Genomic DNA, 54,870 nt, shown 5'->3' with positions numbered 1-54,870 from the left:
GGTGCAACGGCGCGGGGCGCTAGCCCAGACCTACCGTCAGCAACTCGGCGGCCTCCCCAACCTGAGGTTGCCCGAGGCCGGACCCGCTGGCCACAGCTGGAACCAATTCGTGGTGCGCGTGCCCAACTGTCCCGTCAGCCAAACCAGCTGCGCGGATCAATGCAGCCCCGCCGCCAACAGCGCCGACTTCGGCTTGCCCGAAAGCTGCTGCCGCGACTGGCTCAAGCAGGAGCTCCAGGCCTCCGGCGTCAGCACGATCATCTATTACCCGATTCCGATCCACCGCCAACCAGCCTACGCCGAACTCGGTTACGGCCCCGGAAGCCTGCCCATCACCGAGCGGCTCACCGCTGAGGTGCTCAGCCTGCCGATCTTCCCGGAATTACGCCCCGCCCAGCAGCAACGGGTGGTCGAAGTCGTCCAGGCCCTTGTCAAGCAACCCCTGGCCGCCTGAGCCCTGAACCGCTTCAGCGCAGGGAGGCATAGAGAGCCTTGAAGTGCGCCTGCTGCCGCTTGTGCTCCACGATCGACTCAGGGTAGCCGCGGCGCTCCAGGGGAGAGATCGAACCGCTGACCAGATCGGCGGCGGCCACGTGGGCCAGCTCTGGCAGCCAGGTGCGGATGTAGGACGCCTCGGGGTCGTAGCGACCCGCCTGGGTGGAGGGATTGAAGATGCGGAGGGGCCTCGGATCCATGCCGCTGCTGGCGCTCCACTGCCAACCGCCGTTGTTGGCGGCCAGATCGCCATCCACCAATTTGCCCATGAAGTCGCGCTCACCAAGGCGCCAATCGCAGATCAGATCCTTGACCAGGAAAGAGGCCACGATCATGCGGCAGCGGTTGTGCATCCAGCCCGATTCGTTGAGCTGGCGCATCGCCGCATCCACGATCGGCACACCCGTGAGCCCGTCGCTCCAGGCCTGAACGCGCACCGGGTCGTTCTCCCACGGGAATTGCTTCCAAAGGGGCCGGTAGGGACCATCGGCCAGCTCGGGGCTGTGGAACAGGGCCTGCTGGTAGAACTCGCGCCAGGCCAGCTCCTGCTCCCAGACGGTGATCGCCTGGCGCTGCTCATCGCTGCCGGCGGCGGGCAGCATTCCCTGGGCCGCGGCCCAGGCCTGGCGGGGGCTGAGCGTGCCGAAGCGCAGGGCGGCACTGAGCGCGGATGTGCCGGCGAGGGCGGGCAGGTTGCGGCCGTTGTCATAGTCGAGCAGAGGGCCCTGGGCGAAGCGGGCCAGCTGCTCGGCGGCGGCCGCCTCCCCCGGGCGACAGGGACAGAGGGCGGCCCCCGCAAACGGAAACCCCAGCGCCTCAGCCGTGGGCAGCTCCCCCAGCAGCGGCAAGCTCCGCCAGAGAGCGGTGGCGGGCTCCGGCAGGGCCGCCGGATCGAAACCCAGCAGATCCGTCGGTGCCGGCATGGGCACCAGCTCCTGGCCCAGACCCTCCACGTGACGACGCCAGCGGCGCCAGTAGGGCCCATAGACCCGGTAGGGGCCGCCGCTGCCGGTCTGGAGCTGCTCCGGCGGCACCAGCAGCTGGTCCCAGAGGGCGAGCACCTTGGTGCCCTGGGCCTGGAGCGCGGCCGCCACCCGCCGGTCCCGCTCCCGGGCGGCGGGCTCCACATCCCGGTTCCAGGCCACCACCTCGGCGCCGATGGCCTGCGCGAGCCTTGGCAGCTCGATCAGCGGATCACCGCGCAGCAGCAGCAGCTCGCTGCCCGCTTCCCGCCAGCGCCGCCCCAGCTCCCGCAGGCTCTCGAGCAGGAACCACACCCGCGCAGGGGCCTGATCAGCGGCCTGCAGCTCCGCTGGATCGAGCACGAACACCCCCGTAACCGCCGGGGTGGCGGCGACCGCCGCCGCCAGGGCCCGGTGGTCGGCCAGGCGCAGATCGCGCCGCTGCCACACCAGCCAGCGCTGTGGTGCCATCAGAGGCCCAGCCGCTGTTTGGCGCGGAACCAGGCGGTCACGCTCTTGCCATCGAGGGCCTCATCGCCGCTGGCAAGGGCCGCATCCAGCTCGGACGGCTCCAGCAGCAGCACCTCCAGGTCCTCGTCGTCGTCGCCGGCGGGTGCCTCGGAGAGCTCCGAGAGCTCCCGGGCCAGGAACAGGTGGATCACCTCATCGGAGTAACCGGGGCAGGGCAGCATCACCCCGAGCTCCTCCCAGCGCTCGGCGCTGTAGCCCGCCTCCTCCTGGAGCTCCCGCCGCATCGTGCCGAGCGGTGTCTCGCCCGGATCGAGGGTGCCGGCGGGGAACTCCAGCAACCGGGTGGCGACGGCAAAGCGGTACTGGCGCAGGATCACCACCCGCCCGTCATCGAGCACCGGCACCGCCAGAGACGCCCCCGGATGTCGAATGACGCCGAAACGTCCCTCGATCCCCATGGGCAGCTTCACCCGGTTGAGCTCGAAGCGCAGCTTGCGGGCCTCCAGCACCGCCTCGGTGGCCAGCAGCTGCGAGGGCTCAGGAGAAGGGAGGGGCGCCATGGCCGCGGCCGGAGGGGCCCCCAGTGTGGCCGCCTGCGGCCCTGGGTCGTGATCCGTACTGGTCAGAGGCCTTCTCCTTCTGGCCAGTCCTCTCGGCCTGGCAGTGGCTCGGGTGGGGGCTGAACCGCCTCAGGAGGCAAGGCCGCCAGCCGATCGGCCACTGGGCCGGCGGCCCCAGGCACCTGAAGCTGGGGATCGATGGCCACCAGAGGCGCCAGCACAAAGGCCCGCTCCAGCAGACGCGGATGGGGCAGCTCCAGCTCCCGGAGGCTCAGGCGCTGCGGGCCGCACCAGAGCAGATCGAGGTCCAGGTGGCGCGGACCCCAGCGCTCCCGTCGCAACCGCCCGAAGCGGCGCTCAAGGGCGAGGAGCTCCTTCAGCAGCGCCAGCGGGTCGGGGCACCCATGGGCGCCCTCGGGCAGATCGGCCACCAGGGCGGCATTGAGATAAACAGGTTGGCCAGGGGGACCGCCCACGGGCGCCGTGCGAAACAAAGGGGACCAGCGGCAGCATCCGGCCCCCAGGAGCGCCTCAAGCCGCTGCTCCAACAGGGGCCGCAGCCCCACCAGCGTGGCCAGCGGATCGCCCAGATTGGCCCCCAGGCCGATGGCCAGGGTCTGATCAGCGAGACTGGCGCGCACGTCCACGGGCCGGTCCCCCATGCTCGCAAGCGGCTTCCCCCTGGCAGCCATCACCGGCCACGGCACCTTGAAACTCGCCCTGCTGCTGGCGGCGGTGGATCCTGCTCTGGGTGGAGTGGTGATCGCAGGCGGCCGTGGCACGGGCAAATCGGTGCTCGCCCGCGGTCTCCATGCCCTGCTCCCGCCGATCGACGTGGTGGAGGGCAGTCTCAATGGCGATCCCCGGCGCCCCGACGAATGGGACGCGGCCACGCGCCAGCGCATCACCGAGCTGGGGGGCGATGCCAGCGGCGCCGACCGCAGCGCCCTGCTGGCCACCCGGGTGATCCCGGCTCCCTTCATCCAGGTGCCCCTGGGGGCGAGCGAAGACCGGCTGGTGGGTTCGGTGGATGTGACCGCTTCGTTGGCCAGCGGCAGCGCCGTGTTCCAGCCGGGGCTCCTGGCGGAGGCCCACCGCGGTGTGCTCTACGTCGATGAGCTCAACCTGCTCGATGACAGCCTCATCAACCTGCTGCTGGCGGCGGTGGGTTCGGGCGAGAACCGGATCGAGCGCGAGGGGCTCAGCCTCAGCCACCCCTGCCGCACCCTGCTGATCGCCACCTACAACCCCGAGGAGGGGGCGGTGCGCGACCACGTGCTCGACCGCTTCGCCATCGCCCTCTCAGCCAACCAGGTGGTGAGCACCGCCCAGCGGGTGGAGATCACCGAGGCGGTGCTGGCCCACGGCGAGGCCAGCGGTCCGTTCCGCGCCCAATGGCAGGAGGAAACCGACGCCCTGGCCACCCAGCTGCTGCTGGCCCGCCAGTGGCTGCTGGATGTGACCATCGCCCGGGAGCAGATCGCCTATCTGGTGAACGAAGCGATCCGCGGTGGCGTCGAGGGTCACCGGGCGGAGCTCTACGCGGTGCGTGTGGCCAAAGCCCATGCGGCCCTCTCCGGCCGCGACCGGGTGGAGGCCGACGACCTGCAGGTGGCCGTGCGGTTGGTGATTGCCCCCCGCGCTCGGCAGCTGCCGCCGCAGGATCCCGAGCAGCCCCTGGAGCCACCACCCCCGCCGCCGTCCCAGGGGGAACAACCGCCCGAGCAACCCGAGCCCCCCGAGGGCCAACAAAAGGACAACGACGGGCCGGAGGAGCCCGAAGACGAACCCGAAGACGACAGCCCCGAGGACCAGGCGCCCCCCTCGATTCCCGAGGAGTTCCTGCTCGATCCCGAGGCCATCGCCATCGACCCCGACCTACTGGTGTTCAACGCCGGCAGGACCAGAAGCGGCAGCAGCGGCAAACGCTCGGTGGTGCTCAGCGACTCCCGCGGCCGCTACGTCAAGCCGATGCTGCCCCGGGGGCCCGTGCGCCGCATCGCCGTGGACGCCACCCTGCGGGCGGCGGCCCCGCACCAGAAGCAACGCCGGCTGCGCGAACCCCAGCGCACGGTGATCGTCGAAGACGGCGACCTGCGCGCCAAGCTGCTGCAACGCAAGGCGGGCGCCCTGGTGATCTTCCTGGTGGATGCCAGCGGCTCGATGGCCCTCAACCGCATGCAGAGCGCCAAGGGGGCCGTGATCCGGCTGCTCACCGAAGCCTACGAGAACCGCGACGAAGTCGCCCTGATCCCCTTCCGGGGCGAGCAGGCGGAGGTGCTGCTGCCCCCCACACGCTCGATCACAGCCGCGAAGCGGCGGCTCGAATCCATGCCCTGCGGCGGCGGTTCCCCCCTGGCCCACGGCCTCAGCCAGGCGGCGCGGGTGGGGGCCAATGCCCTGGCCACGGGCGACCTCAGCCAGGTGGTGGTGGTGGCGATCACCGATGGCCGTGGCAATGTGCCCCTGGGCCGCTCCCTGGGCCAACCCCAGCTGGAGGGGGAGGAGCCCGTGGACCTCAGGGAGGAGGTCAAGCAGGTGGCAAGTCGCTATCGATCCCTGGGCCTGAAGCTGCTGGTGATCGACACCGAGCGCAAGTTCATCGGCAGCGGCATGGGCAAGGAGCTGGCCGAAGCCGCCGGCGGACGCTACGTGCAACTACCCAAGGCCAGCGACCAGGCGATCGCCGCCATCGCCATGGAGGCCGTCGCCAACCTCTGAGGGGGGTTGGTACTGTGCGACTGTGGTGACCTCAGCGCATCGGCACGGCCGGCCGACCAATCGGCGCCCCGGCCGGCGTTTTGGACCCTGACTTCGCTCCGGTCTTGGCGTCACCGGCCTGCGCCGGGTAGAGCTCATCGAAGAACTTGCCCAGGCCCAGGGTCACGCTCCGCACCCCATCCATGAACTGGGGATCGGCGGTGAGCTTGTTGACGTCCCCGCCGACGGCCTCCCAGCGGGCGGTGAGCTTCTCGGCGTTGGCGGCGGTGGTTTTCAGTTGGGCAACGGTGCGCGGGTTGTCGAAGGCGGCAGCGACGTTACGGATGTGGCGCGTGGCCTGGGCCGCCTCGGCGGTGGCCGTCTTGAGATTGGCCAGGATCGGATCGGCCTGGCGCACCGCAGCGTTGAGATCCCTCACGAGCACACGTGAGTCACCCAGAAAGCGGTTGGCCTGCTTGGACGTGCCATCAATGCTGGTGGTGAGATCGGCGATGCGGGGCACGATCCGCTGCTCATTGGCCTGATTGAGAAGGTTCTGCATCAAACTGGTGACACTGCTGAGACTGGCTGCCACAGTCCCGGGCACCTCGCCACCGGAGCAAACCATCACCTTGGGATCGCAATCGCGGGAACCCGGGCGGGCGGTTGGTTCGCCACTCGGTGGGGCCGTGGAAATCAGGGCCACCTCAGCGTCGCCGCCCAGCAGCGAGCCCGTGGTGACCTCGGCCATGACCGGGCGCCGCAGGCGCAAATTGGGGTCGCTGATCTCCAGCAGCGCCTCCACTGCGCCGGAGCTCACCTGGATCTTGCGCACACTGCCCCCCAACACGCCGCGGTAAGTAACCGAGGAACGATCCGCGAGACCGGCGGCATCGGCAAAGCGCACCTTGATCGTCCAGATGTTCTGATTCAGGGAAATACCCTTGAGCCAGGCCCAAAGGCCCACCCCGCCGGCGATCGCCGCCAGCAACGAGAACCCCACAATCGCCTCGCGCAGACTGCGGCGCATGGGTTCAGAGCTCCGCCGGTTGCATCGGGCCGTTCAGGCTACCGCTCCTGAACTGCTCAACAAAGGGATTGTCGCTGCGGCGGAACTCCTCGACACGGCCCATCCAGCGAAAACGACCGTCGTAGAGCAACGCCACCCGATCAGCGGCACGGTCGATCGTGCTGCGCACATGGCTGACCACCACCGCCGATCCCTTGGCCACCTCGGTGGTCTTGACGATCAGATCCTCAATGCGCGTGCAGGCCACCGGATCCAGTCCGGCCGTGGGCTCATCGAACAGCAGCAACGGGGCTCGGCCCGGCGGCTTGGTGGGGTCATCGATCAGGGCCCGCGCGAAGCTCACGCGCTTCTGCATGCCACCGCTGAGTTCGCCGGGAAGCATGTCCTCGATGCCGTAGAGCCCCACCGCCTCCAGGCACTGCCGGACCCGTTCACGGATCTCCGCCGGCCGCAGCCGGCCATGGCGGTAGAGCAGGAAGCCCACGTTTTCCTGCACGGTGAGCGAGCCCAGCAAAGCGGGGTTCTGGAACACCAGGCGCACGTCCGGGGGGTGGCGTTGGTCGAGGCGCAGGTAGCGCTGCTCCGATCCGTGGAGGCGCAGGGTGCCGCTGCTGGGCAACTGCAAGCCGGCCATGATCCGAAGAATCGTGGACTTGCCTGCCCCAGACGGCCCCACCACCACCAGGCGCTCATCGGGGGAGAGCACCAGATCCACCTCCTCAAGTACGAAGCGCTCGCCCCAGCGCATGGTCAGACGCTCCATCTCCGCCACGGGCTCAGTGCTCGGAACCGGATCGATCACAGCGGAGGGCGGCAGGGCTGGGGCCATCCTCGCTTTGGTTCGTACAGTTCTGGCATTCCCCATCGGCGTTACGCGCCAGTGGCTTGAGCCCCAAGACCCCCAGCCCGCGCCTCCGCGCCATCCGCCGGCGCTCCCAACGCCCCAGTTGGGTGGGCCGCGGCCATCTGCGCCAGCAAGACCTGATGAGCCGCTCACGGCGGGCGGTCCGCTGGCTTCAGCCGGGACTGGTGGTGAAGCGTTGGATGCTCACCTCAGGCATCGGTTTACTGGTTCTGCTGCTGGGGGCGGCGGTCTGGGCGGATCTCAAGCCGATCTACTGGTTCCTCGAGTCACTCAACTGGCTGCTCAAGAACATCACCACCGTGATGCCGCGAGCGATCACCGGTCCACTGGTGCTGGTCATCGGAGGTGCCTTGATCTGGCTGGGTCAGAGCCGCAGCTTCGGCTCGATCCAACAGGCCCTGGCACCGGAGAAAGGCACGGAACTCGTGGATGCGCTCCTCGCCCAGCGGCGCCTGAACCGCGGGCCGGCGATCGTGGCGATCGGCGGCGGAACGGGCCTGTCCACGCTGCTCAGCGGCCTCAAGCGCTACAGCAGCAATCTCACGGCGATCGTCACGGTGGCCGACGACGGTGGCAGCAGTGGTGTGCTGCGGCGGGAGCTGGGGGTGCAACCCCCTGGCGACATCCGCAACTGCCTGGCGGCGCTCTCCACCGAAGAGCCGCTGCTCACGCGTCTGTTTCAGTACCGCTTCAAGGCCGGCAGCGGGCTGGAGGGCCACAGCTTCGGCAACCTTTTTCTCTCTGCCCTCACAGCGATCACCGGCAGCCTGGAATCGGCGATCACCGCCAGCAGCCGGGTGCTGGCGGTGCAGGGTCAGGTGGTGCCCGCCACCAACGCGGACGTGCGCCTCTGGGCCGAGCTGGAGAACGGCGAACGTATCGAGGGGGAATCGCGCATCGGCCAGGCTTCGAGTCCGATCGTGCGCCTGGGCTGCACCCCTGATCGCCCCCCCGCCCTGCCCAGGGCCCTGGAGGCGATTGCCCACGCCGACTTGATCGTGCTGGGTCCTGGCAGCCTTTACACCTCGCTCCTCCCCAACCTGCTCGTACCGGAGCTGGTGGAGGCGATTTCCCGCAGCAAAGCCCCACGCCTCTACATCTGCAACCTGATGACCCAGCCCGGCGAAACCGATGGACTGGACGTGGGGGGGCATCTGCGGGCCATCGAGGCCCAGCTGGCCAGCCTGGGGGTGGAGCAACGGCTGTTCAGCGCTGTTCTGGCCCAGGAATCCCTGGAGGATCCAGCGCTCGTGGCGCATTACCGCAACCGCGGCGCCGAACCCGTCATCTGTGACCTGGGCCAGCTGCGCAACCGGGGCTACGAGGTGACCCTGGCGCCCCTCCAGGGGGGCCGTCCGAGTGCCACCTTGCGCCACGACCCCCGCAGCCTCGCCCTGGCGGTGATGCGCTTTTTCCGCCGCAGCAAGGGTCAGTAGGCGTCCTGGAGCTCGTAAAAATCAGGCTGAACGTAGTCCTTGCGCAGGGGGTAGCCCTTCCAGTCTTCGGGCATCAACAAACGCTTGGGATGGGGATGCCCCTCGAAGCGGATGCCGTACATGTCGAAAGTCTCCCGCTCCTGCCAATCAGCGCCACGAAAGAGGGCGTAGAGGCTGGGGATCGTGAGATCACCGTCACGCTCCAGGAACACCTTCAGGCGCACTTCCTCGGGGTGGCTGCCGGCGGCAGGGTTGGGATCTGCAGCGGCGGCGAGGCGCACCAGGTGGTAGAAGCTCACCAAGCGTCCACCCGGGCCTTCGTCGTAGCCACCCTGGACCTGGAGGTAATCGAAGCCACGGGACTTCAGGGCCGCCGCCACGATCGGCAGCACCAACGGCTCCACGCCGATGAGCTCCACCCCAAGATGATCAGGTTCTAGAGCCTGATGCTCGAAACCTTCAGAGTTCAGCCACTGGCTCCATGGGCCGCTCGGGGGCGCGGCCAGGGCCGAAGCCGTTTCGGGAGTGGAGCTGAGATCGGTGGGATCAGGCATCGCCCTGGGCTTGGAGAGAGGGGACGGTTTCAGTCAGGGCCACGGGCAGGGCGGCCGAGGCGGCCAGGGCCGCCCGCTGGGTTTCAGCGCGCAAGTAAGTGCCATCGACGATCGGCAGGACCGCCACCATTTGGTGCTCGATGGTGAGGTAGCGGTGGGTGGGCACCAGTTGACCCCGCTCAGCAATCGATTCGTTTGCCACCTTTTTGCGCAGCTTGATCACCGCATCGAAGATGGCCTCAGGGCGCGGGGGGCAACCGGGCAAATAGAGATCAACGGGAATCAGCTTGTCGACCCCTCGCACCGCGGTGGTGGAGTCGGCGCTGAACATGCCGCCGGTGATCGTGCAAGCCCCCATGGCGATCACATACTTGGGCTCGGGCATCTGTTCATAGAGGCGCACCAAGGCCGGAGCCATCTTCATCGTGACCGTACCGGCAACAATGAGAAGGTCGGCCTGGCGCGGGCTGGAGCGGGGCACCAGGCCAAAGCGGTCAAAGTCGAAGCGGGAACCGATCAGGGCCGCGAATTCGATGAAACAGCAGGCGGTGCCGTAGAGAAGCGGCCAGAGGCTGCTCAGCCGCGCCCAGTTATGGAGATCATCCAGGCTAGTGAGGATGATGTTTTCCGAGAGGGCGTTGGTGACACCAGGGGCGCCCACAGGGTTGCAGCTGGCGGCCCGCAGGTCCCGCAGCGCATCAATCCCCTGGTTGGACGGGGAGGTGGGTGAAGAAGTGGTGAGGGTCATGGTTCAGCTCCATTCCAGGGCGCCTTTGCGCCAGGCATAGGCGAGCGCCACCACGAGGATGGCGATGAAAATCAGGGCCTCAATGAAGGCCAGCAGCCCCAGGGTGTGAAAGGCCACCGCCCAGGGATAGAGAAAGACTGTCTCCACATCGAAGATGACGAAGACAAGAGCGAACATGTAGTAGCGGATGTTGAACTGAATCCAGGCCCCGCCGATGGGCTCCATGCCCGACTCATAGGTGAGCTGCCGCTCCCCCGCCTGGGAGCGGGGGGAGAGCACCTTGTTGCTGACCAGGGCCAACACCGGAACCGCAGCCGAAATCAGCAGAAAGCCCAGAAAGGCGTCGTATCCGGAGAGAACGAACATGGGAGGGACTGACCTGGGGCGCAGTCTGGCACCTGTGGGCCAGAGCTGAAGCCTGCGGCCACTGGATCCGAAGCCCCTCGATAGATTGACCCCAGCGCAGTGGGCGACAACACCGATGGCTTCCCCCCAGGACCAGGCTCTGGACGCCCCCGAACCGCCCCCACAGCCAGCAGCCACAACGGCGCTTGTCGCCGGGGGGCTCAGCGAGGCGTCCCGCCCCGAAGACGGACCGGATCCAGCGACTCAGCCCTTTGCTGAAGGAGCTGCCGGTGCTGAAGCAGGCGAAGGTGCTGCCGCGGTCGATGACGGCCGCGACCACCGGTTCGAATGCCTCAGCTGCGGCTTCGTCTTCGACCCCGCCGAGGGCATCCGCAAGCTCGGGATCGAACCCGGCGTCGCCTTCGAAGACCTCGATCCCCTGAGCTTCCGCTGCCCGGTCTGCCGCAGCAAGATCGGTGCCTTCAAGGACATCGGTCCGCGCAACAAGCCCAGTGGCTTCGAGGAAAACCTGGGCTTCGGCCTGGGGGTCAACCAGCTGACCCCCGGCCAGAAGAACGTGCTGATCTTCAGCGCCTTTGCCTTGGCCATTGCCTTCTTCCTGTCTCTCTATTCCCTTCGCTGAGTCCCGTGAAACGGCCGCTGCTCTCCACCCTGCTCAGCCTCGTCCTCGCCCTGGGCCTGGCCCTTGGGGCAGGCGGCTGCTCCCGCTCCTTTCTGCCTGTCGCCGAGGCCAGCCCCTGGGAGGCGGTGGAGCTGCCCAGCCGCTCCAACCCCCTGGATCTGGCCTTCACCGATGACCGCCATGGCCTGCTGGTGGGGAGCAACCGGCTGATCCTCGAAACCGGGGACGGCGGCGCCAGCTGGCAGGAACGCGCCCTGGAGCTGCCCGCTGAGGAAAACTTCCGGCTGCTCAGCATCGATTTCCGCGGCCAGGAGGGCTGGATCGCCGGCCAGCCTGGCCTGCTGCTGCACAGCGACGACGGCGGACAGAGCTGGACCCGGCTGCTGCTGGACACCAAGCTCCCCGGAGAGCCGTACCTGATCACCGCCCTCGGACCGAACCAGGCTGAACTGGCCACCAATGTGGGCGCCATCTACGCCAGCACCGATGGCGGCAGCACCTGGCAAGCCAAGGTTGGAGATGCCGCCGGCGCCCTGCGCGACCTTCGTCGCGGCAGGGATGGGTCTTATGTGGGTGTTTCGAGCCTGGGAAATTACTTCGCCACCTGGGAGCCCGGCCAGGGGGCCTGGCAACCGCACCAACGCATCAGCAGCCAGCGGCTGCAGAGCATGGGTCAGCAGCCCGACGGCCAGCTCTGGATGCTCTCCCGCGGGGCCCAGATGCGCTTCGACGGCACGGCGGACGACCCGGAGAGCTGGGCCAAACCAGTGGTTCCCATCGTCAACGGCTACGGCTACCTCGACATGGCCTGGGACCCCACTGGCGCGATCTGGGCCGGTGGCGGCAGTGGCACCCTGCTGATGAGCCGGGATGGCGGCCACAACTGGAGCACCGACCCAGTGGGTCTGCGCCAGGGAACGAACTTCAGCCGCATCGTCTTCACTGCTGACGACAAGGGTTTCGTGCTTGGAGAGCGCGGTCACCTGCTGCGCTGGGTGGGCTGAAGGATCGGTGCCCCGGCGTTGGACCAAGCCAAACACGGGAACTGCGTCCCTCTGTAACCAACCAACGCCCGCGGCCTCGATCGCCTGTGCCGCACCCTTAGGATCGCTGGGCTGAATTGCCCGCTGCTATGGCTGCCGGCTCCACCGGAGAACGCCCGTTCTTCGAGATCATCACAAGCATCCGCTACTGGGTCATCCACGCCGTCACATTGCCGGCGATTTTCCTGGCCGGATTCTTTTTCGTCTCCACAGGTCTGGCCTACGACGCCTTTGGAACTCCTCGTCCGGATGCTTATTTCCAATCCCAGGAAAGCAAGGCTCCGGTCGTGAGCCAGCGCTACGAGGCCAAGAGCCAACTCGATCTGCGCTTGAAATAGGCCATGAGTCAATCCCCCATCGCCACCACACCGCGCAACTATCCGATCTTCACGGTGCGTTGGCTCTCGGTGCATGCCCTCGGTATTCCGACGGTGTTCTTTCTGGGTGCGTTGGCGGCCATGCAGTTCGTCCGTCGCTGAACCCCTCTGGCCATGCAACGCAACACCAACCCCAACAACCTGCCGGTTGAACTGAACCGCACCAGCCTCTATTTGGGGCTGCTGCTGGTTTTCGTCACCGGTGTGCTTTTCACCAGTTATTTCTTCAACTGATCCGGAGCCTCAGCCATGAGCGGCAAGAAATCCACACTGCCCGACGGCCGTCTGCCTGACCGCCTGCCCGATGGCCGTCCTGCTGTCGCCTGGCGCAGCCGTTGGACCGAAGGCGTATTGCCCCTGTGGCTGGTGGCCACCGCCGGAGGCATTGCCGTGATCTTCGTGGTCGGTCTGTTCTTCTATGGCTCCTACGTGGGTGTGGGTTCGGCCTGATCCCAGGTCCTTCGCCCCAACACGAATCAAGCGGGTCCTGGGGCCCGTTTTTTTTGGCCCTTCCCACGTCGCAGACCTTCCGACCCGATCTGAGGGCTTGGACTATCCGGCCATCCGACTCAATCTGAGCCCAGCGACTATTCGCTTGTTTCGCCTTCCTAAACCGATCCCAGGCCCCAACGCCGCCCGCGGCGGCCCGCCCCCGGGAGTTGTTCTGCCCTTCCCACCCCGAGCAACGGGTGGGGGGCAACGGCAAGAAGCACATCCTTCACCTGCCCACCCCCGATCAACTGAAGGCCCGGGGCATGGCCAACAGGCGGGCGCGGCTGGTGATCAACGACTACCCGGGTGCTGGTGTTGAGCAACGAGTGGCTTGAGCAGCTCTTCTGTCCCCAGTGAGGTATGGCCCATTGGTGCCATGCGGTGCGCCAGGGTCGGGTGAGTCACAGCGTGAGCAGGGCCAAACGGGACTTCTGGCAGCAGGTGGCCCATGTCGATGCGATCGGCGGCAACTCCACCGTGAGCCAGTCCACCCCCCGGGAAGCCCGGCGCCTGCGCAACCTCCGAGTGGATGGCAAGGCCTACGTCGACCAACGTTGAAGGCCCCGGCTACCCAAGGGCCAGGGGCCCGGTGTTCAGGGGGCCTCAGACCCGGCCGTAGGTGTGGTACCAACGGGCGAACCGGCCGATTCCCTGCTCCAGGGGGGTGTGGGGAGCAAATCCCACCCAAGCCTCCAGCGCTGAGGTGTCGGCGGCGGTGGCGGCAACATCGCCCGGTTGCATGGGCTCGAACTGAGGAATGGCCTTCACTCCCAAGGCGTCTTCGAGGACCTCGATAAAGCGGAGCAGCGCTGTGGGTTGGCTGTTGCCGATGTTGAAGAGCCGGTGGGGAGCCGCCGCCGTGGCCGGGTTGGGCTCGAGTGGGTCAAAGGATGGATCCGGGGTGGCAGGCTTGTCGAGGCAGCGGATCACGCCTTCGACGATGTCGTCGATGTAGGTGAAATCGCGTTGCATGCGACCCTGGTTGAACACCCGGATCGGCGCCCCCGCCAGGATCGCCTGGGCAAACAGCATCGGTGCCATATCCGGACGCCCCCAGGGTCCGTACACCGTGAAGAAGCGCAGGCCCGTCGCGGGCAGACCGTAGAGGTGGCTGTAGGTGTGGGCCATCAGTTCGTTGGCCTTCTTGGTGGCCGCATAGAGGCTCACCGGATGATTCACCGGCTGCTGCTCGCAAAAGGGCATCCGGCGGTTGCCGCCATAAACCGAGCTACTGCTCGCGTAGACCAGATGCTGGACCCCCCGGTGGCGGCAGCACTCGAGCATGTGCCCGAAGCCCACCAGGTTGCTCTGGATGTAAAGCGCAGGGTTCTCGATCGAATGGCGCACCCCCGCCTGCGCCGCCAGGTGCACCACCCGATCCGGGCGCTCGGCATCGAACAGGTCCCCCAGCGCCGCACCGTCCTCCAGATTCAGCCGGTGAAATCGGAAAGCGCCGCCGGCGGCCTGCGGCAAGGCCTGCAACTTCTCCAGCCGAGCCATTTTGAGGGCTGGGTCGTAGTAGGCGTTGAGGTTGTCGAGGCCTACGACCGTTTCGCCACGCTGCAACAACCGCTCGGCCACGGCCGCACCGATGAAGCCTGCAACACCGGTGACCAGCACAGAAGAAGCCCCCACGTCAGCACCATTCATCTCAACCCAGGCCCACCTGCCAGACCTTGAGACCAGCGGCGCGGGCGGCACCGGCGTCGGCGATGCGGCGGGCATCGAAAACCCAGGCGGGCTGACGCATCACGGCCGAGAGAGCGGACCAGTCGAGGGAGCTGAACGTCTTCCATTCGGTGAGGATCACGATGGCATCAGCGCCGCTGGCGGCCGTGAGTGGATCGGCGGCGAGCTGCCACAGGCCATCGTCACTGGGCGCTGGGGCCCCTGCGCTGGGTGGTACCCCCAGGGCCTGACGGATCTGCTCGCCGTCCACCTTGGGGTCGTAGATCGCCAGTTGGGCGCCCTCCTCGAGCAGATCGCGGCAGATGGTGATGGCTGGGGCCTCGCGCGTGTCGTTGGTGTCGGCCTTGAAGGCGAAGCCGAGAATGGCGAGGCGCTTGCCGGTGACGGTGCCGAACAGACTCGCCACTACCTTGCTGGCGATGCGGTGCTTCTGCCAGGCATTGAGCTCCACCACCTGCTGCCAGTAACGCGCCACCTCGTGGAGGCCGTAGTGGCCGCAGAGGTAGACGAGGTTGAGGATGTCCTTCTGGAAGCAGCTGCCGCCAAACCCCGGCCCCGCCTTGAGGAACTTGGAGCCGAGGCGCGAGTCGGTACCGATGGCACGGCCCACCTCAATCACATCGGCGCCGGTGGCCTCGCAGAGGGCGGCGATCGAATTGATCGAGGAGATGCGCTGGGCGAGGAAGGCGTTGGCGGTGAGCTTGGAGAGCTCGCTGCTCCAGATGTTGGTCCGCAAGATGCGCTCGGCGGGTACCCAGTGGCCATAGATCGAGGCGAGGGCCTCAATGGCCGAGGCGTCCTCGCCGCCGATCAGCACCCGGTCGGGGTTTTCCAGATCGGTGATCGCCGTGCCCTCGGCGAGGAACTCGGGGTTGGAGAGCACCGCGAAGCTCTTGCCGGCCGGACCCGCCGCCAGAATGGTCTTGACGGTTTCGGCGGTGCGCACCGGCAGGGTGCTCTTTTCGACCACGATCGTGTGGCCGCTGGCGTTCGCAGCCACCTGCCGAGCCGAGGTCTCGATCCAGCGCAGGTCGGAGGCTTGCCCGGCCCCAGCCCCTTTGGTTTTGGTAGGGGTGTTGACCGAGAGGAACACCAGGTCGGCGCTGGCGATGGCGCCCTCCACTTCGGTGCTGAAGTGCAGGTTGCGGCCCCGGCAGCGACCCACCACCTCCGCCAGGCCAGGCTCGTAGATGGGAAGCCTGGAAAGGTCGTCGTCGTTCCAGGCAGAGATGCGACGGGCGTTGAGATCGACGACGGTGACCTGGATCTGTGGGCAGCGATCGGCGATCACGGCCATGGTGGGGCCGCCGACGTAGCCGGCACCGATGCAGCAGATGGAGTGGATCAAGGGGCCACCTCCAGGCGGGCGCGGAAGTCAGCGATGGTGCTCTCAAGACCCTGCTGCAGGGGAATGGTGGGTTCCCAGCCGAGCTCTGTGCGGGCCAGGTCGATCACGGGCTGGCGCTGGAGCGGGTCGTCCTGGGGCAAGGGCTGGGTGGTGAACGGCAGGGAGGGGTTGATGGCGGCGCGCACCAGCTCCGCCAGTTGGCGGATGGTGAACTCCCCAGGGTTGCCGATGTTGATCGGCCCGGGATGGGCGCCGTTCATCAGCCGGACCAGACCCTCCACCAGATCGTCGACGTAGCAGAACGAACGGGTCTGGGCTCCCTCGCCGTAGAGCGTGAGCGGTTCACCCCGCAGGGCCTGGACGATGAAATTGCTTACCACGCGGCCGTCGTCGGGGAGCATGCGCGGCCCATAGGTGTTGAAGATGCGGGCGACGCGGATCTCCACTCCATGGACCCGCTGATAGTCGAAGCAGAGGGTTTCGGCGACGCGCTTGCCTTCGTCGTAGCAAGCGCGAATGCCGTGGGTGTTGACGCTGCCGCGATAGCTCTCGGGCTGGGGGTGCACCTCAGGGTCGCCGTAGACCTCACTGGTGGAGGCGAGCAGCAGGCGGGCACCGACGCGGCGGGCCAGGCCGAGCATGTTCGCGGTTCCCAGAAAGCTGGTCTTGGCGGTCTTGATCGGGTTGTGCTGGTAATGGATGGGAGAGGCGGGGCAAGCCAGATGCCAGATGTGATCGACCTCAAGCCGGATCGGTTCGGTGACGTCGTGGCGAATCAGTTCGAAGCGGGGATGGCCGATCCAGCGGGCGATGTTCTCCTTGCGCCCTGTGAAGTAGTTGTCGAGGCAAAGCACCTCCTCGCCGGCCTCCATCAGCCGGTCCACCAGGTGGGACCCCACGAAACCGGCGCCGCCGGTGACAAGGTTGCGGGTGGGCGAAGCGGGCATCAAGCAGGAGGGACGGGGAACAGAAACGATCAGAGCCGCACCAGCTGCTGCTGAAGCTGGTCGCGGAACAGGGTCACCGTGCTGGCCAGGCCCTCGGCCAAGGGGATTCTGGCCCGCCAGCCCAGGGCCGCCAGGCGACTCACATCGAGTTGCTTTTTGGGGGTGCCATCGGGCTTGCTGGCATCCCAGAGAATCTCACCGGTGAAGCCCGTGGCCACCGCGACGGCCTCGGCAAGCTCCTTGATGGTGAGGTCCACACCTGTGCCCACATTGAGGTGGGTGAGCGGCTGAGCCTGATCATCCCGTGGGGCGCCAGGAGCGGCAGGATCCCAATGCTCGAGGGCGAACACACAGGCCGCGCCCAGATCATCCACGTGCAGGAACTCCCTCAGCGGTGCACCGGTTCCCCAGCAGCTGACCGCTGGGGCCTTGGCCTCGGCAGCCTCGTGGAAGCGGCGGATCAGGGCCGGCAACACGTGGGAGTTGAGCGGGTGGTAGTTGTCTCCCGGCCCGTAGAGATTCGTGGGCATCAGGCTGATCGCATCGAAGCCGTGCTGCTTGCGCAGGGCCGCGCATAGCTTGATGCCGGCGATCTTGGCGATCGCGTACCACTCGTTGGTGGGCTCAAGGGTGCCGGTGAGCAGAGCCGTCTCTGGGATCGGCTGCTCAGCGAACTTGGGATAGATGCAACTGCTGCCCAGAAAAAGCAGGCGCCGGGTGCCCGTGCGCCAGGCACTCTCGATCACATGGGTCTGGATCTTGAGGTTGTCGAGCAGAAAATCGGCGGGGTAGGTGTCGTTGGAGTGGATGCCACCCACCCTGGCGGCCGCCAGCACCACCACATCGGGGCGCCGGGCCTCGAACCAGGCGCGCACGGCCGGTCCATCCTCCAGATCCAGTTCGCTGCGGGACGCCGTGAGCAGCTGGCCGTAGCCGGCCGCGCCCAGGGCGCGCACGATCGCACCGCCGGCCATGCCCCGGTGACCGGCCACAAAGATCCCGTCAGCAGGGCTGATCAGCGGTGAGTGGGGAGCAGCGGTCGTACTCATGGATCGCCTGTGCCGGTAGAAACGATCACCGAAGCACTGCTGGGGGGATTCTCCATCGACCCCACCACGTTGAAACCCTTGAGGCGCAGGTAAGCCTCCTTTTTGGCCTCCTCGACGTCATGGCGCACCATTTCCACCACCAGCTCCTCGAGCGTGGTGGTGGGAGTCCAGCCCAATTTCTCGTGGGCTTTGCCAGGGTCTCCCAGCAGCGTTTCCACCTCCGCCGGGCGGAAGTAGCGCGGATCGATGCGCACCACCACTTCGCCGGTGCCCGCGCGCGTGCCGATCTCCTCGATGCCCTCCCCGCTCCAGACGATGCCACCCCAGCCCAGCTGATCGGCGCTCAGCTCAATGAAGCGCCGCACGGTTTCCTGGCGGCCGGTGGCGATCACGAAGTCTTCCGGTGGGCCCTGCTGCTGCAGCATCCGCCACTGCATCTCGACGTAATCGCGGGCGTGGCCCCAGTCCCGCAGGGAATCGAGATTGCCCATGAACAGACATTCGTCGAGGCCCGCATCGATCCGCGCCAGACCGCGCGTGATCTTGCGGGTCACGAAGGTCTCACCGCGCCGGGGGCTCTCATGGTTGAACAAAATCCCGTTGCAGGCATACATCCCGTAGGCCTCGCGGTAATTGACCGTGATCCAGTAGGCGTAGAGCTTGGCAACGCCGTAGGGGCTACGCGGATAAAACGGCGTGCTCTCCCTCTGGGGGATCTCCTGCACCAGCCCGTACAACTCGCTGGTGGAGGCCTGGTAGATGCGGGTTTGGGCGGTGAGATCGAGGATCCGCACCGCCTCAAGGATGCGCAAGGTGCCGAGGGCATCGGAATTGGCGGTGTATTCGGGGCTCTCGAAGCTCACCGCCACATGGCTCTGGGCGCCGAGGTTGTAGATCTCATCGGGCTGCACCTGCTGGATGATCCGGATCAGGTTGGTGGAATCGGTGAGATCGCCGTAGTGGAGCGTGAGCCGGGGGGAGGTGCCGCTGCTGTCGAGCTCGTGGGGATCTTGGTAGAGGTGATCGATGCGATCGGTGTTGAAGCTGCTGGCGCGGCGCTTGATGCCATGCACCTGGTAGCCCTTCTCCAGCAGCAACTCAGCCAAATAGGAGCCGTCTTGACCCGTGATGCCCGTGATCAGGGCGGTCTTCGAACGGTTCGTACTCTGCATGAAATCGCCAGGACTGCGGATGCCGGTCTCCAAGGCGCCCAGTATCCCAGCCACGCAGGCCGACCCATAGAGTCGCTCTCCTAGACAGGGCGACCGGCATGTGGTGGAGGACCCCCTGGCTGAGGCAGCGCTGGCTGCTGCTGGGGCTCACCCTTCTCGATGCCGCTCTGCTGCTGGGGTTCTACAACCTGCTCTTCTGGCACCGTTTTGGCCGCTGGGCAGGGTTCACTCCCTCGGTATGGGCGCTCGTGATGCTTTGGGTAGGGGCCTCCTACCTTCTGGGGCGCTACTCCAAACCGGAGCAAGGTCAACGGGATTCCCAGCGTTGGCGTCTGATGGCCACCGTTCTGGTGGCGCTGCTGGTGCTGGCCAGCGTGGTGGTGATCTTGAGCTGGGGCCTGAAGATCGACGATCCGCGCACCTTCCGCAGCTTCATCTTGCCGTTGCTGGCGGCCACCACAGGTGTGTCAGCGCTCGCCCAGCTGTGGGCGAGCCGCAGGCAACGGCGCAGGCACCAATGGCTGCTGGTGGGAGACGGCGATGAAATCAGGATCCTGCAGCAGGAACTGCTCCATGACCTGGAGGCCCAGGGGCTGGAACTTTTTTATTGCGACGGAGCATCGCTTCACCTGCAGCACCAACGGATCGAGGCCGGGCTCGATGGCATCGCCGTGAGTGAGGCGGCTCCGCTCGACGACGGCCTGCTCCAGGAGCTGCTGGCCATCCGGGGCAAGGGAACCACGGTGTGCAGCCTGGTGGTCTGGGCAGAGCAGCACCTCCAGCGCGTACCCCCTGAGTTGTTCTCCAGCCGCTGGCTCGTGCAGGCGGAAGGGTTCGAACTGCAACCGGGCCGCTGGGGCTGGCGCCTGAAGCGGCTCGGGGATCTGGCGGTTGCCTCGTTGCTGCTGGTGCTCAGCGCACCGCTGCTGACCCTGGCGGCCGTGGCCATCAAGATCAGCGACGGCGGCAGGGTGCTCTACAGCCAACGGCGCACAGGGATGTACGGGGAGCCCCTTGAGATCTGGAAACTGCGCAGCATGGAGGTGCGGGCGGAAACCCAGGGGGCCCAATGGGCCCAGCGGAATGACCCCCGGATCACCCGGATCGGCGCCTGGCTGCGCAAGCTCCGCCTCGATGAACTGCCCCAGTTGGTGAGTGTGCTTAAGGGCGACATGAGCCTGATCGGCCCTCGCCCGGAGCGCCCGGAGCTGGAAGGGGAACTGGAAGAGGCGATTCCCCATTACCGGGTGCGCCACTGGGTCCGGCCTGGATTAAGCGGCTGGGCGCAGGTCTGCTACCCCTACGGCGCCAGCATCGAAGACAGCCGCATGAAGCTCAGCTACGACCTCTACTACCTGCGCAACGCCAACCTGATGCTGGACGTGCTGATCCTGATCAAGACCCTGCGGCTGGTGGCCCTGGGACAGGGGGCTGTGCCCCGTGACCTGCCGCAGAGGAACTGAGCACCAAGACAACAGACCAGCAACGTCTCAGCCCAACCGCAACCGCAGGCCATCCAGGTCTTTCACGGCTAGACGCAGCTCCCGGGCCGGATCACCCGTGCCCTCCCGCAGCGGTCTGAGCAACACCACGCCCGATTCCGCCTCCCCCTCGCCGATCACTGCCACCCAGCGGGCGCCGCTGCGGTCGGCGCGCTTGAACTGCTTGGTGAAGGCGGAGGCGCTCAGATCCAGCTCCACCGACAGGCCCCGCTGGCGCAACCCGCGTGCCAGCACCAGGGCCAAGGGTTCGGCCCGCTCCCCCCGACTGACCACATAGAGATCGGGGGCCGGGGCCGTCGGCAAGGCCGCTGGATCCCCCTGGGCAAGCAGCACCAGCAACCGCTCCATCCCCAACGCCCAGCCGATCGCCGCCGTGGGTGCTCCGCCCAGCTGCTCGACCAGGCTGTCGTAGCGGCCGCCACCGCAGACCGTGGCCTGGGCGCCGAGCTGATCACTGGTGATTTCAAAAGCGGTGTGGCTGTAGTAATCGAGGCCGCGCACGAGGCGGGGATTGAGCTGGAAAGGAAGCCCCAGGGCCGTCAACGACTCCTGCACCAGCTGGAAGCGCTCGCGGCTCTCTGCGCCCAACGCAGCGGCGAGGGTGGGGGCCCCCGCCAGCAGCGCCTGGGTGCCGGCGTCCTTGGAATCGAGGATGCGCAGGGGATTGGTGGCCAGGCGGGCCTGGGAGTCAGGGTCGAGCTGATCGCGGCGGGCCTCAAGGAAGGTCACCAGCTCCTGGCGGTAGCGCGCGCGATCCTCAGCGCTGCCCAGCGAGTTGAGTTCCAGCGCCAGGCCCCGCACGCCCAGGTCCGCCAGCAGATCCCAGGCCAGGGCGATCACCTCGGCGTCGCTGCGGGGGTCTGCGAAGCCCAGAAATTCCACGCCGATCTGGTGGAACTGACGCTGGCGCCCCGCCTGGGGCCGCTCGTAGCGGAACATCGGCCCGCCGTACCAGAGCCGCTGGGGGCCCTGGCTCAGCAGACCGTGCTGGAGGGCGGCGCGCACCACCGAAGCGGTGCCCTCCGGCCGCAGGGTGCAGCGGCGCTCGCCCCGGTCCAGGAAGGTATACATCTCCTTGCCAACCACATCGGTGGCCTCGCCGATGCCGCGGGCGAACAGCTCGGTGACCTCCATCACGGGCGTGCGGATCTCGGCGAGGCCGGCGCGGCGGAAGTGCTCCCGGGCGCTGGCCTCCACTCCCTGCCACAGGGGCGTGGAAGCGGGCAGCAGGTCCACCATGCCCCGCAGGCTCTGCAGTTTCTCCACACCCGGGGCCTGAACTGGGGCCATCTTGGGCGATGGCCCCAGTTCTAACCTCAGACGATGACCCAGCTACTGATCACCGGCGGCGCCGGTTTCATCGGCAGCCACACGGCCGTGGTGCTGCTGGAGGCCGGCCACAACCTGGTGGTGCTCGACAACTTCGACAACAGCTCGCCGGAGGCGCTGCGGCGGGTGATGGAGCTGGTGGGATCAGAGGCGGCGGGCCGGCTGCGCTGGATCGAGGGCGACATCCGCTCCAGAGCCGATCTCCAGCGGGCCTTTGCGGCCGCCCCCGCCCCGATCGAGGCGGTGGTGCATTTCGCGGGCCTCAAGGCGGTGGGGGAATCGGTGGCCGAGCCCCTGCGCTACTGGGACGTGAACCTCAGCGGCAGCCGCTGCCTGGTGGCGGTAATGGCCGAGCACGGCTGCCACACGCTCGTGTTCAGCAGCAGTTGCACGATCTACGGCTTCCCGGAACAGATCCCGATCAACGAGATGGCCCCCGTGGCGCCGATTAACCCCTACGGCCATACGAAAGCCGCCGTAGAGCAGCTGCTGGCGGACGTGGTGGCCAGCGAAGCACCGGAGCTGGCCCGCTGGCGCATCGCCCGCCTGCGCTACTTCAACCCTGTGGGGGCCCACCCCAGCGGCCGGATCGGCGAAGACCCCCTGGGAACGCCCAATAACCTGTTCCCCTTCGTCAGCCAGGTGGCGGTGGGCCGGCACGAACGCCTCACCGTTTATGGCCGCGACTGGCCCACGGTCGATGGCACCGGCGTCCGCGACTACATCCACGTGATGGACCTGGCCGAGGGCCACAAAGCGGCCCTGGACGTGCTGCTGGCGGAAGGGCCCCAGCTGCTCTCCCTCAACCTGGGCAGCGGCCAGGGCCATTCGGTGCTCGAAGTGGTGCGGGCGTTCGAGGCCGCCAGCGGCCGATCGGTGCCCTACGAGCAGCTGGATCGGCGTCCCGGTGATGCGGCGATCACCGTCGCCGACCCCTCCCTGGCGGCAGAACGCCTGGGCTGGCGCACCCGCCGCGGCCTCGAGGAGATCTGTCGCGACGGCTGGGCCTGGCAGAGCGCCAACCCTGACGGTTACGACAGTCCCGGCTCTCAAAGCTCCGGGTGAAGCCCGCCCCCGAAGCCCTGCATCAGCTGTTGCTGGCGGGCGGCGGCCACAGCCATGCCCTGGTGCTGAAGCGCTGGGTGATGCACCCCCAGCGCCGGCCAAAGCGTTGCCTCATCACCCTGGTGAGCCGCGCCAGCACGGCGCTCTATTCGGGGATGGTGCCGGGCCTGGTGGCGGGGCTCTACCCCCGCGACGCCTGCGCCATCGACCTGCGCCGGCTCTGCCGGCTGGCGGGGGTGAGCTTCGTGAGGGCGGAGATCGTGGCTCTGGATCGGGAGCGGCGGGAGCTGCGGCTGGCCGGTCGGGCGCCCCTGCGCTGGGATCTGCTCAGCCTCGATGTGGGCGCCGAAACGGCAGCCGTGGCCGACGGTGCGGTGGCGGTGAAGCCCCTGGAACCTTTTCTGGACTGGTGCGCGGGGTTGGACGCCGGAGCTTTTGGGCAGGCGGCGGAGCGGCGAATCCTCGGGGGCGGCGCCGCGGCGGTGGAACTGGCCCTGGCCCTGCGGCGCTCGGTTCGGCCGCGGCTGGTGCTGCGGGGTGAACGATTGCACCTGGGTTCGAAGGCCGCCAACGCCTGCGGAGAGCGGTTGCTGGCTCGCGCCGGCATCGCCATCGAGCGGAACGCTGGGGACACGGGCACGGGAAACCTCGCCTGCACCGGCAGCCGCGCCCCCGCCTGGCTGGCCGCCTCAGGGCTGGCCACCGATCCGGCCTCCGGCCGGCTCCGCACCGAGGCCACCCTGCAGGTGGCTGGGGAGGCCGATGTCTTCGCCAGCGGCGACTGCGCTCTGATGGATGCAGCCCCCCGGCCCCCCTCAGGGGTATGGGCGGTGCGGGCCGCCCCTGTGCTGGCCGCCAATCTGGAGCGCCGCCTGGCGCTTCAAGCCAACCGGGCGGCGCAGGGGACGGGGCGACCCCTGCGCCGCTGGCACCCCCAGCCCTGGGCCCTGCAGCTGCTCGGCGATGGCGGGGCGCTCCATGCTGCCGAAGCTGGCCAGCCCCAGGCCGTGGCCTTCTGGGGCCCCTTCGCCCTGGGGCCCTCGCCCTTGCTCTGGCGCTGGAAGAACCGCATCGACCGGCGATTCATGGCGGGCTTCGCGGACCTGGGGGCGATGACAGGCAGCCCTGACGAGAGCGCGGCAGCCATGGCCTGCCGGGGTTGCGCCGCCAAGCTGGCCGCCGCCCCCCTGCGCAACGCCCTGGCCCGCCTCGATCCGGGAGCCACCTCGGATCCGAACGATGCCCCCGTGGTGGGCGCCACAGCTGAGGGCGGGTGGCTGCTGCAGAGCGTCGATGGCTTTCCGGCCCTGGTGGACGACCCCTGGCTCAGTGCCCGGCTCACCACCCTCCACGCCTGCTCGGATCTGTGGGCCTGCGGCGCCCAGCTGCAATCGGTGCAGGCGCTGGTGACCCTGCCGCGCCTGGGGGAGTCCCTGCAGGAGGAGCTGCTGGTGCAGACGCTGGCGGGGGTGCGTGCAGTGCTGGACCCCCTGGGGGCCAGGCTCCTCGGCGGCCACAGCCTGCAGCGACTGGAGGCGGGCGAGGAGCTGAGCCTGGCGCTGACCGTGAACGGGAAGACACCGCCGGGCCGCCTCTGGGCCAAGGGGGGCCTGCGGCCGGGGGATGCGCTGCTGCTGAGCCGGGCGATCGGCAGCGGTGTGCTCTTCGCCGCCGCCCAGGCCGGGGCGGCCAGGCCGGAATGGATCGATGGGGCGCTGGCCCTGATGGGCCAGAGCCAGGCGGAACTTGTGGAACTGCTGGCGGGCTTCGAGGTGCATGCCTGCACCGACATCACCGGCTTCGGCTTGCTGGGGCACCTGGGGGAGATGGTGGAGGCCAGCCACCGGACGCAGCCAGGGCTGACCGTGGCGCTGGAGGCCGCCGCCATCCCCAGCCTGGAGGGGGCCCTCCCGCTGCTGGAGCGCGGTTTCGCCAGCAGCCTCGCCCCCGCCAACGCCCGTGCCCTGGTGCTTCTGGAGGGGCCCATCCAGGTCACGGGTCTCAGCCCTGGGGTCAGCCGAAGGGCCCTGGAAGGCCTGCTGGTCGATCCCCAGACCTGCGGCCCGCTACTGGTGGCCCTGCCCAGTGCCCAGGCCCCCGAAGCGCTGCAAGCCCTGCGCGGGATTGGTTTCCCCCAGGCGACCGTGATCGGACGGGTCAGCCCTGGCTGAAAGCAGCAGACCCCGCCGCCGAGTCCCTCAGGCCCCTGGGGCGGAAAGGCCGGCCGCGGCCGCCAGCCGTTCGCGAAACTCCCCCTTCGGCAGGCCTCCCTTGACTTTACCGTGGACTTCGAAGCTGCCCTCCGGATCGCTCACCACCAGGTAGGTGGGCCAGCCCATCCCGTCCTTGCTGGGGTACTGGCTGAGCAGAACCGGACGGTATTTGCGGTAGGTGTTGGTGTCCTGGAGCATCACGCTCACGAATTCAAGCCCCAGCTCTGCGGCCACCTTGGCGTCGTAGTGGGCCATGCGATGGCAGGTGCCGCAGTCCTCGGAGCTGAACTTGATCACGGTGGCCATGGCCGTCTCGGGCGGGAGCCGGGAAGGTAGCGAACTCAGCGGCGTTCCTGATCGAGGCGCTGGGCCCGCCGTGCCCGCAGCGCCTGCCCGAGGGCCGGGCCCGGCGCCAGCCCCCCGGCGATCAGCTCCGTGGCGGTGACCGGAGGCGGCAGATGGCGCCAGCGCAGCCACCAACGCAGCAGCGGCCGCCGGGGGCCGAGGCCCACCGCCAGGGCCAGGGCCACCGCCTCCGCCGACCCACCTCGCTCCTCCAGCGCTTCACTCCAGCGAGAAGGGGGCCAGCCGGGGGTGCTGCCCGGCTCTTCCGCCAGCCAGTGGCGCAGCTGAACGAACTGCTGCAGCAGCCTCTGGCCGTGGTGGGGCAGCTGCAGCCGGGCGGCCACCGCCAGCGGATCGGCCGCCGCCGCCAGCCAGGCCGGCAGCAGGGGCAGCCCGAAGCGCTGGGCCCAATGCAACCGGCGCCGCCAGTGGCGGTCGCTCTGCAGGGCCTCTTCCACCAACGGCAGGGCCCCCCAGTCCTGAAGCCGCGCCATGGCCGCGCGCCAGTCCTCCCGCTCCAGCAGCAGCTCGAGCTCCATGCGTAGACGGGTGCCCAGGGCCGGCGGGGCCAGTTCCGGCCGATCTCCCGGCCGCCAGGCCCAGGGCCAGGCGGCCAGGGTTCGCCGCAGCTGCTCCAGGCTGCCTGGCGCCAGCTCGAACCCAAGCCGGGCGGCGTAGCGGGCCGCCCGCAGCACCCGGGTGGGGTCATCGCTGAGGCTGCCGCCGTGGAGCAGGCGCAGGCGACGGGCCGCCAGATCCGCCTGGCCGCCATGGGGATCCAGCAGGGCCAGGGCCACCACCCCACCGGCGGCGGGGGCCAACTCCAGGGCGATGGCGTTGATCGTGAAGTCGCGGCGGGCCAGGTCATCGGCCAAGGCCGCCAAGCGCACCACGGGGTTCTCGCCAGGGGCGGGGTAGCTCTCCCGGCGGGCGCTGGCCAGATCCAGCAGCACCCCATCGAGCTCCAGTTCCGCCGTGCCATAGGCCCCGTGAATGTGGCAGAACCCCAGCCGCTCCGAACCGGCCCAGAGCCGCAGCCGCTCCGCCAGTTCCGGGGCCGAGCCCTCCAGCACCAGATCCAGATCCACCAGACCGCGCCAGGGGTCGTTGTGGACCTGATGCAGCAACAGATCGCGCACGGCGCCCCCCACCAGGGCCAGCCGCCGGCCGGCCGCACTGGCCACCAGGGCCTCCAACAGCCCCGGCGGCAGCCCGGGGAGCTCCATCAGGCCGGGTCGCCATCGAGGGTTTCGATCGGCGCCAGACGCGGGTCGAGGATCTTCGGTCCCATGCCCTCGAACTTCACCGCGATCGAGACCTTCTCGCCACTGCCGAACAGGTGGGTCACCTGCCCCTCGCCGAAGTTGGCGTGGCGGACCCGGTCGCCCACGCTCCAGCTGCGGGAAATCCCCTTGCGGCGCACGGCGTTGGCCGGGGCCCCCGCCGCTCCGCCGGCCTGCACCCGCTGGCTGTCGCTGCGGTCCACCCGAGTGAGCCGCTCCAAGCGCTGCTCCCGGCGCAGAGTGGCACCGCCGCTGTGGGGGATGTCACCCTGAATCAACTCGGCCGGCAGTTCCGAGAGGAACACCGAGGGCACCGCAGGCTCTCGCATGCCGCCCCAGAGCCGCCGTTCGCTGGCATGGGAGAGGAACAGGCGCTCCTTGGCCCGGGTGAGGCCTACGTAGCAGAGGCGCCGCTCCTCCTCGAGGGCGGCGGGGTCCTCCAGGGAGCGGTAGCTGGGGAACAGCCCCTGCTCCAGCCCCACCAGGAACACCACCGGAAACTCCAGACCCTTGCTGGCGTGCAGGGTCATCAGGGTGACCCGGTCGGCGGCGGTGTCCTTGCTGTCGGCGTCGCTGGCCAGGGCGGCGCTGGCCAGGAAGCCCTCCAAGGAGCCCTCCTCGTTTTCCTCCTGGTACTGCAGGGCGGCATTCACCAGCTCCTGCAGGTTGCGGCGGCGCTCTTCCGCCTCATCGGTGCCCTCGCTGATCAGCTCGGCCACGTAGCCGCTCTGCTCCATCACCCGCTGCACCAGCTCGGCGGGGGCCGCGTCCTGGAGGCGGCCGCTCAGATCGCCGATCAACTCGCCGAACTGCAGCAGCCCCCGGGCGGAGCGCCCCCCCAGGGACCGCACCGCCTCCGCATCACTGATCACATCCCAGAGCGGAATCCCCAGTTGGTTGGACGCATCGGTGAGCCGCTGCACCGTGGTCTTGCCGATGCCGCGTCTGGGCACGTTCAACACCCTCAGCAAGCTGACGGTGTCGGCCGGGTTGACCAGCAGCTTCATATAGGCGAGCAGATCCTTGATCTCGCGCCGGTCGTAGAAGCGCAGGCCTCCCACCACGATGTAAGGGATGCCCCAGCGCACCAGCGATTCCTCCATCGCCCGGCTCTGGGCGTTGGTGCGATACAGCACGGCCATGTCGCCCCAGCGCAGCTCGGGATGGGCCGCCTCCAGCATCCGCATCCGGTGCACCACGGCCTCGGCCTCGGCGATCTCGTCGTCGCAGCGCGTGAGGGTGATCGGCTCGCCGTCGCCACGGGTGGGGCGGAGCACCTTGTCGATGCGCTCGGTGTTGTGGGCGATCAGGGCGTTGGCGGCCGCCAGAATCGTGGCTGTGGAGCGGTAGTTCTCCTCCAGCTTCACCATCGTGCGGGTGGTGTCATCGGCGACCCGATCGCCGAAATCGTCCTGGAAGCCCATCAGGATCGTGAAATCAGCCGCCCGGAAGCTGTAGATGCTCTGGTCGGCATCCCCCACCACGAACACCGAGCGGTCGCCCCAGTCGCTGAAGCGCTCGGGCTCCTCGCCGTTGGTCACGATCAGCTTGATCAGGTCGTACTGGGTGCGGTTGGTGTCCTGGTATTCATCGACGAGCACATGGCGGAAGCGCCGGTGCCAGTAGTGGCGGATCTGCTCGTTGGCCGTGAGCAGCTGCACCGGCAGCAGCAGCAGGTCGTCGAAGTCGAGAGCATTGTTGGCGGCCAGGGCGCGGCGATAACGGCGGTAGGCGTCCGCCATCAGCTTGCCCCGCTGGCCCTGCTGGTCGGCCTCGAGCTGCTCGGGCAGCCAGCCCTGGTTCTTGGCGTTGCTGATCGCCCAGCGCACCTTCTTGGGCTCGAAGCGCTTGGGATCCAGGCCAAGTTCCTGGGTGACGATCTCCTTGACCAGGGTCTGGGCGTCGGCCTCGTCGTAGATCGAGAACTGGCGCGTCCAGCTCAGCCCCTCGGGATCGGTGTACTTGTCGATGTCGAAGCGCAGCAGCCGCGCGAACAGGGCGTGGAAGGTGCCGATCCAGAGGTCTTTGATCACCTCGCGGTAGATGCGGCTGCGCAACTGGCGCTGCTCCACCGCACCCAGGGTGCTGAAGGGCTGGTCGAACTGGCTCTGGGCGAGTTTCTGGGCCAGCAGCAGCTCCAGCCGCTCCTTCATCTCCCGGGCCGCCTTGTTCGTGAACGTCACCGCCAGCAGCTGGGCCGGATCGACACCGTGGTGACCGATCAGGTGGGCGATCCGGTGGGTGAGGGCCCTGGTCTTGCCGCTGCCCGCCCCGGCGACCACCAGCAACGGACCGTTGTGGTGATCCACCGCCCGGCGCTGGGCGTCGTTGAGACCGGCCAGAAAGGAGGTCGAGCGGGCGGCCTGGCCTTGACCTGGCTCTGAAGAGGGGGAAGGGGAGGGGGCAGCCATGCCGGGGAGCCTAGGAAGAAGGACCTGGAAACCCCATCGGCGAAACCGGGTAAGTTCCTCAGGACACTCCCGAACCGATGGGCAGGGGAAGAACTGGCCTCCTGCCTCCAGTCGCTGCCAAAAGCCAACGTGGAGATCTGAACCGATGGGGATGACCTGGGCAGAACGGCTTGAAGAGGCTGACGTTCATCGCCATCCCTTCCCTCATCTGGTCATCGATGATTTTCTGCCCGACGATCTTCTGGCAGCAGCCATCCGTGGCTTTCCAAATCGTGGCTTGATCAGCGATCTGGCCTCCAGATCCGAGGATCTCCAGGCCAATTCAAGGGCCAGCCTGGATCTGGCCACAGTTCAGGCCTGTGACGACCCCAGACTTGACGATCTCAAGGGCTTCTACCAAGCCCTGGGGCTTGAGACGCTCGTGCGTTCGGTGTTCACCAAGCTGCGCCCCTTCCTGGAGGATCAGCTTGAGCCCGGGGCTGACCAGCACCCTTTCCTGCCTCGGATGTCTCCGGACGACCGGCAGAACTGGCTTGAGGGGATTCCATCATTCTCCTACGACATCCAGCCGGGGATCAACCCACCACAATTCGCCGGACTGGAACCCCACCTCGATGACAAATATGAGATTTTCGCTGGCTTGCTATATCTCCATCCTGCAGACATGCCTCCCGTAGGTGGCGACCTCATCCTCTACGAATGCGGCCCTGGCCATGTCTTCGATGGCACCCGCTTAAAGGGAAATGCCTATGTCGTGAAACCGGTGAAGCGTATTGCCTACCGCCACAATCGCTTCGTTGCTCTTCTAAACGGCCAATCGTCATTGCACGGGGTAACTCCCTACCTGGAGAGCGACAATCAACTACCAAGAAGACTCTACAACATCATCACGGAGGCTTATAATATACCCTACAAGAGCTATCGCTACTGGGATTTGGCGAGGGGCAAGAAAACCACCACCATCAAACATGCCGTCAAGGGCGCAGCCATGCTGTTGCGCCATCGCTTGGCGCGGGCCTTGTTCCCGTCTCGGGTGGCGGCTCAGCTGCGGAAGTACACGCCCGGTGAGGTGATGGATCGCTGGGAATTCTGGGCCTGAGTGTCGGGCCGAAACCCACTGCCTTGAGACCGACGGCTAAATTGGCCCGCTTGCTTCACTTCGCTGCAGCGCTTCCCCTCAGCCTGCGGTGGTCGCCGCCCCAGACACCCCCATGGCAGCCGCGCTCGGAACGATCCCCATTTTCATCGGCTACGACCCTCGCGAGCGGGCCGCCACCAACGTGCTGATCGACAGCCTCTATCAGCACGCCTCGCTGCCTCTGGCGATCACACCGATCGTCGCCGAGCAGTTAGCGGGTGTCTACACCAGGAGCCGTGATCCACGCCAGAGCACGGCCTTTTCCTTCACCCGATTCCTCGTGCCCTGGCTGAGCAACTACAGCGGCTGGGCCATCTTCATGGACTGTGACATCCTCTGCCGCTCCGACATCGCCGATCTCTGGGCCCTTCGCGATGAGCGCCATGCACTGATGGTTGTGCAGCACGATCACAGACCCACCGAATCCACCAAGTTCCTCGGCGAAACCCAGAGCGCCTACCCCAAGAAGAACTGGAGTTCCGTGATGCTGTTCAACTGCTCCCGCTGCACCGCCCTGACACCGGAGTACGTGAGCACGGCCACCGGCCTGGATCTGCACCGCTTCCATTGGCTGCACGGCGACCACGAGATCGGCGCCTTACCGGAGCGCTGGAACCACTTGGTGGATGTGCAGGTGCCGCCTGGCGCTGCGGTCGATGCGGGTGGCCCGGCTCTGCTGCACTGGACCCTGGGTGGACCGTGGTTCCGGGACATGCGCACGATGGGCGGCCCCTTGGCGGCGGAATGGTTCTCCGCCCGGGATGACGCCCTCAAGCTGTGGGATTGACCGCGCCCGGCCTCAGCGTCGTCACGGTCTGCATGAACCGACGCGACCACCTGCTGCACTCCTCCGCCCAACTGGCCCTCTGGAGCCACCATCAGGAGCACCTGATTGTCGACTGGAGCAGCAACGAACCCCTGCGGCGGGAGGACCTCCCTGCCGATCCGCGGTTGCGCCTGGTGCGCGTGGAGGGCGAATCGATCTGGAACCTCTGCCGCGCCTACAACTTCGCGATCTCCCTGGCGCGGGGTCCCTGGATTCTCAAGTTGGATGCCGACTGCTGGCCCACCGCCGCGTTCGAACCGACGCTCGTGCTTCCTGACGGATCCGGAAGCTCAGGCCCAGGGGAGGGTGCCTACGCCCTGGGCAGCGGTCCTGATGGGCGCAAGGGCCAGTTCCTGATCGCACTGACGCTGTTCACCGCCGTAGGCGGCTTCAACGAATACCTGGTGGGTTACGGCTTCGATGACAAGGATCTGAAGATCCGGCTTGGGGTGTTCAGCCGACGGGAGCCCCTGGCGATCCCCCCCCCCTGGTTGGAGGTGATCGCCCATACGGACGCGGAACGGGCGGAGCTGTGGAGCGGCGAACAACGAAGCCTGATCGGCCAGTCGCTCGGTACTGCCCGGATGCGCGCGTCCCGCCTGTCCAACCGCCTGCTGGTGGCCTACCACCCCTGGAGCAGCCACTCCATCGCCAGCCAGTACAACCAACAGCCCGATGGCAGCTGGCGGGTCAAGCCCGACTCGATCCCATCACCCTCCCCGGAGGTCGCCGAGGAGATCGGCCATGTGCGGCGGATGATGTTCTGGGGTTGCTTCCTTGCCATCCCCGAGACATTTCTGGCCGTGATGCCGTTCAAATTGTTTCCACCGGCCCGCCAGGGCCGCTGGCAGGTGCGCTGGTGGCACCGGCTCTACTGGTACACCGGCCGGCAGCTGTTGGCCATTCCGGTCTGCCTGCTGGCCTCGACCCGTGGGCTGCTGATGGAACTGAAGCAGTTGTTCAGGAGGGCCTGACCGCGCTCACCTCTGCCCCTGCGCTGGCCCCGCTGGGTGGGTCGGTGCACCGGCGTGGCCAGGGACAAACCTCGGTGGCCACGCTGGAAAGGCCCAGAGCGTTCGCTGACAACCCATCAGGCCCAGAGAAGCAGCAGCAAGAGCACAACCGACGTGCCGAGGTCAGCCGGAGAGCAGCGGCTCCCTGGTCTCCTGCGTCGCGATCGAGATCGACCATTGACGATCCATCCGCCCGGGCGGATTCAAACGTTGGCCGATCAGGCCACAGCTCGGCGCTCTCCCGCCTTCTGCGGCCGTAGGCCTCAGGCGGACGCCCTTCGGTGCCGCCCGAGCAGAGCCCGCTGATTGGCTGCAGCAGAAGTTCTTCGGCCGCCCCAGGGAGGGGCTGCTGGAGCGGGGTCCTGAAACCCGCGGCTCCGCTGGCGCGGCTTCGCCGGACCTCTGGCTCCGTCGGCCCAGGCCCTGATGATCCGATCGGCACCAACCCACGTCACCCCAATCGAGGCCGAGCGTGCCGGGAGCTCCTCAATGGGGATGTCATGGGCAAGGTCCCCGAGCCGTTGATCGGAGCGCCCGAGGTGAAACCGCTGCTCAGCGACAGGCATGTCTCAGTGGACGGAACCCTGCCGCAGGCCCGGGCGCCAGACGCCTCCCCAGGTCGGATCCATGGCCAGGACAATCCGCCGCCATCCGCAGCTCCTGTCGGGGGATTCGGTGCATCCATGGAGAACAGAAACGGGCCATAGGCGACATCCGCTGCATCCAACTCACCAACGGGGCCCACGTCTCCAGCACGGATCCGGAGGCTCTTCTGGCCAGGACCTCCCAGACCCATCCAGCTCTGCTGAGCTACCGCGGTCATGGGCCCATGGAGAGCCGGCACAACCTGGCGGCTCACATCCCTTCAAGCAACTTCTGCGGAGCGGTGGGCTTCGCCCAACGGGGGGGGGGGGGGGCGGCCCGGGTCATGGCTGCCGATGGTCCTGGTGACCACCGAACAGGGAACGCCGCCGACAGGAACGACGACACCAAGGGTTCGTGGCCGGGATGCGGCGGCTGGGCCGACCCTCACCGCAGGCACCACCCGGCCTGGGGGCTACGGGCGGCCTGTGATCGCCGACAAGCTGATGCGCCTGAGCAACATCCACAAGCCCACCATGGTGCTGACCTCATCCGTCCGTTGCCCAGATGTTTGTCCAGTGGGACCACCAAACAGAGCCTCGAGACAGGGATAACGTGCCGAAATCCAACCAGCCGAAGGTAGAGAGGCTCGTCAGCCGAATTCAGCAGGACGTCAATTGAGAGCGGGAAAAAACACCTACCGCGAGATGATTTTTCTGCACATCCCTCAAGGAGGCCCCCTTCTGCTGGCGCTTCCTGGCTTGCCATCCCCAACGCCTGGGGTCCGCCCACCTGGCGGTCGTAGAGAGAAACCCGATCGAGCCGAGGCGTAACCTGTGCTGAAGAATACCGAAAGGGGTCCGGCCGCATGGCGCCCAGAGCATTGATCAACAAGATCAATAATGTGACGATCTTCACCTCTCCCAAGTGTTCTTGCAGGAGCGTCAGTGACTTTGCCTGGGAAGTCGCAAAGCAGACCGAAACACGCAACAAGGAAAAAATCAACATCATTGTCTTTCGGAATCCCTACAACCGCCTCATCAGTGGATACCTGAACAAGTATGTCGAGCACACAAAGTATGTCGAAGCAGCCAGGCGGAAGAACCCCCGGATCGAGCTCCATACCTTTGAGAACTTTTTGCACGAGCTCAGCGCAAACGGCCTCAGACTGATCGACAAACTTCACTTTACCCCCCAGATCTCAGCCTATAAGCGGAGGACTTTTGATCTCATCTTCAACTCGGAAAACCTTTTACCTCTAGAGAGATACATTAATTCCATGTTTCTGACCAGCGTAGAGATGCCCTTTCGAGTCAACAAATTCGGAGCCAAGAACATGGACTGTCCGCAGTCAATCGAAACAGAAGCCTCCTACGCCAGTGAAATCTGGAAACTCAACTCAGCCCAACTACTCGAACTCATTAAAAGCAAAACGATTCCCGGCTACAAATTTTTTTACAATTCATCCCTCAAGTCCATCGCAGAACAGTTCTATCGCGATGACTTCAACTTCCTGCACGAGTGCCTGAAACAAGGCCTGATGGATACAAGCTTTCACAAGCTCATGACCTGCATCTAACGCCGCACGATCTTGGGCCATCCATCAAGAGTGGTTGTTCTCCATGTCCGGCCACGGATGGGTAGCGGGTCTCTTCATCGCCGACTCCGTTCGCAGGAATGCAGACCACGCTCCCCAGGCTCAACCGTGCCGAGCCCGGCTCGTCCTCGGTCTGGTTCTCGTCCTGCACGGGACGATTGTCAGCCCCCTCCCTGTCCATGCCTGTCGATGTCCTGGATCTGTTCCATCTCAGCTCGCCCTCGGGCTCAACCAGCTGCCAACCTGAACCTCAGCTTCCTGAATCAGGCCTGATGCTTGTTCCATCCGTGCAGAAGCCAGCGATGCGGGCGTGAGCGGAATCAGCCTCTACCTCTGCTTCAACCAGGTGAACTACTTGGCCGCCTGGCGCCAGCGTTTGCTGGAACGCCCCTGTGATCTGAGCCTGCTGCTGGTGGAACCCAGCCGTTTTCGGCTCGATGCCAGCAAGCCCTGGCCCAGAGGGATCGGCCACCTGCGCGGCCCGAGCAGCCCCTGGACGATGGCTGTGCTGGTGCTGCTGGCGCTGCTGGGGCTGATCGAACGCATCTACATCCCCCACCGGCGCGGGGCGGGGCGCGCCCTGGGCTTCGTGCTGTCGCGCTGCCGCCACATCCATCTGCTGGATGACGGCCTCGACCAATACCGCGCCCGGCCCCGCGCCCTCACCCCCGACCAGTTCCCTGCCGCAACCCCCTTGTACCTCTTTTCCGATGCCGTGCCGTTCCGGGCCCCCTGGTGCGCCCATTACGCCTGCCGGGAGCTAGGGGCCTTTCCGCTTCCCGAGCAGGATCCTGGTGGTGGAGCCCTGCTGGCCTCTGGCCAGCAGCCGGCCAGCCTGGTGGTGGATGCCCCCGGCCTCGATCGGCTGCCGCCGGTGGAGATCGACCTACCACTGCCGCGGTTTGTGCTGGCCCACCCAGCTGCCGGCAAACGCAGCTGGCCTGGGGCCCAGTCGCCGCCCGCACCACCTAAGACCTCTTCTTCCGCACTGCCACGGCCCAACCCAGACTGGCTGGTGCTTCACTTCGCCGGTCCGCTGTTAGTCGGCGAGAGCTTCCTGCTCGTGATGGCCCTGGTGCACCGCCCCGTCGACTGGCCCCTGCTGGTGGCCCTGCCGCCGGCAGTGGACCCCCATCTCCAAGCCATGGTGGAGTGCCTCTGCGCCCAGCGGCCCGCCAGCCGCCTGCTCAGCCCGGTCCCCTCCTGACCGCGCCCTGATGGAACCCTCTCCCGTTCCCATCTCGGTGGTGATCAACACCCTCAATGAGGAGGCCAATCTCCCCTACGCCCTGCGCTCGGTGCAGGGCTGGGCGGCGGAGGTGGTGGTCTGCGACATGCACAGCGACGACGCCACCGTGGCGATCGCCCACTCCTTCGGTGCCCGGGTGTGCCTGCACGAGCGGCTCGGCTTCGCCGATCCGGCCCGGGCCTATGCCATCGCCCAGGCCCGCCATGACTGGGTGCTCGTGCTGGATGCCGACGAACTGATCCCGCCGCCCCTGGCACGGCGGTTGCTGGCTGTGGTGGCCGAGGACAGCTGCGACATCTGCTGGATTCCGCGGCTCAATTACCTGCTGGGGGCGGCGCTGCCGGGCATGGGCTGGGGGCCGGACGAAGACGCCCAGATGCGGCTGTTCCGGCGGCCAGCGGTTGGTGTGACCGGCGAGATCCACCGTTTCTTCCATGCCCGTCCAGATGCCCGCCAGCGGCGGTTGAGCTACGGCCAGGACGGCGGCATCGTCCACTTCAACTACATCGACCTCTCCCATTTCCTCGCCAAGCTCAACACCTACACCTCGATCGAGGCGGCCGAGGCGCGGGCGCAGGGGCAGCGGGCTTCACTTCTGTGGGCCCTGCTGGTGTCCCTGCGGCGGGAGTGGTGGGGGCGGTGGCTGCGGGGCCGGGGCTACCGGCTCGGCTGGCGCGGCCTGCAGCTCACCGTGATGATGACGATCTACCGCTTCGTGGTGCAGGCCAAGCTGGCGGAGCTGCGGGCGGGCATCAGCGCTGAGGGTGTCCGTCACAGCTACCGGCAGGAGGCCGAACGCTGGCTGGTCCAGGAGGATCAGCCCGCTCAGGCCAGCTCCCGCAGCAATCCTTCCACCTGAGCGGCCGTGTCGCTCCAGGAGAACCCGCTCGCCCGCTGCTGCCCCGCGGCCGAGAGCCGACGGGCCAGGTCCGGCTGGGCGATCAGTGCCGCCAGCGCCGCCCTGATTTCAGGCGTACGCCGCGGTTCGACCTGCACCGCCGCCTCCCCCACCACCTCCGGCAGGGCGCCGGCGCGGGACGCGATCACCGGGGCCCCGCAGGCCATGGCCTCCAGGGCCGGCAGACCGAACCCCTCCCACAGGCTCACCAGCACCAGGGCCCGGCAGCGGTTCAACAGCTGCAGGCGCTCCAGGTCACTCACCCAGGGAATCCAATCGCAGCGGCTGGCGATTCCCAGCTCCCCGGCCAGGCGCTGGAGCTTCGGGGTGTAACGCCGGTCGTGGGGGCCCACCAGGGTGAGGCGGTGCTCCCGATCCGCCAGGGCGGCGAAGGCCTTCAGCACCCGCTCCAGGTTCTTGTGGGGGTCGTGGCGGCCCAGCACCAGGAAGAAGGGTTGGCGCTCCAGCCCCAGCGGCCGCAGCTGGCCGGGATTGAAGCCGAGCCGAATCGGCACCAGGCGCCGTAGCGGCACCCCGAGGCGCCCATGCACCTCCCGCGCCGTGGCCTCGGAGTTGCACAGCACCCGCACAGCCCGGTGCAACACCAGCGGCACGTAGGCGAGGTGGTAGGCCAACAGCGGCGTCAGCTGGGGGTAGCGCAGTGGCAGGAGGTCGTGCGCGAGCACGATCGAATGCACGCCTGCGAGCAGTGGCGCCTCCGGCAGGGGGGAGAGCAACAGCGGTGCGCCGCCCTCCCGCATCAGCTTCGGCAGCTCGCGCTGGGTCCAGAGCAGGCGCCGCAGGTGGCCGTCCCGGCCGTGCTCAGGGGAAAGATCGGAAGGGATCTCCACGCTGCCGGGACGCTCACCAGAGAGCGGGTCGAGCAGGGGAACGAGGGCGGGATCCAGCGCCGCCACGAGCTCACGGGCCACCACACCGATGCCGGTGGGCCTCCGGCAGAGGTAACTGCCGTTGAACAGAGCCAGGGGAGACCGGCCACTCATCGGCAGGCAGCCAGCATCGCCCGGAGCACGGCAACGCTGCGCCTCGGTTGCAACGGCAACCGCAGCAGGCTGGTGAAAAGAAGCCGCAGGCTGCGCACAAGCGTCACCCAGCCAGGCCGATGGCGCCTCAGAAAGAGAACATAACTCAGGGTGGACAGCCCCAGCCGGCGCTCGCTGGGTGTGTGGCTGCCCGCGCCCCGTTGATGGATCACCGCCGGAGACGGAAGCCAAAGCACGGAGGCGCCGGAGCGAGCCAGGCGCAGGCAGAGGTCCATGTCTTCGTAATAGAGGGGGAAGACCGGATCGAAGCGGGCGGGGGGCGTGTGGGCGGATGGCTGGAGCACCAGGCTGCAACCGCTCAGCCAGTCGACGGCGAGCGATTCGACGTTGTTCATCTGGTCAGGGCCGAGCCGGCGGCGACGGAAATCCAGACCCGGATCGATCCAGCCACCGCTGGCCTCCGGCCGGCCGTCACTGTCGCGCACGGCCGTTCCCACCAGGGCCCGCGCGGATTGCCCGTCCAGGGCTTGGCAGAGCCGTTCCAGCTCGGTCCCCTCCGGAAGCGCCGTATCGGGGTTGAGCAGCCAGACCCAGCCCCGCAGACCCCGCTGGGCCAGGTGGTCGAAACCCCTGTTGCAGCCGGCCCCGAAGCCATCTCCTTCCTGGCCGCTCACCAGCTCCAGATCCAGCCTCTCCCCCTGGGAGCCCGCCGGCTGCAGGCGCGCGGCATCCAAGGGAGCCGAATCTGGACTGTTGTCCACCACCAGCCAGAGGAGCGGCAACAGGCTCTGGTGAACCAAGTCGTGGGCAAGCCGCTCCAGCGCTGGCTGACTGTGATACGCCACGCTGAGCACCACAGGTGCCGACCGGGGAGGAACGGTGGCGATGACCGACCCGCTGCTGACCCCAGTTTCGCAGCCAGGCTGTGGTGTCTGCCGCCTGCACAACGACCAGGAAGCGATCAGCCGCTTCGAGATTCACCGTGAGCCGCTCTGGCTGTTGCGTCACCACCCGCTGCCCGCCCCGCTGGCGGGGTGGCTGATGCTCGATGCGCGACGGCACCTGGGCGGTCCGATCGAGTTCAGCGCCGAGGAGGCTGCCGGCTTCGGGCCGATGCTGCAGCGGGGCAGCTCCCTGGTGCGCGAGCTCACCGGTTGTGATCGGGTCTACGCGATCGCCTTCGGCGAGGGGGCCCGCCACCTGCATCTGCACCTGATCCCCCGCTTCGGCGACGACCCCGCCACGGAGGCGTGGAGGGTGGCCGACCTCTACCGCGCCATGGCCTCGGGGACCCGCCCGCCGGCAGACCCGCAGGAGGTTGCGGTCCTGGTGCGTCAGGCCCGGGAACAGACAGCCCTGTGGCGATAGGCTCCGGCCCGAACTGGCAGAACAGCCCGATGCAATGCGTGGTGGCGGTGCCGGCCCGGCTCGAATCCTCCCGGTTGCCGAACAAGGTGATGGCCGACATCGGCGGTCGACCGATGCTGCAACGGGTGCTGGAGTGCTGCCGGGCCGCCCGTCGCCCGGCCGCCGTGGTGCTCTGCACGGACAGCGACCGGCTCCGGCGGGCCGCCGAGGACTGGGGCTTCCCGGTTCTGATGACCAGCCCGGCCTGCAGCTCCGGCAGCGATCGTCTCGCCTCGGTGGTGGACCAGCTGGTGGCCCTCGCCGGTGCGAGTGATCCAGCGCAGACGGTGATCATCAACGTGCAGGGGGATCAGCCGTTCATCGACCCGGATGTGATCGACGCCATGGCTCAGGAATTCGAGCAGCGCCATCCCACCCCCGAGGTGCTCACCCCCATTTACCTGATGGGGCCCGAGAAGATCCACAACCCCAATGTGGTGAAAACGCTGGTGGCGGCTGACGGCCGTGCCCTCTACTTCTCGCGCTCGGCCCTGCCCCACGTGCGCGGTGAGGAACCCGAGCGCTGGCACGCCCATGCTCCCTACTGGGGCCATGTGGGCCTCTACGGCTACCGGGCCGATGTGCTGGCCCGCTGGGGCCAGTTGCCCCACTCGCCGCTGGAGCACACCGAGAAACTCGAGCAGTTGAGGCTGATCGAAGCCGGCATCACCCTGGGTACCTTCCCCGTGGACGGGGACTTCCTCTCGGTCGACACCGAGGACCAACTGGAGCAGGCCCGCGTGCTCGCGCGCGGGGTCTGAACGCTCAACGACTGGAAGGACCAAGCCCCGCCTGGACCAGGTCATGCAGGCGAAGCAGGCCCAGCATCGGCCCCTGGTCCGCCAGCACTGGGAGCACACCGATGGGTTTGCGCCGGTTGCGCTCCATCCGCTCGAGCGCTTCCACCGCCAGCAGTTCGGGGCCCACGGTGATCGGATCGGCCGTCATCAGCTCGGCGGCGCGCAGCGTGGCCCAGGCCATCGGGGGATGGTGCTCCAGGGCCCGCCGCAGATCACCATCGGTGATCAGCCCCGACAGCCGTCCCCCCTGGCCGGGCTTCCGCACCCAGCAGGCCCCAACCCCATCGCTGGTGAGCTGGGCGATCACCGCCTGGAGGCTGTCCGCCTCATCGAGGGGATGAAGACGGTCGGCGGGCACCATCAGGTCGGCAACCGTGAGGGTGAGCTGCTTGCCGAGGGCACCGGCGGGATGGTTGAGGGCAAAATCCGCCGGCGAGATGCCCCGCCGTTCCATCCAGACCGCCGCCAGGGCATCGCCCACCGCCATGGCCACGGCCGTACTGGCGGTGGGGGCCAGATTCAACGGACAGACTTCCCGATCCACCGAACCGTCCAGCACCACATCACAGCCCCGTGCCAGGCTTGAGTCAATCCGGCCCACCAGGGCGATCCGGGCGGTGCCGCGCCGGCGCAGATGGGGCAGGATCTCGATCAGCTCCTGGGTCTCACCACTGTTGGAGAGCAGCAGGGCCACGTCCTCCGGTGCCACCACCCCCAGGTCCCCGTGCAGGGCGTCCAGGGGGTTGAGATAAAGGGCCATCAGCCCGATCGAGGAGAAGGTGGCGGCGATCTTGCGGGCCACGATGCCGCTCTTGCCCACGCCGGTGATCACCAGCTTGGAACGCAGGTCGGCGCAGCGATCGAGCAGGGTGAGTGCCGCGTCCACCTGGGCGCTGTCCAGACGATCGGCCGCCGCGGCGATCGCGGCGGCCTCCTCCTGAAGACAGCGCGTCAGTGCCGACATTTCAGCCCTCCCCTGCGGTGGCGCGAGTGTATGGCCCGCCTCCTCTTGATAGGGGCGCTTGCAGGGCTGGCCAGGGATCTCAACCGTGGCCTAACAGGTCACATACCGTTTAGTCGCCATGGCCCTGCTCCGCTGGGATCTTCGCACCGATCGATGCCCCGCCCGCCCGTCAGGTTCAGCAGCAGAACGGTGAAGCAGCTGCGCCGGTTGCTCGCCTACCTTCCAGTCGAGCGGTTCCGGGCGCTGCTGGTGCTGGTGCCGCTCTCGATCGTCCCTGGCCTAATCGACCTGGCCACCGTGGCGATGGTGGCCCGTTTGATGGGATCCCTCGTCGGGAGTGATCTGAAGGACACCGTCCCGGGCGTGAAGGTGTTCGGCGGCAATGCGATCGACCAGAGTCTGTGGTTGATCGTGCTGCTGGTCGCGCTGTCCTGGGTGGGCTCCCTGAGCAAGCTCGGACTTCAGTTCTGCCAGCAGCGATTAACGGCACGAATCTGGATTGATCTCTGCAATCTGATCCACTCCAGAGTGCTGGCCCAGGGCTATGAGTTCCACCTCAGCAGAAGCACCTCCAAGCTCTCGACCCTGCTGCTGAGCCATATCAAGAAAACCTCCAACTCCGTTGTCAATCCGCTGCTGCGGATGGTGGGGAGCGTGTTTTCGATCCTGCTGCTCTCCCTGGGCGTGCTGGTGGTGGGGCGCTGGCTGGCGGTGGTTCTGATCAGTTGCCTGGTGGCCGCCTACCTGGTCCTCTCGCTTCTGATCACCCCCTACCTCCGCCATGCCTCCAAGCAGAAACTGCGCCTGGAAACCCGATCGGCCCACATCCTCGCCGAGTCCCTGGGTTCGATCCGAGACATCCGGCTGACCGGTTCGGAGCCCTATTTTCGCGATGCCTTCGTCTCCACCGGTGAGAAGGCCAAGCAACTCTCCTGGGCCTCGGAGTTGCTGCCCGTCATGCCACGGATGCTGATCGAGCCCTTCGGCATCACCTTGATCTTTGCCGTCGGGGCCGTGCCGGCACTGCTCAGCGGCGATCGCAGCCAGATTGTTCACATCGTTCCCTTCCTCGCCACGATGGCCGTGGTGGCCCTCAGGCTCACCCCGCCCCTGCAGGATTTCTTCTCAGCCCTGACCCAGTTGCGGGCGGGGCTGCCCGTGATCGAGAAGACCCTCGAGTATCTGGACCTGCCCCAGTCCAGACCCACCGTGCGGACCCCCGGCGTCCCCACACCCGAGGGCATCTTCCCCACCCGCACCATCCGCCTCAGCGACATCTGGTACAGCTATCCAGGGAGCCAGGAGCCCGTGCTCAAAGGGGTCACGCTCTCGATTCCGGTGGGCTCCCGCATTGCCCTGGTGGGGTCCACCGGCAGCGGCAAGACCACCACCGCCCATCTGTTGCTGGGCCTGCTGGCGCCCCAGCAGGGCCACCTGGAACTCGATGGCATCCCCGTCAACGATCTGGACGTGCCGGCCTGGCAGGCGAGCTGCGCCCAGGTGCCCCAGTTCATCAACCTGCTGGATGCCAGCGTTCTCGAAAATGTCGCCTTCGGGTTGCCGGAAGACGCCATCGACTTCGATGAGGTCTGGGATGCCCTTGATGCCGCCCAGCTGGCGGAATTCGTCAGCGAGATGCCTTTCGGACTCCACACCCCGGTCGGTGAAAACGGTCTCCAGCTCTCCGGAGGTCAGAGGCAGCGCCTGGCCCTGGCCCGGGCCTTCTACCGACGCTCCCGTTTCCTGCTCCTCGACGAAGCCACGAGCGCGCTCGACAACCGCACCGAGAACGAAGTGATCGAAGCCCTGGAAATGGTCGGGCGTCGCTGCACCACTGTGGTGATCGCTCACCGGCTGAGCACGGTGATGCGCTGCGACCGCATCTATGAATTTGAGGCCGGCAGCATCAAGGCCTCCGGTACGTTCGAAGAGCTGCAGAACCGATCGGACACGTTCCGGGATCTTGCATCGCTCGAACGCAAACTCGTCAGCTGATCGTATGAGCTTCACCCTGATCGCCGGCCCCTGTGTGATCGAAAGCCCCGAACTGGTGCTCTCGGTGGCGGAACGGGTGAAGGCGATCACCGATCGACTGGGCATCACCTACGTGTTCAAGGCCAGCTTCGACAAGGCCAACCGCAGCTCCGGCGGCACCTTCCGCGGACCCGGGGTGGCAGAGGGTCTTGAGGTGTTGGCGGAGGTGAAGCGCCGCTTCGGTCTGCCGGTGCTGACCGACATCCATGAGAGCCAGCAGGCCGCGCCGGTGGCCGCCGTGGTCGATGTGCTTCAGATACCTGCTTTCCTGTGCCGCCAGACCGACCTGCTGCTGGCCGCGGCCAGGGCGGTGGAGGGCACAGGCAAGGTGATCAACGTGAAAAAGGGCCAGTTCCTGGCCCCCTGGGACATGGCCCAGGTGGTGACCAAGCTGCGGGAGGCTGGCGCCCGGAACCTCTGGCTCACCGAACGGGGTTCCAGTTTCGGCTACAACACCCTTGTGGTGGATTACCGCAGCCTGCCGCAGCTGAAGGCCCTGGGCTGTCCGGTGATCTTCGATGCCACCCACTCGGTGCAGCAGCCCGGCGGACGCGGCAGCAGCAGCGGCGGCCAGCGGGAATTCGTGGCGCCCCTGGCGCGGGCGGCCGTTGCCGTGGGGGTCGATGGGCTGTTCCTGGAGGTGCACCCCGACCCCGACCAGGCGCTCAGCGATGGTCCGAACATGGTCCCCCTGCATCGCCTGGAGCCATTGCTGGAGCAGCTCTTGGCGATCAGAGCCCCCCTGCTCAGCCAGGGAGAAGCCGTCAGCGTGCTGTGACCGCCTGGGGAGCTTGGCTGCGGGTTGGCTCCCTGCTGGGCCAATGGCGCTGCAACCCGCACTTGCGGACGCTGAACTTACTGGTGCTGGATGTGGACGGGGTGCTCACCGATGGTGGGCTGTGGACCACGGAATCCGGTGAGGTGATCAAGCGCTTCGATGTGCGAGACGGTCTGGGCATCCGTCTGCTGCAACAGGCCGGCCTGGAGGTGGCCCTGCTCAGCGGCGGCAAGAGCGGAGCCACCGAACAGCGGGCCCGCTACCTCGGTATCCGCCACTGTGTGACCGGTGTGAAGGACAAAGCCGCTGCTCTGGACGCGCTGCAGAGGTCGCTCGGGGTTGCCCCCGAGCAGACGGCCTACGTCGGCGACGATCTCAACGATCTGGCGGTACGGCCCGTGGTTGGACTGCTGATTGCTCCCGCCGATGCGGTGGCCCCCCTGCGCCGCCAGGCCGACTGGGTTCTCAGCCGCCGGGGAGGCGATGGGGCCGTGCGGGGGCTGGCCGAGGCGATCCTGCAGGCCCGCGGTCTCTGGAATCCCCTGGCAAGCAGGGGCTGGCGAGAGCGTAATGATTGAGCCGGCGGGGGGGATGCGCAAGGCCCTGCGGTTGCTGTTGCGCGACTGGGTGCGCGCTGGACGGCTCGGCCCCCTGGGAGCTGTGGCTCGTTTGGACCGGGACCAGTGGATGGCCCTGGCCGCCTACAGGGGCTTGGTGCACCAGGCCTTCAGCGCTCGCCCCTTCGCCCCAGAGGTCAGCGCCGACCTCTGGGATCAGGGAGTCTTTCAGTCCTCAACAGGACGCAAGAACTTCTTCAGCCCAGCGCGCCGGGAGCTGGAGAACTCTTCCCACCACTACGGCCACGACGTGCAGCTCAAACGTCAGGCCGGCTTGCCCCTGATCGGCCGTCCGATGCCCTTCCTCCTGGAGCACGGCCTCAAGGTGGCCCAGGGGTCCACCTTCGAGAGCCCCAAGCCCTGGACGAAGGGCTACCTCTGCATGGGTCCCCTGCGGGCCCGCTGGCTGAGCGAACGGTTTGGCCTGCCGGCCATGGCCATCGGCCCCTGGATCGCCTACGCGCGGCCCGTGCTCGACGCGGAAGCCATCGCCGGGCTGAGGCATGAGCTCGGCCCCACCCTCCTGGTGGTGCTGGCCCACAGCTGGGATCAGGTCGAACGCCGCATGGACCATCAACGCTGTGTCGAGGCGGTGCGCGCCAGGGCCGAGGCCAGCGGTTACCGCTCGGTGATCTGGCTGCGCCATTGGAAGGATCCCCAGTTGCACGGATTGCCGCCGCACTGGATCGTGGCCTGCAACGGCCATCGCTCCAACCCCTGGTTCCTCGATGCGCTGCGCACCCTGCTGGAGCTGAGCGATGGGCTGGCCAGCAACGCCTTCGGAACGCACCTGGGCTATGGCGTGGCCCTCGGCAGGCGGCTGCATTGGATCGATGTGGAGGTCGAGCAAGATGTCACCACACTCACCGACGCCAAAGGGGAGGAGGAGGTGCGCGAATGGCAGGAGCGGCAACGGCTCAGCGCCGAGCTGCGGGAACGGCTGCGATCGGGGGAGAGCACCACGGCGGTACGAACGCTGCTTGACCCCTACTGGGGCTTTGCCTCCGTGCAGGGGCAGGCGTCACTCCGTGACCTGTGGCGAAAGCACGCCATGGGCCGTCAGCCTCGACCCCGACGATGACCCCGTTCCCGACCGAAGGTCCTTTCCGCATCGATCAGGTCACCGCAGCCCCCCTGCTGATGGCCGGCCTCTTCGGGTGCCAACTGGCGGCGGCCGCCTGGATGTCATGGGCCGGGGTCAACGGGCGCCGGCGCGGCTGGTGGATCGGAGCAGCGGTGCTGCTGAGCCTGGTGGCCCTGTTCTTCACCCTCGCCAGCTGGGGGACCAGTGACATCACCAAGCTGAGCCACGGCTTCGCGATCTACCCAGGTGGTGGCACCAAAGGGGAACCGTTCTGGCTGCTGGTGGGCCCGTTGGTGTTGGCCTTGCCGTATCGCATGGCGGCGGTGCACGGACTGGTGGCCGCCGGGTATGCCGCCGCACCGCTCCTGCTGGCCTGGCGCTGGCGGGCCCTGGCCTGGGGGGGCTGGTCGAGTCTGCTGATCTGCTGCAGCCCCCTGCTGCGGAGTTTTCTGCAGAACGGCGTGACCAGGCAGGCCCTGGCCCTGCTGCTGCTGCTGCCCCTGATGCTCTGGTCAGGGCGCCTGGTGGAGCTCCGTCGTCCCTTGATCGCGGTTGGGGTGCTCTGGTCTGCCCTGGTCCACTCCACCTTCCCCACGAACCTGCTGCTCAGCCTTTCCCCCCTGCTGCTGCGCGATCGGGCGACCGGAACGGCCCCGGGCCGCTGGCGCTGGTGGCTGACCATGGGCGTCCTCGCAGCCCTGCTGATCGCCGTCGCGCCGATCGCCTGGCAGAAAGTCTCCGTCTATGCCGCCCGGGAAACCTTCTTCAGTCACTACGCCGTGCTGCGGGAAGTTCAGCGGCTGCAATGGGCCCTGGCGCTGGGACTGGCCCTCACCTGCTGGCAACGGCACCTCGGAGTGATGCGATTGCTGAAATGTTCTCTGAGCCGGCAGCTAGCCCTGTTCTCCGTGCTGTTTCTGCTCATTCAGGCCTCGGTCGAATGGGAGTGGTTTCCCCAGATCACCTTCCGATTGGCGGATGGTGTGGGGTTTTTTCTGTTGATCACCTATCTGGCCTGGATCCACCGCTACCAGGCCTACGCCTACCTGCTGCCCGCCCTGCTCGTCACCCTTCACTACTGGCTGTTCGGGCGCATCCTCAACACCGAAACGCTGGCCTGCGGGGCGAACGACTCGTTCCTCTGCATCCCCGACCGCTGGCCCTGGGAGGTGCGCTATTGATCGCTCCGCAGTTGCGCCGTGAGCTGCGCCATCCGCCTCACCCTCAGCGCCCTGTGGAGAAACTCCAGCGGCCTGCGCCTGTAGAGGCGATTGCCGAGCCAGAGCGGCGCCAGTGACAGCCACACCACAGCCGCCCCGGTGAGGCAGCGCACGCCATAAAGAGCCGAGCTCAGGCCGGCCACCACAATTGATCGCCCAGGCGCCGCCTCCTCAAGGGCCCGCACCAGCACCTCCAGCGGCACGGCACTACGGATCCGTCCGCTGACACCAGCGGGAAGATCAGACCCGAAGCTTCCCCAGGCTGGGGCCTTGGGATGGTCGATGAGCAGCAACGCATCCCGCTGGCGATCGAATCCATGACCACGGCCCAGCTGCTGCAACCAGCGCTCAAGCACCGAAAAAGGCAGCTGGTTCAAAGGGAACTGGTGAGCCAGGTTGGGAACGGAGCAGAGCCAGAAGGGCCGGTTCGGCGGCGTCCGCTCCAGGCAGTCTTGAACAAAGACCTGACACCGCTGCCGCTGGCTCGCCACCAGGGCGTCGAACAGCTGTCGGCGAATCGCCTCTGACACCGGCTTGGCGGGACCAGGAGGTCGATGCCAAAAAGGTTGGCGTCCGTTGAGCACATAACGCACCTCGCGATCGCCGAAGGCGATCGGACAGCCCAACAGACTGGGAAGGATCGCCCGCAGCTCCCGGCCTGTGCGGTAATAGAGGCCCAGCCCATCGCCACCCACCACCACAGTGGCGATCCCGAATCGTTCCACCGGATCGCGTTGCGCTCCCTGCCACAGGTTGTTGAGGCAGACCAGATCCCAGCCAGGCCGGAGATCTTCAGCGCAGGAGATCAGCTCCACCGCGCCGAAGTGCACGGGATCCTCACGCTGCAACACCGCCAGCCAGTTCTGCACCGCCTGATGCTGGGCCCCAAGCCCCTGCGCATCACCGGTGATCACACCCGTGAACATCAGGCCCACCTCGGCGCCAGAGGCCTGCACCTCGGGCAGGTCGAACACCACGGCCAATTGGTTCACCAGGTGAATCAGCCCGCCTGTGAGCACCAGCACCTGCAGGCGATCAGGCTGCTCGATCAAAGCCTCGTGCCGCCCAGGCGCCTGAGCCGTCCCCGCAGCTGAGCCAGGCGCACCTGCAACGGACTGGGGGCCATCAGGGGCGGCTCCCCCGCCAGCAAGCGGTCCCAGTGGGCATCAATCGCCACCAGGGCCTCGCGCCAGCGCAGCTGCAGCGCCCCTTCGGAGCACTGGGCCAGGCGCTCGGCCAGGCGCTGGGGATCGGCGAGGAAGGCGGCCGGGTCGGCCACCGCCGCCGCGATCCTTTCCACATCGGCGCTTAGCGTGCCAGCTCCGATCTGGTGACCGAGTCGGCCAGGGTCAAGGCCATCGGCCAGGGCATGGTTGAGGCTGCTGAACACCACACAGCCGCTGGCCATCGCCTCCAGGGGCGGTAGGCCGAAGCCCTCGCTCACGCCGCGGCCACGCCAATAATCAGCGGAGTCATAGAGATAAACCCTGGCCGAACGGAACAGATCCACCAGGTCCTGCACCCAACCGCTCTGCACCTCGACCCGCAGGCCCCTGGCCCGCAGGGCCGGCACCAACTGCCTGAGCACGTAGGCGCTGCTCTTGCGAGCCTGCACCAGCACATCGATCGGCCTCTGGGCCACCCGGGCCGGATCACGCACGGCGCCGTCGTCGCCCCAACGGGACTCGATCGCGTTGGGGACCAGAAACAAGGGCTGACGGGGCGCCCGATCGCCCCAGTAGCCCAGCGTGTTGGGACTCACCGCGAGCACCGGCACCCCGGGGGGGAGATCGAAGCCGTAGCCGCTGCTGTGGGCGTGATAGGCGCTGGGACGCCCCCGCAGACGCCGCAGCTGCTTGGGCACGTCGAAGCCCCAGCTCACCACCCATAAAGCGGGGCCAGGGGGGCGCTCGTTGCGCAGCAGATCACCCAGGAACGGCCGACCGGGCTCCCGGCGCCGGTAGGTGACCACCTCACTGCCCGTGAGGGCACCCACCAGACGGGCGGTCTGTAACTCCACCTGCAGACCGCCGCAGCGGAACTTCCCCGACGTGCCGGGGACCAGGAAGCGAAGCGGACGCAAACCCGGCCGCTCAGGCGGCCACAGCCTCGGTGCTGCCCACCCGCTGGCGGCGGGTCAGGAAGCCGAACAGCACCTTGCCGATGGCCGCCACCAGGTTGCCCTCCAGCTCCTTGAACATCGTCATGTTCAGATGGAAGGCCTCATTGGCCTCCTCGACAATGCGATCGGCCGTGGACTGGTCGATCGGCAGCTCATCAAGGGTGGCGCGGTAGGCGACCTTGAAGGCCTTGTCATCAGCGATGGCATCGAACTCATAGAAGTGCAGGCCATCGCTCTCGCCGAGGTTCATGGCCTTCTGGGCGATGTTCTTGAGGATCTGCCCCCCTGAGAGATCACCCAGATAGCGGGTGTAATGGTGACCCACCAGCAGCTCGGGCGACTCGGCCGCCACCTGATGAAGGCGCGCGACGTAGGCCGCCGCCGCGGGGGAGGGCTTGATCTGATGGCGCCAGTCGGGGCCGAAGTAGTAGGCCAGGTCAGCCTCAAGGCTTTCACGACGGTTGAGCTGCTCAAAGGCCACCGGACCCACCACCGGGTGGTCCTTGAGCTTGCCGATCTCCTCCTCCATCGCCGCATAGACGAAGTAGAGGTCAGCCACCAGCTTGCGGTAGCTGACCTTGTCGACGACCCCCTTCAGGAAGCAGGTCACGAAACCGGTGTTCTCGGCCATGGTGTGGGACTTTTTGGTCCCTTCACGCAACTGGGTGGCAAGGGCGACGGACATCGTCGAAAAAGGGCGCTCGAAAACGCGACAGGGCAGTGGGCCAAAGCTACGTGCGGCCTTCCGCAGACTGCGTCAAGGTTGCGAAGGATTACGCGCCCGGCCATCCCCTCGATCGGGCCGGTCCACCGATCAAACCAGGGATCAGCTCAAGCGTTGTGCCGCCCATCAGCTCCCGAGGTTGGTGCCCAGCGAACGACCTCCTTCTGGGCCCAAGGGGCCCAAGCCCGCCTCGCCGCCTGGCTCGATCGGGCGAGAGGGGGGAAAACGTGGCGATCAGCCAGCGCCACAGGGCCATGGCCGGGTGTCGTCCGCTGATAGGCCCTCTCCCAGCGCGCGCCGTCAACCCGGCCAGGCGGTGCAGGCTGGCATACCCATCCCGTCCCGCTTGATCTGGTGACCTTGCTGGTGAGCGTCAGGCCGGCTTCGCTGGGCTGGCCCCAAGGAACCTGGCCTGCGGCTGGAGAGCTGCAGCTTGTTCTGAAAGATGCCCACGGTTGGGATGCTCGCGGACAGGGCCAGGGCCGCCCGTGTCGCTCCGGCCAGACCCCTGCCTCTGGGCGCGGTGAGAGGGGGGTGATGGTTGCAAGCGCCCCCGCCGGACAACGTCCGTTTCCCGAGCCCGCCTGCCTCACCCATCCTTCGGGAGCGCCACGGCTTCCAAACCCTGTCCCTGCACGAGGGTGTGATCACCCCACGCATCGTGCGGCCCGACCATCAGCGCGATCCCATCGATCAACTGCCCCTTGGCCGAGCGGTCGACCACGGCCATGAACCGGTGACCTCGGACCGAGCCCTCCAGCGCGATCTGGTTCGTGTGCTCTGGTGAGTCCTGGCCTTTCAGGCCGCCAAGCGCTTGCCCTCAAACAGCTCAAAGAGCTCCCGGCAGAAGGTCTGCAGCTTGGCCACCACGGCGGTCTCCGGCGGCTGGGGGCCCGTGGGTTCCCAGTCGCCCACGGTGGCCAGGCGCCACTGCTCCCCGTGGAAGGTCATGCCACTGATCAACACCCCCAACAGCCGTGGACGCTCGGCCGATCCCCGCTCCGGTCGCTGGGCCAGGCGCAGCTGCACCAGCAGGCTGCGGCACTGGAGCCTGGGGCTCCAGCCAGGGAAGTGAAAGGCCAGGTCAATGGATTCCCATTCCTGGAACTGACGCGTGATCGGGTCGTCGCGCCAGGGGTTGAGGTTGGCTTTGGCGGCGGGAAACTGCTGACGCAGGAGGGCCGCCGCAGCCGCGATCGCCTGGGTGATCTCCAGTGTGCGTGCCTGATCCGCCGCGTTCATGGCGTTTCCCCTGAGCAGAACGGGGCGTGTGCGCAACCTAATCTCGGCGCTCCGCAACCGCTGGCGTCGATGGCGATCACCGAACAGAAGGCCTACGAGAAGCTCACGCCCCCCAGCAGCGGCACGGCGATTCGCTTCGAGAACGGCCAACCGATCGTCCCGAACGACCCGATCATTCCTTACATCCGCGGCGATGGCACCGGCGTCGACATCTGGCCCGCCACCCAGCGGGTGCTGGATGCGGCGGTGGCCAAGGCCTACGGCGGCGAGCGCCGGATCGAGTGGTTCAAGGTGTTCGCAGGCGATGAGGCCTGCGAGCTCTACGGCACCTACCAGTACCTGCCCCAGGACACGCTCACGGCAATCGAGCAGTTCGGCGTCGCGATCAAGGGCCCGCTGACCACTCCGATCGGTGGCGGCATCCGCTCCCTGAATGTGGCCCTGCGCCAGATCTTCGATCTCTACTGCTGCGTGCGGCCCTGCCGCTACTACGACGGCACCCCGAGCCCCCACAAGCGGCCGCAGGATCTCGATGTGATCGTCTACCGGGAGAACACCGAAGACATCTACATGGGGATCGAGTGGGCCTCCGATGACCCGGTGGGCATCGAACTGATCCGCCACCTCAACGACGAGGTGATCCCCGCCAACGGCAAGCTCAAGGGTCGCCGCATCCCCGACGGCGCCGGCATCGGCATCAAGCCGGTGAGCAAGTTCGGCACCCAGCGCCATGCGCGCAAGGCGATCCAGCACGCCCTCGGCCTCGAGGGCGCCAAGCGCCATGTGACCCTGGTGCACAAGGGCAACATCATGAAGTTCACCGAAGGGGCCTTCCGCGACTGGGGCTACGAGCTGGCCACCAGCGAGTTCCGCGACGTCTGCGTGACCGAGCGCGAAAGCTGGATCCTCTCCAACCTGGAGCGCAACCATGGCCTCACGATCGAGGCCAACGCGCGCCTGATCGAACCCGGCTACGACAGCCTCACCCCCGAGAAGAAAGCGGCGGTGGATGAGGAGGTGAAGGGGGTGATCGAGGCCATCGGCGAAAGCCACGGCTACGGCAAGTGGAAATCGATGGTGCTGGTCGACGACCGCATCGCCGACAGCATCTTCCAGCAGATCCAGACCCGGCCCCAGGAGTATTCGGTGCTCTGCACCCTCAACCTCAACGGCGATTACATCTCCGATGCCGCCGCCGCGGTGGTGGGGGGCCTGGGCATGGCGCCGGGGGCCAACATCGGTGACAAAGCGGCGATCTTCGAGGCCACCCATGGCACGGCGCCGAAGCACGCTGGTCTCGACCGGATCAACCCGGGCTCGGTGATCCTCAGCGGTGTGATGATGCTCGAGTACCTGGGTTGGCAGGAGGCGGCCGATCTGATCACCGCCGGGATCAGCGCCGCCATCGCCCATGGCGAGGTCACCTACGACCTGGCGCGGCTGATGGAGCCGCGGGTGGAACCCGTGAGCTGCTCGGGCTTCGCCGAGGCGGTGGTGCGCCACTTCGGGGGGTGAGCCTGCGGGGCAGACTGGCCCCCATGAGCGCCTCCCCGTCCGCCACGGCCCGCGACGCCACCGCCCTGGCGGGCCCCCTCAACCTGGCCAGCGACCCCTGCGTGCACTGCGGCTTCTGCCTGCCCAGCTGCGCCAGCTACCGGGTGCTGGGCACGGAGATGGATTCGCCCCGGGGGCGGATTCACCTGCTCAAGGCGATCGAGGCGGGTGAGCTGGAACTCGATGCCACAGTGGCGGGCCACTTCGATTCCTGCCTGGGCTGCTTCGCCTGCGTCACGGCCTGCCCCTCGGGCGTGCGCTACGACCAGCTGATCGAGGCCACCCGCCCCAAGCTCAACGCGCCGGACCTGCGCAGCCCAGGCCAGCGCCGCTTCCGCCAGCTACTGTTCGCGCTGCTGCCTTACCCCCGGAGGCTGCGGGCCCTGCTGGCGCCACTGCGCCTCTATGCCGGCACGCCGCTGCAACGGCTGGCGCGCTCCAGTGGCCTCACCAGGCTGCTCGGGCCGCAGCTGGAGGCGATGGAGCGGCTGCTGCCGCCCCTGGCACCCCAGGCGTTCACAGATGATTTCCCGCTGGTGGTGCCCGCCCAGGGCGAGCGGCGCCACCGGGTGGGGCTGGTGCTGGGCTGCGTGCAGCGGCTGTTCGATCCGGCGGTGAACCGGGCGGCCATCGAAGTGCTGAGCGCCAATGGCATCGAGGTGGTGATCCCCCCGGCCCAGAACTGCTGCGGCGCCGTCACCCACCACCAGGGGGAACTGGAGCAGACCCGAGCGCTGGCGGGGGATCTGATCGACGCCTTCGATGCCGTGGTCGGCCCGGGCAAGCCGGCGGGGAGTGAACCCCTGGAGGCCGTGTTGGTGGCGGCCTCCGGCTGCGGCCACACCCTCAAGGCCTACGAGCGGCTGCTGGCGGCCGAACCCGCCTGGGCCGCCCGTGGCAGCGCCTTCGCCGCCCGGGTGGAGGACATCCAGGAATTTCTGGAGCGCGTGGGCCTCAGCGAAGCCGTCAAGATCCGCCTGAAGCCCCTGCGCCACGGCGATGGCACGCCCGCCAGCGCCGAGCGGCCGCTGCGGCTGGCCTTCCACGACGCCTGCCACATGCTTCACGGCCAGGGGATCTCCGAGCAGCCAAGGGCGTTGCTGCGGCGCATCCCCCACGTGCAGCTGCGCGAGGCCAGCGAGGCGGGAGTGTGCTGCGGCAGCGCCGGCATCTACAACCTGGTGCAACCTGATGAGGCCGCCGAACTGGGCCGCCTCAAGGCACAGGATCTCACCGGCACCGGTGCCGATCTGGCGGTGAGCGCCAACATCGGCTGCACCCTGCAGATCCGCCAGCACATGGATGGCACCGGGCGAGCGATCGAGGTGCTGCACCCGATTCAGCTGCTGGAGCGGAGCCTCTCAGGCGGCTGAGGCTGGTGTAGTCAGCGCAGGCACCGCCTCGATCCATCGGCACAACCCCTCGCCTTGGCCCGCTTCATTGAAATCCACTCCGCACAGTTTCCCCAGCTCCCGGGGGAGGAGCAGGTCTGGACCAATCCGGGCACCGTGGGCCAGTCCCTGGCTCGCTACCTGCAGACAGCGCTGATCGGGCGCGGCCACAGGGCAGCGTTCGTCTGCTGCGAAGACTGGGGTTGGTGGGTGGAGCTGAAGGATGCTCCGTTCAGTTGCGGGGTGTGCGTCTACAGCCAGCCGGATCAGGAGGGGCCTCGGAACTATGTGCTGAGCGCAGGGGCACCGGGGCCGAAGGTTTGGAGCTGGAGGCGGTTGGGCTGGGTGAACACAGGGCCCTGGGTGGATCGGCTGCAGACGGATCTGCTGGCGATCGTCCAGGCGGATCCGGCCGTGGAGGTGGTGGGGGTGACGGTGGCGTTTCCCTGGTGAAGGCCCAAGGACGACGGGTCGCCATTGACAGGCCTGACCCCCCTTGCACAGGATGGCTCCCCCTGGGCATGTCCCATGAGCCGCAAGCCCACTCAGGACTTCCTGCAGTTCCTGTTCGGTGGGGCCCTGTTCGCCGCCGGCATCGTGCTGTTCACCAGCCAGGTGATGGTGGGATCCCAGGGGTCATTGGGGTTGGGGGGCTGGTTCGGCAGGGGCTCGGTCGGCCGCGGAGGCAGCTTCTTCGGTGGGCTGATGGGCTTCGACAATGGCCAGGGTTTCGGGCTGCTGATGGTGCCCCTCGCCATCGGCGCCGCCCTGCTGCTCGCGGGCACCTACCGCAAACTGGCCTGGTTCCTGATCTGGGCCAGCTCCGCCGCCCTTGGGGTGCTGGTGCTCCAGAGCCTGGTGTTCAGCTTCCGGCCCACCAGCCTCTGGAGCCTGCTGGCAATGGTGGCCATGGTCGGGGGCGGCGCCGGCCTGATGTTCCGCTCCCTGCGTCAGTACCCCGATCAGGAAAGGGAGCGCAACCGCAGCGATCTTGATGACCTGCGCAGCGAACTGGACCGCCTGAGCCGCAAGTATGACAACGGTCCCAGGGGGCCGGGCCAAGGCGATTGATCCCATTGAGGCTTCGGGCTGCGCTGCTTGACTCAGGAGCTCCGCTCAGAGCCCATGCCCCACGTGCTGATCCTCCACGCGGTGGAAAGCTATCCAGCCTGGAAGCGATTTTTCGATGACGCCGCCACGATCCGCCGCGAGGCCGGTGAGATCAGCTTCCAGCTGCTCCGGGACGCCTCCGATCCCCAGCAGTTGGTTCACCTCTCGGCGTGGACCTCGCTTGCAGCGGCCCGGCTCTTCTTTGAATCACCGGAACTGGTCAAACTGCGGCAGGAGGCCGGCGTGCATGCCCCCACTTTCCTCTACCTCGATGAGCTCGAGCGCGGCGTTCTCTGAGCAGCCGTTGAACGCCCGGGCACCAGAGGTCAGGCCCTGTTCTGCAGCTTGCGCCTGACCAGAACCACCCTTTACCCCCCGAGCCAACCTGAAAAGCCTGAGCCGCTACTGGAACGTCTTCGCCGCAGACCAGCTCCACCGCTGG

57 protein-coding genes (1 of these 57 cut by a window edge) are annotated in these 54,870 nt (G+C 67.4%); 32 read left to right on the top strand and 25 right to left on the bottom strand.

Annotated elements, in window-relative coordinates; translation table 11 throughout:
• Positions 1-454 carry the end of a DegT/DnrJ/EryC1/StrS family aminotransferase gene (locus KBY88_RS07235; protein ID WP_254939250.1) on the top strand. It extends 746 nt beyond the left edge of the window, so the window shows 454 of its 1,200 coding nt (coding positions 747-1,200); the start codon falls outside the window, past its left edge; its stop codon occupies positions 452-454.
• A 13-nt stretch (positions 455-467) separates the two neighbouring features.
• Here the strand turns inward: KBY88_RS07235 and KBY88_RS07230 are convergent, their stop codons facing one another.
• The 3 genes from KBY88_RS07230 to folK all read right to left on the bottom strand — a co-directional run bounded on the left by KBY88_RS07230 (position 468) and on the right by folK (position 3,150).
• Positions 468-1,928: an FAD-binding domain-containing protein gene (locus tag KBY88_RS07230; protein ID WP_254939249.1), complete on the bottom strand. Its 1,461-nt coding sequence runs from the start codon at positions 1,926-1,928 to the stop codon at positions 468-470.
• Complete coding sequence (locus KBY88_RS07225; protein ID WP_254939248.1) at positions 1,928-2,488, bottom strand: NUDIX hydrolase; 561 nt, start codon at positions 2,486-2,488, stop codon at positions 1,928-1,930. Before KBY88_RS07225 ends, KBY88_RS07230 begins: the two co-directional genes overlap by 1 nt.
• Before the next feature lie 62 nt (positions 2,489-2,550).
• Positions 2,551-3,150: a 2-amino-4-hydroxy-6-hydroxymethyldihydropteridine diphosphokinase gene (gene folK / locus KBY88_RS07220; RefSeq protein ID WP_254939247.1), complete on the bottom strand. Its 600-nt coding sequence runs from the start codon at positions 3,148-3,150 to the stop codon at positions 2,551-2,553.
• Here folK and bchD point away from each other — a divergent pair.
• On the top strand, positions 3,149-5,209 hold the full coding sequence (gene bchD, locus KBY88_RS07215) for a magnesium chelatase ATPase subunit D (protein WP_254939246.1): 2,061 nt from the start codon (positions 3,149-3,151) through the stop codon (positions 5,207-5,209). The genes folK and bchD overlap by 2 nt on opposite strands.
• Before the next feature lie 31 nt (positions 5,210-5,240).
• On the opposite strand, the gene KBY88_RS07210 is transcribed toward bchD, so the two are convergent.
• Together KBY88_RS07210 and KBY88_RS07205 are read right to left on the bottom strand one after the other, a co-directional pair.
• On the bottom strand, positions 5,241-6,218 hold the full coding sequence (locus tag KBY88_RS07210) for an MlaD family protein (protein ID WP_254939245.1): 978 nt from the start codon (positions 6,216-6,218) through the stop codon (positions 5,241-5,243).
• Positions 6,219-6,222: 4 nt separating this feature from the next.
• Complete coding sequence (locus KBY88_RS07205) at positions 6,223-7,047, bottom strand: ABC transporter ATP-binding protein (protein WP_254939244.1); 825 nt, start codon at positions 7,045-7,047, stop codon at positions 6,223-6,225.
• A gap of 155 nt (positions 7,048-7,202) precedes the next feature.
• Between KBY88_RS07205 and KBY88_RS07200 the strand changes: the two genes are divergently transcribed.
• A complete protein-coding gene (locus tag KBY88_RS07200) occupies positions 7,203-8,519 on the top strand; it encodes a gluconeogenesis factor YvcK family protein (RefSeq protein ID WP_254939347.1) in 1,317 nt (438 codons plus the stop codon).
• Here the strand turns inward: KBY88_RS07200 and KBY88_RS07195 are convergent.
• The 3 genes from KBY88_RS07195 to ndhC are packed head-to-tail and all read right to left on the bottom strand — an operon-like array spanning position 8,513 to position 10,187.
• Positions 8,513-9,073: an NAD(P)H-quinone oxidoreductase subunit J gene (locus KBY88_RS07195; protein ID WP_254939243.1), complete on the bottom strand. Its 561-nt coding sequence runs from the start codon at positions 9,071-9,073 to the stop codon at positions 8,513-8,515. The two genes, KBY88_RS07200 and KBY88_RS07195, sit on opposite strands and share 7 nt — an antisense overlap.
• Positions 9,066-9,821, bottom strand: coding sequence for an NADH-quinone oxidoreductase subunit NuoB (nuoB, locus tag KBY88_RS07190; RefSeq protein WP_254939242.1), 756 nt, complete (start codon positions 9,819-9,821; stop codon positions 9,066-9,068). Before nuoB ends, KBY88_RS07195 begins: the two co-directional genes overlap by 8 nt.
• A gap of 3 nt (positions 9,822-9,824) precedes the next feature.
• Positions 9,825-10,187, bottom strand: coding sequence for a photosynthetic/respiratory NAD(P)H-quinone oxidoreductase subunit C (gene ndhC, locus KBY88_RS07185; protein WP_254939241.1), 363 nt, complete (start codon positions 10,185-10,187; stop codon positions 9,825-9,827).
• A gap of 115 nt (positions 10,188-10,302) precedes the next feature.
• Here ndhC and KBY88_RS07180 point away from each other — a divergent pair, with 115 nt between their 5' ends.
• From KBY88_RS07180 to KBY88_RS07145, 8 genes are all read left to right on the top strand, one after another.
• Positions 10,303-10,809 (top strand): rubredoxin, encoded by a 507-nt coding sequence (locus tag KBY88_RS07180; protein ID WP_254939240.1) that lies wholly within the window; start codon positions 10,303-10,305, stop codon positions 10,807-10,809.
• 5 nt (positions 10,810-10,814) lie between these two features.
• Positions 10,815-11,813: a photosynthesis system II assembly factor Ycf48 gene (locus KBY88_RS07175; RefSeq protein WP_254939239.1), complete on the top strand. Its 999-nt coding sequence runs from the start codon at positions 10,815-10,817 to the stop codon at positions 11,811-11,813.
• 128 nt (positions 11,814-11,941) lie between these two features.
• Entirely contained in the window at positions 11,942-12,190 is a 249-nt protein-coding gene (gene psbE / locus KBY88_RS07170; RefSeq protein ID WP_254939238.1) for a cytochrome b559 subunit alpha, read from the top strand.
• A 3-nt stretch (positions 12,191-12,193) separates the two neighbouring features.
• On the top strand, positions 12,194-12,331 hold the full coding sequence (psbF, locus tag KBY88_RS07165) for a cytochrome b559 subunit beta (RefSeq protein WP_254939237.1): 138 nt from the start codon (positions 12,194-12,196) through the stop codon (positions 12,329-12,331).
• Positions 12,332-12,343: 12 nt separating this feature from the next.
• Positions 12,344-12,463, top strand: a complete 120-nt coding sequence (gene psbL / locus KBY88_RS07160; RefSeq protein WP_254939236.1) for a photosystem II reaction center protein PsbL — start codon at positions 12,344-12,346, stop codon at positions 12,461-12,463.
• A gap of 15 nt (positions 12,464-12,478) precedes the next feature.
• Positions 12,479-12,679, top strand: coding sequence for a photosystem II reaction center protein J (locus KBY88_RS07155; RefSeq protein WP_254939235.1), 201 nt, complete (start codon positions 12,479-12,481; stop codon positions 12,677-12,679).
• A 209-nt stretch (positions 12,680-12,888) separates the two neighbouring features.
• Positions 12,889-13,056, top strand: a complete 168-nt coding sequence (locus KBY88_RS07150) for a hypothetical protein (RefSeq protein WP_254939234.1) — start codon at positions 12,889-12,891, stop codon at positions 13,054-13,056.
• A 25-nt stretch (positions 13,057-13,081) separates the two neighbouring features.
• Complete coding sequence (locus tag KBY88_RS07145) at positions 13,082-13,279, top strand: hypothetical protein (RefSeq protein WP_254939233.1); 198 nt, start codon at positions 13,082-13,084, stop codon at positions 13,277-13,279.
• A gap of 45 nt (positions 13,280-13,324) precedes the next feature.
• Here the strand turns inward: KBY88_RS07145 and KBY88_RS07140 are convergent, their stop codons facing one another.
• The 5 genes from KBY88_RS07140 to gmd are packed head-to-tail and all read right to left on the bottom strand — an operon-like array spanning position 13,325 to position 18,926.
• The gene (locus KBY88_RS07140; RefSeq protein ID WP_261348527.1) at positions 13,325-14,371 is read right to left on the bottom strand and encodes an NAD-dependent epimerase; all 1,047 of its coding nucleotides are present in this window, start codon (positions 14,369-14,371) and stop codon (positions 13,325-13,327) included.
• A 1-nt stretch (position 14,372) separates the two neighbouring features.
• Positions 14,373-15,758: a nucleotide sugar dehydrogenase gene (locus tag KBY88_RS07135; protein WP_254939232.1), complete on the bottom strand. Its 1,386-nt coding sequence runs from the start codon at positions 15,756-15,758 to the stop codon at positions 14,373-14,375.
• Entirely contained in the window at positions 15,755-16,705 is a 951-nt protein-coding gene (locus tag KBY88_RS07130; protein WP_254939231.1) for a UDP-glucuronic acid decarboxylase family protein, read from the bottom strand. Before KBY88_RS07130 ends, KBY88_RS07135 begins: the two co-directional genes overlap by 4 nt.
• Positions 16,706-16,734: 29 nt before the next feature.
• Positions 16,735-17,754 carry a GDP-L-fucose synthase family protein gene (locus KBY88_RS07125; protein ID WP_254939230.1) on the bottom strand — a complete coding sequence of 340 codons (1,020 nt, stop codon included), beginning with the start codon at positions 17,752-17,754 and terminating at the stop codon, positions 16,735-16,737.
• Positions 17,751-18,926, bottom strand: a complete 1,176-nt coding sequence (gmd, locus tag KBY88_RS07120; RefSeq protein ID WP_254939345.1) for a GDP-mannose 4,6-dehydratase — start codon at positions 18,924-18,926, stop codon at positions 17,751-17,753. Before gmd ends, KBY88_RS07125 begins: the two co-directional genes overlap by 4 nt.
• A 98-nt stretch (positions 18,927-19,024) precedes the next feature.
• Here gmd and KBY88_RS07115 point away from each other — a divergent pair, with 98 nt between their 5' ends.
• On the top strand, positions 19,025-20,389 hold the full coding sequence (locus tag KBY88_RS07115; protein WP_254939229.1) for an exopolysaccharide biosynthesis polyprenyl glycosylphosphotransferase: 1,365 nt from the start codon (positions 19,025-19,027) through the stop codon (positions 20,387-20,389).
• A gap of 27 nt (positions 20,390-20,416) precedes the next feature.
• Here the strand turns inward: KBY88_RS07115 and hisS are convergent, their stop codons facing one another.
• On the bottom strand, positions 20,417-21,694 hold the full coding sequence (gene hisS, locus KBY88_RS07110; protein ID WP_254939344.1) for a histidine--tRNA ligase: 1,278 nt from the start codon (positions 21,692-21,694) through the stop codon (positions 20,417-20,419).
• A 57-nt stretch (positions 21,695-21,751) separates the two neighbouring features.
• Here hisS and galE point away from each other — a divergent pair, with 57 nt between their 5' ends.
• A complete protein-coding gene (galE, locus tag KBY88_RS07105) occupies positions 21,752-22,822 on the top strand; it encodes a UDP-glucose 4-epimerase GalE (protein WP_254939228.1) in 1,071 nt (356 codons plus the stop codon).
• Complete coding sequence (gene selD-bf, locus KBY88_RS07100; protein ID WP_254939227.1) at positions 22,819-24,993, top strand: slr1591 family oxidoreductase/selenide, water dikinase SelD; 2,175 nt, start codon at positions 22,819-22,821, stop codon at positions 24,991-24,993. The genes galE and selD-bf overlap by 4 nt, the downstream gene beginning before the upstream one ends.
• 27 nt (positions 24,994-25,020) lie before the next feature.
• Here the strand turns inward: selD-bf and KBY88_RS07095 are convergent, their stop codons facing one another.
• From KBY88_RS07095 to KBY88_RS07085, 3 genes are read right to left on the bottom strand one after another with little or no spacing between them, the layout of a single operon-like run.
• The gene (locus tag KBY88_RS07095; RefSeq protein WP_254939226.1) at positions 25,021-25,341 is read right to left on the bottom strand and encodes a TlpA family protein disulfide reductase; all 321 of its coding nucleotides are present in this window, start codon (positions 25,339-25,341) and stop codon (positions 25,021-25,023) included.
• A 35-nt stretch (positions 25,342-25,376) separates the two neighbouring features.
• On the bottom strand, positions 25,377-26,606 hold the full coding sequence (locus tag KBY88_RS07090) for a tRNA nucleotidyltransferase/poly(A) polymerase family protein (RefSeq protein WP_254939225.1): 1,230 nt from the start codon (positions 26,604-26,606) through the stop codon (positions 25,377-25,379).
• Positions 26,606-29,074, bottom strand: coding sequence for a UvrD-helicase domain-containing protein (locus tag KBY88_RS07085; protein ID WP_254939224.1), 2,469 nt, complete (start codon positions 29,072-29,074; stop codon positions 26,606-26,608). Before KBY88_RS07085 ends, KBY88_RS07090 begins: the two co-directional genes overlap by 1 nt.
• A gap of 151 nt (positions 29,075-29,225) precedes the next feature.
• Here KBY88_RS07085 and KBY88_RS07080 point away from each other — a divergent pair, with 151 nt between their 5' ends.
• From KBY88_RS07080 to KBY88_RS07055, 6 genes are all read left to right on the top strand, one after another.
• Positions 29,226-30,173 carry a hypothetical protein gene (locus tag KBY88_RS07080; RefSeq protein ID WP_254939223.1) on the top strand — a complete coding sequence of 316 codons (948 nt, stop codon included), beginning with the start codon at positions 29,226-29,228 and terminating at the stop codon, positions 30,171-30,173.
• A gap of 112 nt (positions 30,174-30,285) precedes the next feature.
• A complete protein-coding gene (locus KBY88_RS07075; protein ID WP_254939222.1) occupies positions 30,286-30,999 on the top strand; it encodes a glycosyltransferase in 714 nt (237 codons plus the stop codon).
• Positions 30,996-32,012, top strand: a complete 1,017-nt coding sequence (locus KBY88_RS07070) for a glycosyltransferase (RefSeq protein ID WP_254939221.1) — start codon at positions 30,996-30,998, stop codon at positions 32,010-32,012. Before KBY88_RS07075 ends, KBY88_RS07070 begins: the two co-directional genes overlap by 4 nt.
• A 1,525-nt stretch (positions 32,013-33,537) precedes the next feature.
• Positions 33,538-34,212 (top strand): sulfotransferase family 2 domain-containing protein, encoded by a 675-nt coding sequence (locus KBY88_RS07065; protein ID WP_254939220.1) that lies wholly within the window; start codon positions 33,538-33,540, stop codon positions 34,210-34,212.
• Between the two features lie 328 nt (positions 34,213-34,540).
• Positions 34,541-35,437 (top strand): hypothetical protein, encoded by an 897-nt coding sequence (locus tag KBY88_RS07060; protein WP_254939219.1) that lies wholly within the window; start codon positions 34,541-34,543, stop codon positions 35,435-35,437.
• Between the two features lie 10 nt (positions 35,438-35,447).
• Positions 35,448-36,338 (top strand): glycosyltransferase family 2 protein, encoded by an 891-nt coding sequence (locus KBY88_RS07055; RefSeq protein WP_254939218.1) that lies wholly within the window; start codon positions 35,448-35,450, stop codon positions 36,336-36,338.
• Here KBY88_RS07055 and KBY88_RS07050 read toward each other — a convergent pair.
• Both KBY88_RS07050 and KBY88_RS07045 read right to left on the bottom strand, forming a co-directional pair.
• Entirely contained in the window at positions 36,305-37,381 is a 1,077-nt protein-coding gene (locus KBY88_RS07050; RefSeq protein WP_254939217.1) for a glycosyltransferase family 4 protein, read from the bottom strand. The two genes, KBY88_RS07055 and KBY88_RS07050, sit on opposite strands and share 34 nt — an antisense overlap.
• Positions 37,378-38,226, bottom strand: a complete 849-nt coding sequence (locus tag KBY88_RS07045; protein WP_254939216.1) for a glycosyltransferase family 2 protein — start codon at positions 38,224-38,226, stop codon at positions 37,378-37,380. Before KBY88_RS07045 ends, KBY88_RS07050 begins: the two co-directional genes overlap by 4 nt.
• 40 nt (positions 38,227-38,266) lie before the next feature.
• On the opposite strand from KBY88_RS07045, the gene KBY88_RS07040 reads away from it, so the two are divergent.
• Both KBY88_RS07040 and kdsB read left to right on the top strand, forming a co-directional pair.
• The gene (locus tag KBY88_RS07040; RefSeq protein ID WP_254939215.1) at positions 38,267-38,749 is read left to right on the top strand and encodes an HIT family protein; all 483 of its coding nucleotides are present in this window, start codon (positions 38,267-38,269) and stop codon (positions 38,747-38,749) included.
• 29 nt (positions 38,750-38,778) lie between these two features.
• On the top strand, positions 38,779-39,549 hold the full coding sequence (kdsB, locus tag KBY88_RS07035; RefSeq protein ID WP_254939214.1) for a 3-deoxy-manno-octulosonate cytidylyltransferase: 771 nt from the start codon (positions 38,779-38,781) through the stop codon (positions 39,547-39,549).
• Between the two features lie 4 nt (positions 39,550-39,553).
• Here the strand turns inward: kdsB and KBY88_RS07030 are convergent, their stop codons facing one another.
• The gene (locus KBY88_RS07030) at positions 39,554-40,552 is read right to left on the bottom strand and encodes a KpsF/GutQ family sugar-phosphate isomerase (protein ID WP_254939213.1); all 999 of its coding nucleotides are present in this window, start codon (positions 40,550-40,552) and stop codon (positions 39,554-39,556) included.
• 189 nt (positions 40,553-40,741) lie between these two features.
• Between KBY88_RS07030 and KBY88_RS07025 the strand changes: the two genes are divergently transcribed.
• From KBY88_RS07025 to KBY88_RS07005, 5 genes are all read left to right on the top strand, one after another.
• Complete coding sequence (locus KBY88_RS07025; RefSeq protein WP_315858112.1) at positions 40,742-42,547, top strand: ABC transporter ATP-binding protein; 1,806 nt, start codon at positions 40,742-40,744, stop codon at positions 42,545-42,547.
• Positions 42,548-42,551: 4 nt separating this feature from the next.
• A complete protein-coding gene (gene kdsA, locus KBY88_RS07020) occupies positions 42,552-43,364 on the top strand; it encodes a 3-deoxy-8-phosphooctulonate synthase (RefSeq protein WP_254939211.1) in 813 nt (270 codons plus the stop codon).
• A 62-nt stretch (positions 43,365-43,426) separates the two neighbouring features.
• Positions 43,427-43,942: a KdsC family phosphatase gene (locus KBY88_RS07015; RefSeq protein WP_254939210.1), complete on the top strand. Its 516-nt coding sequence runs from the start codon at positions 43,427-43,429 to the stop codon at positions 43,940-43,942.
• Between the two features lie 13 nt (positions 43,943-43,955).
• Positions 43,956-45,062: a hypothetical protein gene (locus KBY88_RS07010; protein ID WP_254939209.1), complete on the top strand. Its 1,107-nt coding sequence runs from the start codon at positions 43,956-43,958 to the stop codon at positions 45,060-45,062.
• Positions 45,059-46,246 carry a hypothetical protein gene (locus KBY88_RS07005; protein WP_254939208.1) on the top strand — a complete coding sequence of 396 codons (1,188 nt, stop codon included), beginning with the start codon at positions 45,059-45,061 and terminating at the stop codon, positions 46,244-46,246. The genes KBY88_RS07010 and KBY88_RS07005 overlap by 4 nt, the downstream gene beginning before the upstream one ends.
• Here the strand turns inward: KBY88_RS07005 and KBY88_RS07000 are convergent.
• From KBY88_RS07000 to KBY88_RS06980, 5 genes are all read right to left on the bottom strand, one after another.
• Positions 46,240-47,337 carry a hypothetical protein gene (locus KBY88_RS07000; protein WP_254939207.1) on the bottom strand — a complete coding sequence of 366 codons (1,098 nt, stop codon included), beginning with the start codon at positions 47,335-47,337 and terminating at the stop codon, positions 46,240-46,242. The two genes, KBY88_RS07005 and KBY88_RS07000, sit on opposite strands and share 7 nt — an antisense overlap.
• Positions 47,334-48,368: a glycosyltransferase gene (locus KBY88_RS06995; protein ID WP_254939206.1), complete on the bottom strand. Its 1,035-nt coding sequence runs from the start codon at positions 48,366-48,368 to the stop codon at positions 47,334-47,336. Before KBY88_RS06995 ends, KBY88_RS07000 begins: the two co-directional genes overlap by 4 nt.
• A gap of 10 nt (positions 48,369-48,378) precedes the next feature.
• Positions 48,379-49,092 (bottom strand): biliverdin-producing heme oxygenase, encoded by a 714-nt coding sequence (locus KBY88_RS06990; RefSeq protein ID WP_254939205.1) that lies wholly within the window; start codon positions 49,090-49,092, stop codon positions 48,379-48,381.
• A gap of 628 nt (positions 49,093-49,720) precedes the next feature.
• Positions 49,721-49,861, bottom strand: a complete 141-nt coding sequence (locus KBY88_RS06985; protein WP_254939204.1) for a hypothetical protein — start codon at positions 49,859-49,861, stop codon at positions 49,721-49,723.
• A gap of 68 nt (positions 49,862-49,929) precedes the next feature.
• Positions 49,930-50,373 carry a Tery_1686 family protein gene (locus tag KBY88_RS06980; RefSeq protein ID WP_254939203.1) on the bottom strand — a complete coding sequence of 148 codons (444 nt, stop codon included), beginning with the start codon at positions 50,371-50,373 and terminating at the stop codon, positions 49,930-49,932.
• 69 nt (positions 50,374-50,442) lie between these two features.
• On the opposite strand from KBY88_RS06980, the gene KBY88_RS06975 reads away from it, so the two are divergent.
• The 5 genes from KBY88_RS06975 to KBY88_RS06955 all read left to right on the top strand — a co-directional run bounded on the left by KBY88_RS06975 (position 50,443) and on the right by KBY88_RS06955 (position 54,725).
• A complete protein-coding gene (locus tag KBY88_RS06975; RefSeq protein ID WP_254939202.1) occupies positions 50,443-51,888 on the top strand; it encodes an NADP-dependent isocitrate dehydrogenase in 1,446 nt (481 codons plus the stop codon).
• A gap of 23 nt (positions 51,889-51,911) precedes the next feature.
• The gene (locus KBY88_RS06970) at positions 51,912-53,300 is read left to right on the top strand and encodes a (Fe-S)-binding protein (protein WP_254939201.1); all 1,389 of its coding nucleotides are present in this window, start codon (positions 51,912-51,914) and stop codon (positions 53,298-53,300) included.
• A gap of 54 nt (positions 53,301-53,354) precedes the next feature.
• Positions 53,355-53,771: a hypothetical protein gene (locus KBY88_RS06965; protein WP_254939200.1), complete on the top strand. Its 417-nt coding sequence runs from the start codon at positions 53,355-53,357 to the stop codon at positions 53,769-53,771.
• Between the two features lie 75 nt (positions 53,772-53,846).
• Positions 53,847-54,389 carry a hypothetical protein gene (locus KBY88_RS06960; RefSeq protein ID WP_254939199.1) on the top strand — a complete coding sequence of 181 codons (543 nt, stop codon included), beginning with the start codon at positions 53,847-53,849 and terminating at the stop codon, positions 54,387-54,389.
• 54 nt (positions 54,390-54,443) lie between these two features.
• Positions 54,444-54,725: an antibiotic biosynthesis monooxygenase gene (locus KBY88_RS06955; protein WP_254939198.1), complete on the top strand. Its 282-nt coding sequence runs from the start codon at positions 54,444-54,446 to the stop codon at positions 54,723-54,725.
• Positions 54,726-54,870 lie beyond the last annotated feature (145 nt).

Source organism: Cyanobium sp. Morenito 9A2 (genome assembly GCF_024345575.1).
In the GTDB taxonomy this organism is placed as follows: domain Bacteria; phylum Cyanobacteriota; class Cyanobacteriia; order PCC-6307; family Cyanobiaceae; genus ATX-6F1.
Note: the sequence above shows the minus strand (reverse complement) of the source record. Positions and strands in the feature narration are given on the sequence as shown.

What these genes read in the sequence shown, in the direction of transcription:
- folK (WP_254939247.1), bottom strand. Translation starts at nt 3,150, where the DNA reads ATGGGGGACCGGCCCGTGGACGTGCGCGCCAGTCTCGCTGATCAGACC.
- KBY88_RS07145 (WP_254939233.1), top strand. Translation starts at nt 13,082, where the DNA reads ATGGCCCATTGGTGCCATGCGGTGCGCCAGGGTCGGGTGAGTCACAGC.
- KBY88_RS07155 (WP_254939235.1), top strand. Translation starts at nt 12,479, where the DNA reads ATGAGCGGCAAGAAATCCACACTGCCCGACGGCCGTCTGCCTGACCGC.
- KBY88_RS06985 (WP_254939204.1), bottom strand. Translation starts at nt 49,861, where the DNA reads ATGGCCGTGGTCGACCGCTCGGCCAAGGGGCAGTTGATCGATGGGATC.
- KBY88_RS07090 (WP_254939225.1), bottom strand. Translation starts at nt 26,606, where the DNA reads ATGGAGCTCCCCGGGCTGCCGCCGGGGCTGTTGGAGGCCCTGGTGGCC.
- gmd (WP_254939345.1), bottom strand. Translation starts at nt 18,926, where the DNA reads ATGCAGAGTACGAACCGTTCGAAGACCGCCCTGATCACGGGCATCACG.
- KBY88_RS07055 (WP_254939218.1), top strand. Translation starts at nt 35,448, where the DNA reads ATGGAACCCTCTCCCGTTCCCATCTCGGTGGTGATCAACACCCTCAAT.
- KBY88_RS06980 (WP_254939203.1), bottom strand. Translation starts at nt 50,373, where the DNA reads ATGAACGCGGCGGATCAGGCACGCACACTGGAGATCACCCAGGCGATC.
- KBY88_RS07210 (WP_254939245.1), bottom strand. Translation starts at nt 6,218, where the DNA reads ATGCGCCGCAGTCTGCGCGAGGCGATTGTGGGGTTCTCGTTGCTGGCG.
- KBY88_RS07200 (WP_254939347.1), top strand. Translation starts at nt 7,203, where the DNA reads ATGAGCCGCTCACGGCGGGCGGTCCGCTGGCTTCAGCCGGGACTGGTG.
- kdsB (WP_254939214.1), top strand. Translation starts at nt 38,779, where the DNA reads ATGCAATGCGTGGTGGCGGTGCCGGCCCGGCTCGAATCCTCCCGGTTG.
- KBY88_RS07080 (WP_254939223.1), top strand. Translation starts at nt 29,226, where the DNA reads ATGACCTGGGCAGAACGGCTTGAAGAGGCTGACGTTCATCGCCATCCC.
- KBY88_RS07085 (WP_254939224.1), bottom strand. Translation starts at nt 29,074, where the DNA reads ATGGCTGCCCCCTCCCCTTCCCCCTCTTCAGAGCCAGGTCAAGGCCAG.
- KBY88_RS06960 (WP_254939199.1), top strand. Translation starts at nt 53,847, where the DNA reads ATGAGCCGCAAGCCCACTCAGGACTTCCTGCAGTTCCTGTTCGGTGGG.
- bchD (WP_254939246.1), top strand. Translation starts at nt 3,149, where the DNA reads ATGCTCGCAAGCGGCTTCCCCCTGGCAGCCATCACCGGCCACGGCACC.
- psbL (WP_254939236.1), top strand. Translation starts at nt 12,344, where the DNA reads ATGCAACGCAACACCAACCCCAACAACCTGCCGGTTGAACTGAACCGC.
- nuoB (WP_254939242.1), bottom strand. Translation starts at nt 9,821, where the DNA reads ATGACCCTCACCACTTCTTCACCCACCTCCCCGTCCAACCAGGGGATT.
- KBY88_RS07225 (WP_254939248.1), bottom strand. Translation starts at nt 2,488, where the DNA reads ATGGCGCCCCTCCCTTCTCCTGAGCCCTCGCAGCTGCTGGCCACCGAG.
- KBY88_RS07075 (WP_254939222.1), top strand. Translation starts at nt 30,286, where the DNA reads ATGGCAGCCGCGCTCGGAACGATCCCCATTTTCATCGGCTACGACCCT.
- KBY88_RS07180 (WP_254939240.1), top strand. Translation starts at nt 10,303, where the DNA reads ATGGCTTCCCCCCAGGACCAGGCTCTGGACGCCCCCGAACCGCCCCCA.
- KBY88_RS07005 (WP_254939208.1), top strand. Translation starts at nt 45,059, where the DNA reads ATGACCCCGTTCCCGACCGAAGGTCCTTTCCGCATCGATCAGGTCACC.
- KBY88_RS06990 (WP_254939205.1), bottom strand. Translation starts at nt 49,092, where the DNA reads ATGTCCGTCGCCCTTGCCACCCAGTTGCGTGAAGGGACCAAAAAGTCC.
- KBY88_RS07040 (WP_254939215.1), top strand. Translation starts at nt 38,267, where the DNA reads ATGACCGACCCGCTGCTGACCCCAGTTTCGCAGCCAGGCTGTGGTGTC.
- KBY88_RS07205 (WP_254939244.1), bottom strand. Translation starts at nt 7,047, where the DNA reads ATGGCCCCAGCCCTGCCGCCCTCCGCTGTGATCGATCCGGTTCCGAGC.
- KBY88_RS07115 (WP_254939229.1), top strand. Translation starts at nt 19,025, where the DNA reads ATGTGGTGGAGGACCCCCTGGCTGAGGCAGCGCTGGCTGCTGCTGGGG.
- KBY88_RS06970 (WP_254939201.1), top strand. Translation starts at nt 51,912, where the DNA reads ATGAGCGCCTCCCCGTCCGCCACGGCCCGCGACGCCACCGCCCTGGCG.
- KBY88_RS07095 (WP_254939226.1), bottom strand. Translation starts at nt 25,341, where the DNA reads ATGGCCACCGTGATCAAGTTCAGCTCCGAGGACTGCGGCACCTGCCAT.
- KBY88_RS06975 (WP_254939202.1), top strand. Translation starts at nt 50,443, where the DNA reads ATGGCGATCACCGAACAGAAGGCCTACGAGAAGCTCACGCCCCCCAGC.
- KBY88_RS06955 (WP_254939198.1), top strand. Translation starts at nt 54,444, where the DNA reads ATGCCCCACGTGCTGATCCTCCACGCGGTGGAAAGCTATCCAGCCTGG.
- psbF (WP_254939237.1), top strand. Translation starts at nt 12,194, where the DNA reads ATGAGTCAATCCCCCATCGCCACCACACCGCGCAACTATCCGATCTTC.
- KBY88_RS07140 (WP_261348527.1), bottom strand. Translation starts at nt 14,371, where the DNA reads ATGAATGGTGCTGACGTGGGGGCTTCTTCTGTGCTGGTCACCGGTGTT.
- KBY88_RS07030 (WP_254939213.1), bottom strand. Translation starts at nt 40,552, where the DNA reads ATGTCGGCACTGACGCGCTGTCTTCAGGAGGAGGCCGCCGCGATCGCC.
- ndhC (WP_254939241.1), bottom strand. Translation starts at nt 10,187, where the DNA reads ATGTTCGTTCTCTCCGGATACGACGCCTTTCTGGGCTTTCTGCTGATT.
- KBY88_RS07130 (WP_254939231.1), bottom strand. Translation starts at nt 16,705, where the DNA reads ATGCCCGCTTCGCCCACCCGCAACCTTGTCACCGGCGGCGCCGGTTTC.
- KBY88_RS07010 (WP_254939209.1), top strand. Translation starts at nt 43,956, where the DNA reads ATGCGCAAGGCCCTGCGGTTGCTGTTGCGCGACTGGGTGCGCGCTGGA.
- galE (WP_254939228.1), top strand. Translation starts at nt 21,752, where the DNA reads ATGACCCAGCTACTGATCACCGGCGGCGCCGGTTTCATCGGCAGCCAC.
- KBY88_RS07050 (WP_254939217.1), bottom strand. Translation starts at nt 37,381, where the DNA reads ATGAGTGGCCGGTCTCCCCTGGCTCTGTTCAACGGCAGTTACCTCTGC.
- kdsA (WP_254939211.1), top strand. Translation starts at nt 42,552, where the DNA reads ATGAGCTTCACCCTGATCGCCGGCCCCTGTGTGATCGAAAGCCCCGAA.
- KBY88_RS07230 (WP_254939249.1), bottom strand. Translation starts at nt 1,928, where the DNA reads ATGGCACCACAGCGCTGGCTGGTGTGGCAGCGGCGCGATCTGCGCCTG.
- KBY88_RS07125 (WP_254939230.1), bottom strand. Translation starts at nt 17,754, where the DNA reads ATGAGTACGACCGCTGCTCCCCACTCACCGCTGATCAGCCCTGCTGAC.
- KBY88_RS07195 (WP_254939243.1), bottom strand. Translation starts at nt 9,073, where the DNA reads ATGCCTGATCCCACCGATCTCAGCTCCACTCCCGAAACGGCTTCGGCC.
- psbE (WP_254939238.1), top strand. Translation starts at nt 11,942, where the DNA reads ATGGCTGCCGGCTCCACCGGAGAACGCCCGTTCTTCGAGATCATCACA.